Annotated in this window: 57 protein-coding genes (2 of these 57 only partly in view); 37 read left to right on the plus strand and 20 right to left on the minus strand. The window is 71.7% G+C overall.

Annotated elements, in window-relative coordinates; all coding sequences use genetic code 11:
• Positions 1–117, plus strand: partial view of a hypothetical protein gene (locus BN6_RS46430; RefSeq protein WP_158509336.1) — the 3' portion only. 39 nt of this gene lie to the left of the window's left edge; the window shows 117 of its 156 coding nt (coding positions 40–156); its start codon lies off the left edge, out of view; its stop codon occupies positions 115–117.
• Here BN6_RS46430 and BN6_RS01655 read toward each other — a convergent pair.
• Entirely contained in the window at positions 104–1,036 is a 933-nt protein-coding gene (locus BN6_RS01655) for a TIGR03617 family F420-dependent LLM class oxidoreductase (RefSeq protein WP_051075413.1), read from the minus strand. The two genes, BN6_RS46430 and BN6_RS01655, sit on opposite strands and share 14 nt — an antisense overlap.
• 10 nt (positions 1,037–1,046) lie before the next feature.
• Positions 1,047–1,601: an excalibur calcium-binding domain-containing protein gene (locus BN6_RS47585; RefSeq protein ID WP_231904943.1), complete on the minus strand. Its 555-nt coding sequence runs from the start codon at positions 1,599–1,601 to the stop codon at positions 1,047–1,049.
• 305 nt (positions 1,602–1,906) lie between these two features.
• On the opposite strand from BN6_RS47585, the gene BN6_RS01665 reads away from it, so the two are divergent.
• Positions 1,907–2,326: an uL11 family ribosomal protein gene (locus BN6_RS01665; protein ID WP_015097785.1), complete on the plus strand. Its 420-nt coding sequence runs from the start codon at positions 1,907–1,909 to the stop codon at positions 2,324–2,326.
• On the opposite strand, the gene BN6_RS01670 is transcribed toward BN6_RS01665, so the two are convergent.
• The gene (locus tag BN6_RS01670; protein WP_015097786.1) at positions 2,323–2,778 is read right to left on the minus strand and encodes a DUF4442 domain-containing protein; all 456 of its coding nucleotides are present in this window, start codon (positions 2,776–2,778) and stop codon (positions 2,323–2,325) included. The genes BN6_RS01665 and BN6_RS01670 overlap by 4 nt on opposite strands.
• 140 nt (positions 2,779–2,918) lie before the next feature.
• Here BN6_RS01670 and BN6_RS01675 point away from each other — a divergent pair, with 140 nt between their 5' ends.
• Positions 2,919–3,422 carry a MarR family winged helix-turn-helix transcriptional regulator gene (locus BN6_RS01675; RefSeq protein ID WP_231904945.1) on the plus strand — a complete coding sequence of 168 codons (504 nt, stop codon included), beginning with the start codon at positions 2,919–2,921 and terminating at the stop codon, positions 3,420–3,422.
• The gene (locus tag BN6_RS01680) at positions 3,422–5,092 is read left to right on the plus strand and encodes an MDR family MFS transporter (RefSeq protein ID WP_015097788.1); all 1,671 of its coding nucleotides are present in this window, start codon (positions 3,422–3,424) and stop codon (positions 5,090–5,092) included. The genes BN6_RS01675 and BN6_RS01680 overlap by 1 nt, the downstream gene beginning before the upstream one ends.
• Positions 5,093–5,158: 66 nt before the next feature.
• On the opposite strand, the gene BN6_RS01685 is transcribed toward BN6_RS01680, so the two are convergent.
• Positions 5,159–5,662 carry an inorganic diphosphatase gene (locus BN6_RS01685; RefSeq protein ID WP_015097789.1) on the minus strand — a complete coding sequence of 168 codons (504 nt, stop codon included), beginning with the start codon at positions 5,660–5,662 and terminating at the stop codon, positions 5,159–5,161.
• Positions 5,663–6,120: 458 nt separating this feature from the next.
• Between BN6_RS01685 and dacB the strand changes: the two genes are divergently transcribed.
• The 4 genes from dacB to hpt are packed head-to-tail and all read left to right on the plus strand — an operon-like array spanning position 6,121 to position 10,435.
• On the plus strand, positions 6,121–7,848 hold the full coding sequence (gene dacB / locus BN6_RS01690; protein WP_148302702.1) for a D-alanyl-D-alanine carboxypeptidase/D-alanyl-D-alanine endopeptidase: 1,728 nt from the start codon (positions 6,121–6,123) through the stop codon (positions 7,846–7,848).
• A gap of 60 nt (positions 7,849–7,908) precedes the next feature.
• Positions 7,909–8,931, plus strand: a complete 1,023-nt coding sequence (locus tag BN6_RS01695; protein WP_015097791.1) for a zinc-dependent metalloprotease — start codon at positions 7,909–7,911, stop codon at positions 8,929–8,931.
• Entirely contained in the window at positions 8,928–9,866 is a 939-nt protein-coding gene (tilS, locus tag BN6_RS01700; RefSeq protein ID WP_041311650.1) for a tRNA lysidine(34) synthetase TilS, read from the plus strand. The genes BN6_RS01695 and tilS overlap by 4 nt, the downstream gene beginning before the upstream one ends.
• Before the next feature lie 17 nt (positions 9,867–9,883).
• Positions 9,884–10,435, plus strand: coding sequence for a hypoxanthine phosphoribosyltransferase (gene hpt, locus BN6_RS01705; protein WP_015097793.1), 552 nt, complete (start codon positions 9,884–9,886; stop codon positions 10,433–10,435).
• A gap of 40 nt (positions 10,436–10,475) precedes the next feature.
• Here hpt and BN6_RS01710 read toward each other — a convergent pair whose 3' ends face one another.
• On the minus strand, positions 10,476–12,176 hold the full coding sequence (locus tag BN6_RS01710; RefSeq protein ID WP_015097794.1) for a substrate-binding domain-containing protein: 1,701 nt from the start codon (positions 12,174–12,176) through the stop codon (positions 10,476–10,478).
• Between the two features lie 421 nt (positions 12,177–12,597).
• On the opposite strand from BN6_RS01710, the gene ftsH reads away from it, so the two are divergent.
• From ftsH to BN6_RS01750, 8 genes are all read left to right on the plus strand, one after another.
• Positions 12,598–14,829 carry an ATP-dependent zinc metalloprotease FtsH gene (gene ftsH / locus BN6_RS01715; RefSeq protein WP_015097795.1) on the plus strand — a complete coding sequence of 744 codons (2,232 nt, stop codon included), beginning with the start codon at positions 12,598–12,600 and terminating at the stop codon, positions 14,827–14,829.
• Between the two features lie 5 nt (positions 14,830–14,834).
• On the plus strand, positions 14,835–15,458 hold the full coding sequence (folE, locus tag BN6_RS01720; protein WP_051075920.1) for a GTP cyclohydrolase I FolE: 624 nt from the start codon (positions 14,835–14,837) through the stop codon (positions 15,456–15,458).
• Positions 15,459–15,487: 29 nt separating this feature from the next.
• The gene (gene folP, locus BN6_RS01725) at positions 15,488–16,294 is read left to right on the plus strand and encodes a dihydropteroate synthase (protein ID WP_015097797.1); all 807 of its coding nucleotides are present in this window, start codon (positions 15,488–15,490) and stop codon (positions 16,292–16,294) included.
• Between the two features lies 1 nt (position 16,295).
• On the plus strand, positions 16,296–16,658 hold the full coding sequence (folB, locus tag BN6_RS01730; RefSeq protein WP_015097798.1) for a dihydroneopterin aldolase: 363 nt from the start codon (positions 16,296–16,298) through the stop codon (positions 16,656–16,658).
• Entirely contained in the window at positions 16,655–17,137 is a 483-nt protein-coding gene (gene folK, locus BN6_RS01735) for a 2-amino-4-hydroxy-6-hydroxymethyldihydropteridine diphosphokinase (RefSeq protein ID WP_015097799.1), read from the plus strand. Before folB ends, folK begins: the two co-directional genes overlap by 4 nt.
• A gap of 134 nt (positions 17,138–17,271) precedes the next feature.
• Entirely contained in the window at positions 17,272–17,928 is a 657-nt protein-coding gene (locus BN6_RS01740) for a maleylpyruvate isomerase family mycothiol-dependent enzyme (RefSeq protein WP_015097800.1), read from the plus strand.
• Positions 17,929–17,941: 13 nt separating this feature from the next.
• Positions 17,942–18,394 carry a DUF3180 domain-containing protein gene (locus tag BN6_RS01745; protein ID WP_041315868.1) on the plus strand — a complete coding sequence of 151 codons (453 nt, stop codon included), beginning with the start codon at positions 17,942–17,944 and terminating at the stop codon, positions 18,392–18,394.
• A 50-nt stretch (positions 18,395–18,444) separates the two neighbouring features.
• Complete coding sequence (locus BN6_RS01750) at positions 18,445–20,274, plus strand: DUF6779 domain-containing protein (protein ID WP_015097802.1); 1,830 nt, start codon at positions 18,445–18,447, stop codon at positions 20,272–20,274.
• Positions 20,275–20,294: 20 nt separating this feature from the next.
• Here the strand turns inward: BN6_RS01750 and BN6_RS01755 are convergent, their stop codons facing one another.
• The 4 genes from BN6_RS01755 to BN6_RS01770 all read right to left on the minus strand — a co-directional run bounded on the left by BN6_RS01755 (position 20,295) and on the right by BN6_RS01770 (position 23,486).
• Positions 20,295–21,368, minus strand: a complete 1,074-nt coding sequence (locus BN6_RS01755; RefSeq protein ID WP_015097803.1) for an NADH-quinone oxidoreductase subunit D — start codon at positions 21,366–21,368, stop codon at positions 20,295–20,297.
• A 145-nt stretch (positions 21,369–21,513) separates the two neighbouring features.
• Positions 21,514–21,960, minus strand: a complete 447-nt coding sequence (locus BN6_RS01760; RefSeq protein ID WP_015097804.1) for a DUF1203 domain-containing protein — start codon at positions 21,958–21,960, stop codon at positions 21,514–21,516.
• Between the two features lie 78 nt (positions 21,961–22,038).
• A complete protein-coding gene (locus BN6_RS01765) occupies positions 22,039–22,497 on the minus strand; it encodes a MarR family winged helix-turn-helix transcriptional regulator (RefSeq protein ID WP_197540234.1) in 459 nt (152 codons plus the stop codon).
• Between the two features lie 5 nt (positions 22,498–22,502).
• Positions 22,503–23,486 carry an SAM-dependent methyltransferase gene (locus BN6_RS01770; protein WP_015097806.1) on the minus strand — a complete coding sequence of 328 codons (984 nt, stop codon included), beginning with the start codon at positions 23,484–23,486 and terminating at the stop codon, positions 22,503–22,505.
• Positions 23,487–23,516: 30 nt separating this feature from the next.
• Between BN6_RS01770 and BN6_RS01775 the strand changes: the two genes are divergently transcribed.
• The 5 genes from BN6_RS01775 (at position 23,517) to BN6_RS01795 (ending at position 28,042) form a co-directional block, all read left to right on the plus strand.
• Positions 23,517–24,692, plus strand: a complete 1,176-nt coding sequence (locus BN6_RS01775) for a PrsW family intramembrane metalloprotease (RefSeq protein ID WP_015097807.1) — start codon at positions 23,517–23,519, stop codon at positions 24,690–24,692.
• 229 nt (positions 24,693–24,921) lie between these two features.
• On the plus strand, positions 24,922–25,815 hold the full coding sequence (locus BN6_RS01780; protein WP_015097808.1) for a Rossmann-like and DUF2520 domain-containing protein: 894 nt from the start codon (positions 24,922–24,924) through the stop codon (positions 25,813–25,815).
• Positions 25,812–26,702, plus strand: coding sequence for a pantoate--beta-alanine ligase (gene panC, locus BN6_RS01785; protein ID WP_015097809.1), 891 nt, complete (start codon positions 25,812–25,814; stop codon positions 26,700–26,702). Before BN6_RS01780 ends, panC begins: the two co-directional genes overlap by 4 nt.
• 11 nt (positions 26,703–26,713) lie before the next feature.
• Positions 26,714–27,229, plus strand: coding sequence for an aspartate 1-decarboxylase (gene panD / locus BN6_RS01790; RefSeq protein WP_015097810.1), 516 nt, complete (start codon positions 26,714–26,716; stop codon positions 27,227–27,229).
• A gap of 27 nt (positions 27,230–27,256) precedes the next feature.
• Positions 27,257–28,042, plus strand: coding sequence for a type III pantothenate kinase (locus BN6_RS01795; RefSeq protein ID WP_015097811.1), 786 nt, complete (start codon positions 27,257–27,259; stop codon positions 28,040–28,042).
• A 596-nt stretch (positions 28,043–28,638) separates the two neighbouring features.
• Here BN6_RS01795 and BN6_RS01800 read toward each other — a convergent pair.
• Complete coding sequence (locus BN6_RS01800; protein ID WP_015097812.1) at positions 28,639–29,403, minus strand: class I SAM-dependent methyltransferase; 765 nt, start codon at positions 29,401–29,403, stop codon at positions 28,639–28,641.
• Between the two features lie 50 nt (positions 29,404–29,453).
• On the opposite strand from BN6_RS01800, the gene lysS reads away from it, so the two are divergent.
• Positions 29,454–30,965, plus strand: a complete 1,512-nt coding sequence (gene lysS, locus BN6_RS01805) for a lysine--tRNA ligase (protein WP_015097813.1) — start codon at positions 29,454–29,456, stop codon at positions 30,963–30,965.
• Positions 30,966–31,080: 115 nt separating this feature from the next.
• Entirely contained in the window at positions 31,081–31,428 is a 348-nt protein-coding gene (locus BN6_RS01810; RefSeq protein WP_015097814.1) for a histone-like nucleoid-structuring protein Lsr2, read from the plus strand.
• A gap of 353 nt (positions 31,429–31,781) precedes the next feature.
• On the opposite strand, the gene BN6_RS01815 is transcribed toward BN6_RS01810, so the two are convergent.
• Complete coding sequence (locus BN6_RS01815; protein ID WP_015097815.1) at positions 31,782–32,639, minus strand: (2Fe-2S)-binding protein; 858 nt, start codon at positions 32,637–32,639, stop codon at positions 31,782–31,784.
• Between the two features lie 324 nt (positions 32,640–32,963).
• Between BN6_RS01815 and BN6_RS01820 the strand changes: the two genes are divergently transcribed.
• Positions 32,964–35,534, plus strand: coding sequence for an ATP-dependent Clp protease ATP-binding subunit (locus BN6_RS01820; protein ID WP_015097816.1), 2,571 nt, complete (start codon positions 32,964–32,966; stop codon positions 35,532–35,534).
• Positions 35,535–35,636: 102 nt separating this feature from the next.
• Here BN6_RS01820 and pcp read toward each other — a convergent pair whose 3' ends face one another.
• Positions 35,637–36,290 carry a pyroglutamyl-peptidase I gene (gene pcp, locus BN6_RS01825; RefSeq protein WP_015097817.1) on the minus strand — a complete coding sequence of 218 codons (654 nt, stop codon included), beginning with the start codon at positions 36,288–36,290 and terminating at the stop codon, positions 35,637–35,639.
• Between the two features lie 18 nt (positions 36,291–36,308).
• Here pcp and BN6_RS01830 point away from each other — a divergent pair, with 18 nt between their 5' ends.
• Positions 36,309–37,274, plus strand: coding sequence for an endonuclease/exonuclease/phosphatase family protein (locus BN6_RS01830; protein ID WP_015097818.1), 966 nt, complete (start codon positions 36,309–36,311; stop codon positions 37,272–37,274).
• On the opposite strand, the gene BN6_RS01835 is transcribed toward BN6_RS01830, so the two are convergent.
• From BN6_RS01835 to BN6_RS01845, 3 genes are read right to left on the minus strand one after another with little or no spacing between them, the layout of a single operon-like run.
• Positions 37,246–38,064 carry an SIR2 family NAD-dependent protein deacylase gene (locus BN6_RS01835; RefSeq protein ID WP_408005328.1) on the minus strand — a complete coding sequence of 273 codons (819 nt, stop codon included), beginning with the start codon at positions 38,062–38,064 and terminating at the stop codon, positions 37,246–37,248. The two genes, BN6_RS01830 and BN6_RS01835, sit on opposite strands and share 29 nt — an antisense overlap.
• A 46-nt stretch (positions 38,065–38,110) precedes the next feature.
• Positions 38,111–38,422: an antibiotic biosynthesis monooxygenase family protein gene (locus tag BN6_RS01840; RefSeq protein ID WP_015097820.1), complete on the minus strand. Its 312-nt coding sequence runs from the start codon at positions 38,420–38,422 to the stop codon at positions 38,111–38,113.
• Positions 38,423–38,463: 41 nt separating this feature from the next.
• Complete coding sequence (locus tag BN6_RS01845) at positions 38,464–39,942, minus strand: M1 family metallopeptidase (protein ID WP_015097821.1); 1,479 nt, start codon at positions 39,940–39,942, stop codon at positions 38,464–38,466.
• 17 nt (positions 39,943–39,959) lie between these two features.
• On the opposite strand from BN6_RS01845, the gene BN6_RS01850 reads away from it, so the two are divergent.
• A complete protein-coding gene (locus tag BN6_RS01850; protein WP_015097822.1) occupies positions 39,960–40,703 on the plus strand; it encodes an alpha/beta fold hydrolase in 744 nt (247 codons plus the stop codon).
• Here BN6_RS01850 and BN6_RS01855 read toward each other — a convergent pair.
• From BN6_RS01855 to BN6_RS01865, 3 genes are all read right to left on the minus strand, one after another.
• Positions 40,652–41,161, minus strand: a complete 510-nt coding sequence (locus tag BN6_RS01855; protein ID WP_015097823.1) for a 2'-5' RNA ligase family protein — start codon at positions 41,159–41,161, stop codon at positions 40,652–40,654. The two genes, BN6_RS01850 and BN6_RS01855, sit on opposite strands and share 52 nt — an antisense overlap.
• A 1-nt stretch (position 41,162) precedes the next feature.
• Positions 41,163–42,032 (minus strand): HhH-GPD family protein, encoded by an 870-nt coding sequence (locus BN6_RS01860; protein ID WP_015097824.1) that lies wholly within the window; start codon positions 42,030–42,032, stop codon positions 41,163–41,165.
• A 117-nt stretch (positions 42,033–42,149) separates the two neighbouring features.
• On the minus strand, positions 42,150–42,656 hold the full coding sequence (locus BN6_RS01865; RefSeq protein WP_015097825.1) for a beta-class carbonic anhydrase: 507 nt from the start codon (positions 42,654–42,656) through the stop codon (positions 42,150–42,152).
• Positions 42,657–42,798: 142 nt separating this feature from the next.
• On the opposite strand from BN6_RS01865, the gene BN6_RS46435 reads away from it, so the two are divergent.
• Positions 42,799–43,470 carry a hypothetical protein gene (locus BN6_RS46435; RefSeq protein ID WP_041311666.1) on the plus strand — a complete coding sequence of 224 codons (672 nt, stop codon included), beginning with the start codon at positions 42,799–42,801 and terminating at the stop codon, positions 43,468–43,470.
• Positions 43,471–43,488: 18 nt separating this feature from the next.
• Here BN6_RS46435 and BN6_RS01875 read toward each other — a convergent pair whose 3' ends face one another.
• Both BN6_RS01875 and BN6_RS01880 read right to left on the minus strand, forming a co-directional pair.
• Positions 43,489–44,592, minus strand: coding sequence for a LacI family DNA-binding transcriptional regulator (locus BN6_RS01875; protein ID WP_015097827.1), 1,104 nt, complete (start codon positions 44,590–44,592; stop codon positions 43,489–43,491).
• Between the two features lie 116 nt (positions 44,593–44,708).
• Entirely contained in the window at positions 44,709–45,758 is a 1,050-nt protein-coding gene (locus BN6_RS01880; protein WP_041311671.1) for a LacI family DNA-binding transcriptional regulator, read from the minus strand.
• Between the two features lie 226 nt (positions 45,759–45,984).
• Between BN6_RS01880 and BN6_RS01885 the strand changes: the two genes are divergently transcribed.
• From BN6_RS01885 to BN6_RS01930, 10 genes are all read left to right on the plus strand, one after another.
• The gene (locus BN6_RS01885) at positions 45,985–47,238 is read left to right on the plus strand and encodes an extracellular solute-binding protein (RefSeq protein WP_015097829.1); all 1,254 of its coding nucleotides are present in this window, start codon (positions 45,985–45,987) and stop codon (positions 47,236–47,238) included.
• Positions 47,239–47,445: 207 nt separating this feature from the next.
• Entirely contained in the window at positions 47,446–48,363 is a 918-nt protein-coding gene (locus tag BN6_RS01890) for a carbohydrate ABC transporter permease (RefSeq protein ID WP_041311674.1), read from the plus strand.
• A complete protein-coding gene (locus tag BN6_RS01895; RefSeq protein ID WP_015097831.1) occupies positions 48,363–49,268 on the plus strand; it encodes a sugar ABC transporter permease in 906 nt (301 codons plus the stop codon). The genes BN6_RS01890 and BN6_RS01895 overlap by 1 nt, the downstream gene beginning before the upstream one ends.
• Positions 49,269–49,853: 585 nt before the next feature.
• Positions 49,854–50,954, plus strand: coding sequence for an ABC transporter ATP-binding protein (locus BN6_RS01900; protein WP_015097832.1), 1,101 nt, complete (start codon positions 49,854–49,856; stop codon positions 50,952–50,954).
• Between the two features lie 168 nt (positions 50,955–51,122).
• On the plus strand, positions 51,123–52,058 hold the full coding sequence (locus tag BN6_RS01905) for a metal ABC transporter solute-binding protein, Zn/Mn family (protein ID WP_015097833.1): 936 nt from the start codon (positions 51,123–51,125) through the stop codon (positions 52,056–52,058).
• Entirely contained in the window at positions 52,055–52,873 is an 819-nt protein-coding gene (locus BN6_RS01910) for a metal ABC transporter ATP-binding protein (RefSeq protein ID WP_015097834.1), read from the plus strand. Before BN6_RS01905 ends, BN6_RS01910 begins: the two co-directional genes overlap by 4 nt.
• Entirely contained in the window at positions 52,873–53,712 is an 840-nt protein-coding gene (locus BN6_RS01915; protein ID WP_015097835.1) for a metal ABC transporter permease, read from the plus strand. The genes BN6_RS01910 and BN6_RS01915 overlap by 1 nt, the downstream gene beginning before the upstream one ends.
• 154 nt (positions 53,713–53,866) lie before the next feature.
• Positions 53,867–54,643: a GntR family transcriptional regulator gene (locus BN6_RS01920; RefSeq protein ID WP_015097836.1), complete on the plus strand. Its 777-nt coding sequence runs from the start codon at positions 53,867–53,869 to the stop codon at positions 54,641–54,643.
• A 96-nt stretch (positions 54,644–54,739) separates the two neighbouring features.
• Positions 54,740–54,967, plus strand: coding sequence for an indolepyruvate ferredoxin oxidoreductase subunit alpha (locus BN6_RS01925; RefSeq protein WP_015097837.1), 228 nt, complete (start codon positions 54,740–54,742; stop codon positions 54,965–54,967).
• Positions 54,968–54,978: 11 nt separating this feature from the next.
• Positions 54,979–56,119, plus strand: partial view of an ABC transporter substrate-binding protein gene (locus BN6_RS01930; protein ID WP_015097838.1) — the 5' portion only. It continues 200 nt past the right edge of the window; only the first 1,141 of its 1,341 coding nucleotides appear in the window; it begins with the start codon at positions 54,979–54,981; the stop codon falls past the right edge of the window.

Here is a 56,119-nt window from a genome sequence, read left to right on the forward strand (position 1 = left end):
TTGCCGTTGGTCCTGGTGGCCGCGCGGGTCGGGCGGCGGCGGTGGGTTCGGCGGCGGGGGGTGGCTCGGGTTCGGGCGGAGTTGGCGGTGTTCCACCACCGGCTCACCCGGTCTTGAAGACCCTGGTGGCGATGTCGCCGTAGCGGCGGTCCAGTTCCGCCGTCACCTCCGACGGGGTCCCCACCACCGCGAACGCGTGCAGCACCTCGTCGTCCACCGCGGCGGACATGTCGTCCCACAGCCGCCGTCGCGACATCCGGTGCAGTTCGTCGTGCAGCGCGCCCCAGCCGTGCAGGTCCAGCACCTTCCGGTACGCCGGGGTGGAGCCGTAGAACGCGATCTGCCGGCGCGCCCCCGCCACCTCCCGGTCGTCGGTGGCGACCAGCGACGGGGCGCTGACCTCCAAGCCCGCCAACGTCTTCCCGGCCGTCTCGCGGCCCTTCGCCAGCGCGGGCAGCGTCACCTCCCGCAGGTACCGCTCGGTGGTGAAGGTGTGGCACAGGAACCCGTCCGCCACCTCGCCCGCGACCTCGGTCATCAGCCCGCCGACGCCCGCGAGCCACACCTTCGGCCGGCCGTGCGGGTTCGGGCCCGGGTCGAAGAACGGGGTCATCAGGGTGTGGGTGTAGAACTCGCCGCGAAAGCGCAGCCGCTCGCCGGTGGCCCACGCGTCCCAGATCGCGTGCAGGGCTTGGACGAACTCGCGCATCCGCGCCGCGGGCTTGGACCACGGCATCCCGAACCGCTTGGTGATGTGCGGTTCCACCTGCGAGCCCAGCCCCAGGTGGAACCGGCCGCCGGTGGCCAGGTGCAGGTCGTTGGCCTGCACGGCGGTGCTCATCGGGTTGCGGGCGAACGCGACGGCGATGGCGGTGCCCAGGTCGAGGTCACCGCCGACCACCCGGGACAGGCCCAGGAACGGGTCGTGCTTGGTCTCGGCGAGCCAGAAACCCGTGTGACCGGTGGCTTCCGCGCGTCGGGCGGCGTCCACGACGGTGCGCGGGTCGTACTCGATCTCCAAGCGTTCCACCTTCACGCCGGTGAACTTACGTCTCGCAGGCCACACCGTCGTTGTCGCGGTCCAGTGCGGCGCGGTAACCGGGCTGGCCCCGGTACAGCGGCGCGGCTCCGGCGGCCCTCGCGGCGGCGCAGTTCGCGTAGTACGCGCTCGGCGGCGGTGGGGGTGCGACGGGCTGCGGCGCGGGTTGCGGTTCCACGGTCTGGCGCGGCGGAGGTGCCACGGTCTGCTGCTGAGTGGGCGGGGGAGGCGGCGCGATGGTGTCCGAGCCCGAGCAGGGCGCGCCCCACAGGCCCTTACCGGCGGTTTTCGCGGCGGTCTGGGCGGCGCTGAGCGCGGCGGACATCGGTTGCAGGGCCCGTGCCACGCCCTGTTCGACCGCGAGCACGACAGCGTCGGTGCCGTCGGGCAGCAGGACGGCTTCGCCGACCAGTCGGACCTGCTTGCCGCTCACCGTGGCGGTCAGGAAGTCGACGGCGGACTGGGACCAGCACGCTCCCGGCTGGGCGATGGCGTCCAACACCACTCGACGTCCGTCGGTCACGGTGATCGTGCGGCCGTCGACGATTCCGGTGACGTCCACCGGTGGCGGCGCGGTGGTCGTGGTCGTCGGGGGAGTCGTGGAGGTCGTGGAAGTTGTTGTCGCGGAGGAGTTCTGAGCGGAGCCCGTCGCAGACGGCGAGGTGCCGCACGCGCTCACCGCGAGAACGGCCAAAAGCAGCAGCGGCGACGATCTTCGGACTGAGTCGGCGGTCATGCCGACCTCATCGACGGGTGCCGGGGCACTCGTTACGCGTTCCCGAAAAATCGGGTCCGGCCCGAAAAATCGGGTCGGGTTCGCGAAAACGGGTTGAGTCTGCCGTTGCGTCAATTTCTAGCGTCCCCGCCATGGCAGCGAAGAAGACCCACGAGATCACCTTGAACCTGGAGGCCGGCAACGCCTCGATGATGGACCTCGGCAAGATGCTGGGGCAGACCGGCGTGAACCTGGTCGCGGTCAAGCGCGCGTACGACGAGGGCACGGCCGGGCAGCGCGGCGACGTCGTCCCGGTGGTCGTCACCGTGCGCGAGGACAAGTCGTTCGACCTGCGCCTGAAGACGCCGCCGACCGCGTTCCTGATCCGCAAGGCGTTAGGCGGCAAGGGCTCCGGGCAGCCCGGTCACCGGACCGCCGGGACGCTGAGCCGCGCCCGGCTGCGCGCCGTCGCCGAGCGGAAGCTGCCCGACCTGAACACGACGAGCCTGGACGCGGCGGAGCGGATCGTGGCGGGCACCGCGCGTTCGATGGGCGTGGAGGTCGAGGACTAGGTCCGGTTCGGGCGCAGGGTCCAGACGACGACCATCTCGGCGGTGGTCACGCCGTCCGCGTTGGTGACGGTGACGGTGACCGGGAACTCGGGGCGGGTGCCCGCGTCGAGTTCCGCCACCACCTCGTCGACCGGGCGGCCCAGCACGGCCTCCGCGCGCAGCGCGCCGAGCGCCAGCTTCTTGTACGAGATCTCCGACCGCGCCACGAGCGGGGTGGCCTTGGCCAGGTGCGGGGCGAACGCGGCCATCGCCACCGCGCCCGACGCGGTCTCGCCCAGGCCGAAGATCATCGCCGCGTGGGGGCCCGCGACGTGGTTGTGGGTGGCCGGGTCGTCGGGCAGCTCGGCCACCACCCGGTCGCCGGTGACCTCGGGGAACTCCACCCGGCTGGTCCTGACCCACGGCACGGCCTGCTTCATCGCGTCGGCGACGAACGAGTAGTCAGCGCTCATGCCGCAGATGTTACCGACCGGTAGTCATGAGACGCGAGTCACCGGTTATTTCGTTTGCCAAGACTCTCCGCCGGGTTCATGCTTGTACCCAGCAACTAGTTGGATGATGCAAGCAAACGGAGTGTCCCATGGTGACCCCGGTGAGTGACGACGTGCGGGAAGCGCAGCTCGCCCAGGCCGAGCGCATCGGCATGGCGCTGGTACGCCTCAACAAGATGCACGCCTGCGTCGCCGCGCAGATGAGCAAGGCCGGGATGGACAAGGCCTCGTTCGTGCTGCTCGCGAACCTGATGCACCTGGGACCCGCACGGTCGAGCGCCCTGGCCGAGGCGGTCTTCTCGGACCCCTCGACGGTCAGCCGTCAGGTCGCGACGCTCGTCAAGGAGGGGTGGGTCGAACGCCGGGCGGATCCCGACGACGGCCGGGCCAGCGTGCTGGCCGTGACGGACGCGGGGAGACGCCTGCTGGAAGAGCGCCGGTTGATGCGCAACCAGTCCATCGCCCGGATGCTCGCCGACTGGCCCGAGGAGGACCTGGGGGCGTTCATCGACTACTTCGAGCGCTTCGTCGGTGACTACGAACGGGCGCTGCCGAAATTCATCGCTGAGAGCGGACTGGGGCCGCGCTCAGAAGGGGAGAAGTGATGTCGGAGACGACAACCCGAGCGGAGGCGACACCACCGGGTGCCGCGCTGCTCACCCACCGGCAGATCCTGACGATCCTGTCGGGGCTGCTGCTGGGGCTGTTCCTCGCCGCGCTGGACCAGATGATCGTGGCCACGGCCATGAAGACCATCGCGGACGAGCTCAACGGCCAGACGCTTCAGGCGTGGGCGACCACGGCGTACCTGATCACGGCCACCATCTCGACACCGCTGTACGGCAAGCTGTCGGACATCTACGGCCGCAAGCCGATGTACCTCACCGCGATCTCGCTGTTCCTCGCGGGCTCGCTGCTGTCCGGCATCGCGAACTCGATGTACGAGCTCGCCGCGTTCCGCGCGGTGCAGGGCCTCGGCGCGGGTGGTCTGATGTCGCTGGCCATGGCGATCCTCGCGGACATCACCTCGCCGCGTGAGCGCAGCAAGTACACCGGCTACTTCATGGCCGTGTTCGGCATCGCCAGCGTCGCAGGCCCGGTGGTCGGCGGCCTGTTCGCGGGCCTGGAGACCTTCCTGGGCACCGCCGGCTGGCGCTGGGTCTTCCTGATCAACGTGCCGATCGCGCTGGTCGCGCTGGTCGTGGTCGCCAAGGTGCTCAACATCCCGCACAAGCGGGTGAACCACCGGATCGACTTCATGGGCGCGGCGACCATCACCATCGGCCTGGTGCCGCTGCTGATCGTGGCCGAGCAGGGCCGCGAGTGGGGCTGGGCGTCGGCCACCTCGATCACCATGTACGTGGTCGGCGTGCTCGGCCTGATCGCGTTCGTGTTCGTGCAGAAGCGGATGGGCGACGAGGCGCTGCTGCCGCTGCGGCTGTTCCGCCGGCAGACGTTCTCGCTGGGCAACGCGCTGAACTTCCTGATGGGCATCGGGATGTTCGGCGGCATGGTCTCGCTGCCGCTCTACCTGCAGATCGTGAAGGGCTTCAGCGCCACCGAAGCCGGCCTGATGATGCTGCCGCTCACGCTCGGCATCATGACCGCGGCCGGCACCAGCGGCCAGTACACCGCCAAGACCGGCCGGTACCGGGTGTTCCCGATCGTCGGCCTGGGCCTGATGTCGGTGGTGCTGTTCGCGTTCAGCACGGTCGGCACGGACACCGCGATCTGGCAGCCGCTGGTGCTGATGTTCTTCATGGGCGCCGGCCTGGGCCTGTGCATGCAGACCCTGCTGGTGGCCATCCAGAACGACTCCGAGCCCCGCGACATGGGCGTCGCCACCGCCTCGGCCACGTTCTTCCGGCAGATCGGCGGCACGGTCGGCACCGCGGTGTTCCTGTCCATCCTGTTCAGCACGGTCGGCGACAAGATCGGCAACGCGCTGAACACGGCGTTCGGCAACCCGGAGTTCATGGCCGCCCTGGCACGCCCGGAGAACCAGCAGTTCGCGGCGTCGCTGAAGGACGGCGGGACCGGGCTGAGCCTGGACAACACCGAGTTCCTCGCCACGCTGGACCCGGTGCTGGCCCGTCCGTTCCTGGACGGCTTCTCCGGCTCGATCGACCTGGTGTTCCTGGTCGGCGGGCTGGTCACGGTGGTCGGCTTCGCGCTGGTGTGGTTCCTGCGCGAGGTGCCGCTGTCCGACCGGTCGGGACTGGAGCGGGTGAACGACGAGAACGAGGCCGCGAAGGCCCCGGTCGCCATCCACTGATCCACCGCGTCGAACGACGAAGCGGGCCACCCGTCGGGGGGTGGCCCGCTTCGCGCGTGCTGCGGGTCAGTGGTCCTCGCCGTTGGCGATCGCGTCCTTGAGGCGCTGGTAGGACTTCACGATCTCGGCCTCGGCGTCGGTCCGGCCGACCCAGGTCGCGCCCTCCACGCTCTTGCCCGGCTCCAGGTCCTTGTAGACCTCGAAGAAGTGCTGGATCTCCAGCCGGTAGAACTCGTTGAGGTGGTGGATGTCGCGCAGGTGCTCGCTGCGGGGGTCGTCCGCCGGCACGCAGAGCAGCTTGTCGTCGCCGCCCTTCTCGTCGGTCATCCGGAACATGCCGATGGCGCGCGAGCGGATCAGGCAGCCCGGGAACGTCGGCTCCTGGACCAGGACCAGCGCGTCGAGCGGGTCGCCGTCCTCACCCAGTGTGTTGTCGACGAAGCCGTAGTCCGCCGGGTACTGAGTGGCCGTGAACAGGGTGCGGTCCAGGCGGATGCGCCCCGTCTTGTGGTCCATCTCGTACTTGTTGCGGACCCCCTTGGGGATCTCGATGGTGACGTCGAACTCCACTGCGCGGTCCTCGCTCGTCTTTGACGTTCGTTACGCCACTAGTGTGGACCACGAGGTGTCGTCAACCCTCACCCACGTGCAGGTCGCGGGTGTGACATTGCCCGTAATCAACCCCGGAGGACTGCGTGGCCGACGAGCCGTCCTGGCCGACCGTCGATGGCGACGACCGTGCCGGTGAACCGCCGACCGTGCAGGTCAGGCGGTCGCGACCGGCCGATCCGCCGACCATGCGGCTGCCCGTCCCGCTGCCCGCGAAGCCCCGTTCGGGCCCGTCGCCGGCCACCGGTCGACCGACCCCGCCGCCGGCCGCTGAACCGATCACGGAACGTGAAAGAACGTCGACGCCCACCGAAACGGGCGCCGCCCCCACCGTTCGGGGCACGTCCGCCGCCACCGGATCGGGTGGTTCCGCGCCGCGTGGTGCCCAGCCCGAGAACCCCGGCCAGACCACCACCCCGGTGACACCCGGCCGCGGCGTCCCGCTCGGCCCCCAGACGCCCGCTCGTGGCGTTCCGCTCGGCCCGCAGACGCCCGGCCGGGGTGTGCCGCTCGGCCCGCAGACGCCGGGCCGCGGCGTTCCGCTCGGTGCGCGGGAGAACGGTCCGCAGACGCCTGGCCGGGGTGTGCCGCCCGGCTCGCCGGCGAACGGTCCGCAGACCCCCGCGAGGGGCGTGCCGCTCGGTGCCCAGCCGGGCGGTGCGGAGGCCGCCGGCGCGTCGGCGGCCGGTGTGGCGCGGGACGAGCGGAAGGTCGAGCCCGAGCCGCGCAGCGAGCCCAAGCGGGTGCCGCCCGCCGACGACGGCGTCGTCGAGGAGGCCCCGCGCAAGCGCCCCTGGCTGCTGGTCGGCGCGTTGGCGCTGGTCGTGGTGTTGGCCGGCGGTGCGGTGGTCGGCTGGCAGCAGGGCTGGCTGGACACCGCCCCCACCCCGACGACCGCCGCTCCGCAGCCGCCCGCGCCGATCTCGCTCGCCGTGAAGGGCATCGGCGCGACCGCGCCCGCGCCGTCCGCGACCGGTGTCGGGGCCGCGCTGCGCGGACCGGCCAACAACGGCGCGCTGGGCACGCTCACCGGCACGGTGGTCGACCCGGCGAGCGGCACCACCCTGTGGAAGCAGGGCGAGACGACCCCGCTGACCCCCGCGTCGACGGTGAAGGTGCTGGTCGCGGCGGCCGCGCTGCTCACCCTCGACCACACCGCGCAGCTGTCCACCAAGGTCGTCCAGGGCGACCAGCCCGGCACGGTCGTGCTGGTCGGCGGCGGCGACCCGACGCTGTCGACGTTCCCGGTCGACCGCGGCACCGTCTACCCCGGTGCGGCGACGCTGGACGACCTGGCGTCCCAGGTGACCAAGAACGGCCCGGTCACCCAGGTCCTGTTCGACGTGAGCCGGTACCGGGGCGAGGGCATGGCCCCCGGCTGGGACCCCACCGACGTGCCCAACGGCTACGTGGCCCCGATCGGCCCGCTGATGGCCGACGGCGGACGCCAGGACCCGACCCTCCCGGACACGCCCCGCTCGGCCACGCCCGGTGCCGCGGCGGCGTCCGCGCTGGCCGCCCGGCTGGGCGTGACCGCGGTCGGGGCGGGCACCGCGACCGCCGGCGCCAAGGTGCTCGGCGAGGTGAAGTCCGCGCCGGTGGACCGGCTGGTCGAGAACATGATGCAGATCTCGGACAACGTGCTGGCCGAGACGCTGGCCCGGGAAGTGGCGCTGGCCAAGGGCCAGGAGCCGACCTTCGCCGGTGCCGTGGCGGCCGTGCGCGCCGTGCTCACCGAGAACGGGTTCGACCTGACCGGCGCCGAGGTGGTGGACGCCTCCGGGCTCTCGCCCACCGACAAGGTGCCCGCCCGGCTGCTCGGCGACCTGCTGGTGGCCGCCGCCAAGCCCGACGCCGCCGACGCCCGCACGGCCAAGCTGCGCCCGCTGCTGACCGCGCTGCCGGTCGCCGGCGGCAGCGGCACGCTGGCCGGCCGCTACGACACCGCCGGCGCGGCGGGCAAGGGCTGGGTGCGGGCCAAGACCGGCACGCTGACCGGGGTGAACTCGCTGGCCGGTGTCGTGGTCGACGTGGACGGGCGGCTGCTGGTGTTCGCGTTCATGTCGCTGAGCCCGACCGACGCCAACACCGTGCGCGGTGGCCTGGACGAACTCGCTTCGGCGCTGCGGGGCTGCGGGTGCGCCTGACGGCGCGTCGGGCAACGTCGGAGTGTCGCCGGCCCCGGCGGCGCAGGTAGCGTCAGCGGGGTGAGCGCCTCTACGCAGGATCACCGGGCGGGGAGCGAACCCGTCGACTGGGAATTGGCCGTCGCGACCGCCGACCGGTTGGTCCGGCCCGGACCTGTGGTGCCCCGCGCGGAGGCGGACATCGCCGTCGGGCGGCTGCGCGAGCAGGCGATCGACGCCGAGGTGCACGTCCGGGAGCTGACCGGGCTCGGGCACGGGCTGCCGCTCAGGGCCGGTGAGGTCGTGGACCGGCCGGGCTGGGTGCGCGCGGCCGTGCAGGGCCTGGCCGCGCTGACCGACGGTGCCCTCCCGCGCCAGTCCGGGGCGTTCAGCGGGGTCCTCTCGGGTACCGCGGGCGTGCAGGCGGGCGTGGTCATCGCGTTCCTCAGCGGCCGGGTGCTCGGCCAGTACGACCCGTTCTCCGACGGCGGCCGGCTGCTGCTGGTCGCACCCAACATCGTCGGCGCGCAGCGCGCGCTGGACGTCCCCGGCGCGGACTTCAGCATGTGGGTGTGCCTGCACGAGGGCACGCACCGGCTCCAGTTCACCGCCGTCCCGTGGCTGGCCGAGCACTTCGCGGGCCAGGTCGCCGCGCTGCTCGGCTCGATGGACGAGGGCGTCGCGCCCCGGCTGCGCGACCTGCCCCGCCGGCTGCGCGAGGCGGGCGGGTTCGTCGACCTGCTGCAGAGCCCGGCGCAGCGCGAGCCGCTGGACCGGCTGATCGCCCTGTCCACCCTGCTCGAAGGCCACGCCGACCACGTGATGGACGCGGTGGGGCCGGAGGTGGTGCCGACCGTCGGGGTCATCCGCGAGCGGTTCACCGCCCGGCGCAAGGGCGGTGGGGTGCTGGACCGGATCCTGCGCACGCTGCTCGGCGTCGAGGCGAAGGTCCGCCAGTACGCGGAGGGCGCGGCGTTCACCCGGCACGTGGTGGACCGCGCGGGCATGTCCGGCTTCAACGCGGTGTGGACCAGCCCCGAGACGCTGCCCACCCGGGCCGAGATCGCCGACCCGGCTGCCTGGCTGCGCCGCGTCTCCCCGTGAACGGGCCGCTGGCCGAGGTCCGCACGGCCGTCAAGCGGTTCCTCGCCGAGCACCGCCCCGACCGGGTGACGGTCGCCGTGTCCGGCGGCGCGGACTCGCTCGCCCTCGCCGCGGTGACCGCGCGGCTGGCGCCCGGCGCGCGGGCCGTCGTGGTCGACCACGGCCTCCAGGACGGGTCCGCCGAGGTCGCCGACCGGGCCGCCGGCACGTGTGAAGGGCTCGGGCTGGCAGCGGAGGTCCGAAGGGTCCTCGTGTCCGGTCCGGGCGGCCCGGAGGCCGCCGCCCGGCGGGCCAGGTACGCCGTGCTGCGCCCGGAGAGCGGCGTCGTGCTGCTCGGCCACACCAAGGACGACCAGGCGGAGACCGTGCTGCTCGGGCTCGGGCGGGGTTCCGGGGCCCGCAGCATCGCCGGGATGCGGCCTTACGACCCGCCGTGGGGCCGCCCGCTGTTGGCCGTCGCACGCGAGACGACGAACGCCGCGTGCGCCGAACTGGGCCTCACGCCGTGGGTCGACCCGCACAACTCCGATCCGGCGTTCACCCGCGTCAGGCTGCGCCGCGAGGTGTTGCCGCTGCTCGAAGACGTGCTCCAGCACGGCGTCGCCGACGCCCTGGCCCGCACCGCCGCGCAGCTGCGCGAGGACTGTGACGCATTGGACGAAATCGCCCGGCGCTTCGCCGGCGACCCGCGCGCCGCCGACGACCTCCACGACCACCCGCCCGCCCTGCGCAGGCGGGTGCTGCGCCTGTGGCTGCTCGACGCGGGCGTGCCCGAGTTGTCCGACTCGCACCTGCGGCGGGTGGACGCGCTGGTGGGCGAGTGGCGCGGACAGGGCGGCGTCTGGCTGCCCGGCGGCTTTGTGGCACGCCGCGTGCATGGCAGGCTGGTTGTCGAACGGCCTGATGAACCACCGGTTGAACCAGTTCAGTCATGACAAAAAGGGGACCGTCCGTGTACGACGGCGACATCGCCTCCGTGCTCATCACCGAGCAGGAAATCAGCGACAAGGTCACCGAGCTGGCCAACAAGGTCGGAGCCGACTACCCGGCCGACGGCGGGTCGGACCTCGTCCTGATCACCGTGCTCAAGGGCGCGGTGATGTTCATGACCGACCTCGCGAGGGCGCTCCCGGTGCCCGTGCAGCTGGAGTTCATGGCGGTCAGCTCCTACGGCTCGTCCACCTCGTCATCCGGCGTGGTGCGCATCCTCAAGGACCTGGACCGCGACATCGTGGACCGGGACGTGATCATCGTCGAGGACATCATCGACTCCGGTCTGACGCTGTCCTGGCTGCTCAAGAACCTGGCGTCGCGCAAGCCGCGCTCGCTGGAGGTGTGCTCGCTGCTGCGCAAGCCGGACGCGGTGAAGGTCGACGTCCCGGTCAAGTACGTCGGCTTCGAGATCCCCAACGAGTTCGTCGTGGGCTACGGCCTCGACTACTCCGAGCGCTACCGCGACCTGCCCTACATCGGCACGCTGGAGCCGAAGGTGTACAGCAGCTGAACCCGACGGGCCGCGCCGTTGTCGGCGCGGCCCGACCGGTCTAGCAGTTCGGGCGGCAGCGGCGTTGCGAGATGGCGTCGAGCAGGACGGTCTTGATGTCCTCGGGCTTCATGGCCTGGTAGGACTTGCCGCCGGTGGCATCGGCGATCTGCCGCAGGGCGTCCAGGTCGGCATCGGGGCCCAGGCCCACCATGAACATCGGCACGGGGCGGGCCGGGTCTACCTCGCGGCGCAGGGTGTCGAGGAGTTCGGGCAGCTTGGTGGTCGAGATGTCGTCGTTGCTGCCGTCGGTCAGCAGCGTCACCGAGTTGATCTTGTTCGGGTTGAACGTCTGCTGCGCGTTGCGGAACGCGGCCAGCACGGTGTCGTTCAACGACGTCCCGCCGCCGACCATGGCCGGGATTGCGCCCGCGCCCTTCTGCAGCTGGTCCCGGCGCGGCGCGCCGCCGATCGGCTCGCCCAGCGGACCGGTCGGCACCAGCTCGACGTACCCCTTGGGCCTCTTGTTCGTGGAGAACGCCCAGAGCCCGATCTCCGAGGTGTCGGGCAGCATGGACAGCGCGGTCAGCGCGGCCTCCTTGGCGGCGTCGACCCTGGTCAGCTCGCTGCCCTGCATCTTCTCCGCCATCGAGCCGGACACGTCCAGCACGGCCAGGATCCGGGTGTCCAGGCTGATCGCGCCCCATGTGCCCAGCAGCTCCGCGACCTGGTCCGGGGTGGGCGTGCGGAGCAGGGTCACGTCGTCGCCGCGCAGGCCGTCCTGCTCCGTGGTCCAGCCCCGCGGGGCCTTGCCGTCCGGGGTGCGGAAGCCCGCCTCGGCGAACCGCTGGGCGGTCCGGCCGCCGCGCAGGGCCTCCTCGAAGCCGGCGGCGGCGGCCGCGGTGCCCGCCATCTCGCCGGTCCGGCTCACCCGGACCACCGGGAAGTCGAAGCCGATCGTGCCCTCCTTGGGGTGCGACCCGACCACCCGCCGCGACCCGGCGACCCGGTTCGCGGCCAGCACCGCCTGCTCGGAGGCGGTGAACACCGGCGCGTTGTCGGCGCCCTGCACGACCTTGCCGAACGCGTCGCGCACCGACGGCGGGGCCTCCCGGCCGATCCGCAGCAGCGCGCCGACCAGCTCCGGCTTGGGCGTGCCGTCCGGGTTGCCGAGCTGGGCGCGGATCACCGCGAGCGTGGCGAGGCCCTCGGTCGAGGTCGTCGGGTCGGTCAGCACCACCGGCACCTCGGGGTCGACCACGCGGGCCCAGCTGACCGGCGTGATCGGCCAGCCCAGCGCCGTCATCGCCCCCTCGGAACCGGTGATGACCAGCGGTGACGAGGCCAGCGACGGCTTGATCTCCAGCCGGGGCGCGTCCGCGCCGCGGTCACCGGCCTGGCGCCGGCTCTCGGCCGCCCACATGGTGGAGTCCGGGATCCACAGGGCGGGCGGGTTGATCTGCGCGGTGGGCAGCTCGTGCGCCACGTCGGCCGCGCCGCGCGCCTCGACCAGCACCTGGACGCACTTGCCCTCGACGACCGGCTGGCCGGCCTGGTAGTCGTCGGCCGCGCCGCGCACGACCTCCTCGGTCGCCGGGGCGACCGCGACCTTCAGCGGCAGGGTGCCCTTGCAGTCCGGTCCGCCGGTGGCCTGGATCGCGACGACCGTGACGCCGGCCGCCGCCAGGACGCCGATCAGCGCACCGATCGGGAGTGCGGTCCGGCGTGCGCGGCCGGGGGGACGCTCGGTCCGAGCTGACATACCGTGAGTACCTTCGGGTCGTTGTTCACTCTTTCGGGTGGGCGTTGAACACTCCGTAGCTGCCGAGGATGGCACGGGAGGTCCGGGCACCGGGTGCTCGTGGCACACGTCACCCGAATGAGCCTCACTTCCTTGCTACCTGCTAGTAACGTCCTACCCCACGTAAGTGTTACGGCCGGTTCGTCCGCCCGGTTCATGATCTTTTGGGCGTTGGCTGGACCCGTCTGACCTGCGAACCGTGTTCGCGGTCACGGCGGGGAACGCTTGACCGGTCTCGTCCGTTGGTCCCACGAGACGTGACAGCCCCCAACGCGGAGCACTCCGCCCGCGCCTCGGGCGGTAGGCTGGTCGGACGGGTCGTGCCCGTCCGCGCCCGTCACCAAGTCAGGGAGGGTCGAGGCCGCCCGCCGGCCGTAAGTGAATGGACCGCAAGCGCCTGCTTCGCAACCCGCTGCTGTGGATCGTGGCGGTGTTGCTGCTCTACTACGCCTTCACCGTGCTCTTCGACGACGCACGGGGGTACACCCCGGTCAAAACGTCCCAGGCACTGGAGCAAATCCGGGACGGCAAAGTCAAAGAAGCCACGATCGAGGACAAGGAGCAGCGCCTCAAACTGACCCTCAACGACGGGGTGACCTTCGAAGGTCACAACCGGTTGATCACGCAGTTCCCGGCGAGCTCCACCGACGAGATCTTCACCATCCTCACCGGGACCGGCGACCAGCCGGGTTCCACCGGCAAGCCGACCGTCGAGACCAAGGTCAGCCAGGACTCGTTCCTGATGCAGATGCTGCTGTACCTGGTCCCGCTCGGCCTGCTGCTGCTGCTCCTGATGTGGATGATGAACAACGCCCAGGGCGGCGGGAACCGCGTCCTGAACTTCGGCAAGTCCAAGGCCAAGCAGTTGTCCAAGGACATGCCCAAGACGACCTTCGCGGACGTCGCGGGTGCCGAGGAGGCGGTGGAGGAGCTCTACGAGATCAAGGACTTCCTCCAGAACCCCGGCCGCTACCAGGCGTTGGGCGCGAAGATCCCGAAGGGCGTGCTGCTCTACGGCCCGCCCGGCACCGGCAAGACCCTGCTGGCCAGGGCCGTCGCCGGCGAGGCCGGGGTGCCGTTCTACTCGATCTCCGGCTCGGACTTCGTGGAGATGTTCGTCGGTGTCGGCGCGTCCCGCGTCCGCGACCTGTTCGAACAGGCCAAGCAGAACGCCCCGTGCATCATCTTCGTGGACGAGATCGACGCGGTCGGCCGCCATCGCGGCGCGGGCCTCGGCGGCGGTCACGACGAGCGCGAGCAGACCCTCAACCAGCTGCTCGTGGAGATGGACGGCTTCGACTCGCGCGGCGGGATCATCCTGATCGCCGCGACCAACCGGCCCGACATCCTGGACCCGGCGCTGCTGCGCCCCGGCCGCTTCGACCGGCAGATCCCGGTGTCCGCGCCCGACCTCAAGGGTCGCAAGCAGATCCTGCGGGTGCACGCCAAGGGCAAGCCGTTGGCCGCGGAAGCCGACCTCGACGGCCTGGCCAAGCGCACCGTGGGCTTCTCCGGCGCGGACCTCGCGAACGTGATCAACGAGGCCGCCCTGCTCACCGCCCGCCAGAACGGCACCGTGATCGACAGCGCCGCGCTGGAGGAGTCGGTCGACCGGGTGATCGGCGGTCCGGCCCGCAAGAGCCGGATCATCTCCGAGAAGGAGAAGAAGATCACCGCCTACCACGAGGCCGGGCACGCCCTGGCCGCGTGGGCGATGCCGGACATCGACCCGGTCTACAAGGTCACCATCCTCGCCCGCGGGCGGACCGGCGGTCACACGCTGTCCGTGCCGGAGGAGGACAAGGACCTGATGACCAGGTCCGAGATGATCGCCCGGCTGGTGTTCGCGCTCGGCGGCCGCTCGGCCGAGGAGCTGGTCTTCCACGAGCCGACCACCGGCGCGTCCAACGACATCGAGCAGGCGACCAAGATCGCCCGCGCGATGGTCACCGAGTACGGCATGTCCGCGCGCCTCGGAGCCGTGAAGTACGGCCAGGAGCAGGGCGAACCGTTCCTCGGGCGGACCGCGGGCCGGCAGGCGGACTACTCGCTGGAGGTCGCGCACGAGATCGACGAGGAGGTGCGCGAACTCATCGAGGCCGCGCACACCGAGGCGTACGAGGTGCTCAACACCTACCGCGACGTGCTCGACTCGCTCACGCTGGAGCTGATCGAGAAGGAGACCCTGCACCAGAAGGACCTGGAGCGGATCTTCGCCGCCGTGGAGAAGCGCCCGCGGATCACGAAGTTCAACGACTTCGGCAACCGCACGCCGTCGGACAAGCCGCCGGTCAAGACCCCGGCGGAGCTGGCGAAGGAGCGCGGCGAGCCGTGGCCCCCCGCCATCGAGGACACCCTCCAGCAGGAGCTGCCCCCGGCGCAGGACCCGGTGCCCGCGCCGCCCGCCGCGGTGCCCAACGGCAACGGCACGCCGTACCAGCCGCAGCAGCCCCAGCACCCGACGTCCGGGCCGCCGAACTACGGCGCGCCCCCCGGCTGGACCCCGGCCACCGTCCCCGGCAGCGGCCAGCCCGCCGCCCCGTGGCAGCCGGAGCACACCGACGCGGACGCGGGGAAGCGGACGTTCGACGCGGATCCGGACCACCGCACGTGACCGAGATCGACCAGGCCGGCCTCTCCGTCACCGGGGAGGCCGGCTCCACGAGGCGGACGTTCGACCAGAAGCGGGCCGAGGCGGCGGTGCGCGAGCTGCTGCTCGCGTGCGGCGAGGACCCGGACCGCGAAGGGCTCCAGGAGACGCCGGCGCGGGTCGCGCGGGCCTACCGGGAGCTGTTCGCGGGCCTGTACACCGACCCGGACTCGGTGCTGGCGAAGACCTTCGACGAGAGCCACGAGGAGCTCGTCCTGGTCACCGACATCCCGATGTTCTCGTTCTGCGAGCACCACCTGCTGCCGTTCCACGGGGTGGCGCACGTCGGGTACATCCCCAACGAGCACGGGCGGGTGACCGGGCTGTCCAAGCTGGCCCGGCTGGTCGACCTCTACTCCAAGCGGCCCCAGGTGCAGGAGCGGCTGACCTCGCAGGTCGCCGACGCCCTGGTGCGCCGGCTCGAACCGCGCGGCGTGATCGTCGTGATCGAGGCCGAACACCTGTGCATGGGGATGCGGGGTGTCCGCAAGCCCGGCTCGCGGACCACCACGTCCGCCGTGCGCGGGATCCTGCGGTCCTCCGCCTCGTCCCGGGCGGAGGCCATCGAGCTCATCCGCGGGCGCACGCGGTGAGCCTGCCTCGGCCGGGGCACTGCGTGGTGATGGGTGTCGTGAACGTGACCCCGGACTCGTTCAGCGACGGCGGCCGGTACCTGGGCCGCTCGGACGCGGTCGAGCACGGGGTCGCGATGTTCCGGCGCGGCGCGGACGTGATCGACGTCGGCGGCGAGTCCACCCGGCCCGGCGCGTCCCGCGTCGACCCGGCCGTGGAGGCCGCGCGGATCGCCCCGGTGATCCGCGAACTGGTCGCCGAGGGCGTGCCGGTGTCGGTCGACACCATGCGCGCCGAGGTGGCGGTGGCCGCGTTGGAGGCGGGCGCGTCGATCGTGAACGACGTCTCCGGCGGGCTCGCCGACCCGGAGATGGCGTCGGTCGTGGCCGCCGCCGGGGTGCCCTACGTGCTGATGCACTGGCGCGGGCACAGCCGCGAGATGAACCGCCTCGCCGTGTACGACGACGTGGTGCGCGACGTCCGGGACGAGCTGTGCGCCCGGGTCGACGTCGCGCTGGCGGCGGGCGTGGCGGCGGACCGGATCGTGCTCGACCCCGGGCTGGGGTTCGCCAAGAACGCCGACCACAACTGGCAGCTGCTGCACCGCTTGGACGAGCTGCTGGCCCTGGGGTTCCCGGTGCTGGTCGGGGCGTCCCGCAAACGTTTCCTCGGGTCGCTGCTGGGCGACCGCGCGCCGGCCGGCCGCGAGGACGCGACGGCCGCCGTGTCGGCGCTGGCCGCGTTCGTCGGCGCGTGGGGCGTGCGGGTGCACGACGTGGAAAAGTCGCTGGACGCCGTCGCGGTGGCCCGCGCCTGGCGGGCCGGGCGTGGTGGGTTCTCCGGCGGAGGTGGCTGAGGTGGCTGATCGGATTTCGTTGCGCGGGCTGCGGGTGCGCGGGTTCCACGGCGTGTTCGAGCACGAGAAGCGCGACGGGCAGGACTTCCTGGTCGACGTGACGGCGTGGCTGGACCTGTCCCGCGCGGCGGCCACCGACGACCTGCGGGAGACCCTGCACTACGGCGAGCTGGCCGAGCGGGCGGCGGCGATCGTGGCCGGCGGGCCGTACGACCTGATCGAGACGGTCGCGGGCAAGGTCGCCGACGAGGTGATGACCGACCTGCGGGTGCGGGCCACCGAGGTGACGATCCACAAGCCGGCCGCGCCGATCCCGCTGACCTTCGAGGACGTGTCGGTGACCGTGCGGCGGGAGCGCGGGTGAGCCGCGCGGTCCTGTCCATCGGCTCGAACCTGGGCGACCGGTTCGGGTTCCTGGAGCAGGCGGTGGCCGGGTTCGCGGCCGAGCTGGTCGCGGTGTCCCCGGTCTACGAGACCGCGCCGTGGGGCGTGACCGACCAGGACGACTTCCTGAACGCGGTGCTGGTGGTGTCCGCCGGGCTCGGGCCGTGGGACTGGCTGCGGCGCGGGCAGGAGCTGGAGAACGCGTCCGGCCGGGTGCGGACCCTGCGGTGGGGGCCCCGGACGCTGGACGTCGACGTGGTGACTGTGGACGGCGTGACCTCCGACGACCCGTCGTTGCTGCTGCCGCACCCCGGCGCGCACGAGCGGGCGACGGTGCTGGTCCCGTGGCTGGACGTCGAGCCGGACGCGGTGCTGCCCGGCCACGGCCCGGTGGCCGACCTGGTGGCGGCGCTCGACGTGACCGGCGTGACCCGCCGCGACGACCTCCGACTGGGCTGAGCCCGGCCTGTTCTCGGCTCTCCTCCGGGTTGGTTCGGGGCTGGGGTCCAAGGCTGGTCCAGGGTTGGTTCAGGGCCGGAGTTCGGGGTGCACCTGCGGGCGTGCGGGGTTAGCGTCGGCGCGGGAGGTCGGCGATGAGCAACGCGGTCACGTACGACGCCGCGCGGCGGCGGATCACGAGCCTGGTCACCACCGGCGACACGGCGGCCGAGGTCGAGGCGTGTCCGGGGTGGACGGTCAAGGACGTGGTGGCGCACCTCGCCGCCGGGCTCGGCGACTTCGCGAACGGGCAGTTCGACGGGGTCGAGACCGGCGAGTGGGGCGAGCGGCAGGTCCGCGACCGCCGGGACCGCGCGCTGGGCGACCTGCTGGTCGAGTGGGAGCGCAACTTCCAGGTCGCCGAGGGGCTGTTCGACTCGCCCGCGGGCGCGGTGCTGATCGCCGAGGTCGTCGAGCACGAGCACGACATCCGGACCGCGCTGGGCCGGCCCGGCGAGCGCGACAACGTGGCCGTGCGGGCGGCGCTGACCAGGCCGTTGCAGGAGGTGGACCAGCGGTTGCGCAGCCGGGAGCTGCCGGCGCTGCGGATCACCCTGGAGCACGGCGACCGGATCGTCGGCGAGGGCGACCCGTCGGCCACGCTGCGCACCTCGTCGTTCGAGCTGCTGCGGGTCGTGGGCGGGCGGCGCAGCGAGAGCCAGATCCGGTCGCTGGACTGGGACGGCGACCCGAGCCGGTGGCTGGCCGCGCTCCAGCTGTTCGGCACGCGGGAGACCGCGCTGGTCGAATGACACCATGGGGTGCGTGAGGTTCACCAAGCCCCGTGACCTGCTCGCCGCCGGACTCGTCGCCGGCCTGCTGGCGCACCTGCTGCTCCGGCTCGCCTACGGCACGCTGCCGCCGCTGCCGACCTTCGCCGGGTTCACCCTGCTCGTCATAGCGGCGGTCGACCTGGTGCTGGCGTTCTCGCTGCGCGCCCGCATCCAGCGCAAGCCCGGCAGCGCGCCGGTCGAACCGTTGACCGCGGCGCGGGCGGTGGCGCTGGCCAAGGCGTCTTCGGTGCTCGGCGCGATCATGGCCGGCGCGTGGGCGGGTGTGCTGGTCTACGTGCTGCCGGTGCGCGGCGAGTTCGAGGCCGCCGACCACGACCTGGTCAGCGCGATCGTCGGAGTCGTCAGCGCGGTGGCCTTGATCGGTGCCGGCCTGTGGCTGGAGCACTGCTGCAAGACCCCCGAAGATTCCCACCGGGACGGGTGAATACCGGTGCGGAGGTCTCAATCGGGTAACTGACCGGTACGGTAGACGCCATGACCGGGCGAGGCACGTCGCAGGACGACGAGCAGCAAGATCACGGTCGTGGCTCCGGGCGACTACTGCTGGTAGCAGCATTGGCGCTCGCGCTGGGTGCCGCGGCGGTGCTGGTGCTGAGCGACAACGCCCGGTGGCTGAGACTGGCCGTCGTCGCCGCGCTGTGGGCCGCGCTGGTCGGCGCGTTCCTCGCCGCCCGGTACCGCCGCCAGGTCGCGGACAGCGCCGACGAGGTGGCCGACCTCCAGTCGGTGTACGAGCTGGAGCTGGAGCGCGAGGTCGCCGCCCGGCGCGAGTACGAGCTGGAGATCGAGGCGGAGACCCGCAAGCGGGTGCAGGAAGAGGCCAAGGACGACCTGGAGGCGCTGCGCGGCGAGCTGCGCGCCCTGCGGGAGAACCTGGAGGCCCTGCTCGGCGGCGAGGTGCTGGTGGAACGCGTGGCGCTGCGCGCCGAGTCGACCCGGATGCGCGCCCTGTCCGACCAGTCCCGGGTGATGTCGGTGAGCGATCAGCGGATCATCACCGCCGGGCCGACCAAGACGACCGTGACCAAGACCGTCGAGAAGTCCGCGCCGGACCGCACGGAGCTGATCGAGCGGGTCGCCCACGAGGTCCCGCGCAAGGAGCAGGTTCGGCGTCCCGAACCCGTGCGCCCGGACCCGAGCAGGCGTGAACCGGCCCAGCCCGCGCGGCGCGAACCGGCACGGGCGGCGCAGCAGCGGCCGGCGGTGGCGGTGCGCGCGCCGGAGTCGACCGAGCGCGTCAACCGGTCGGAGTTGGCGGGGCGACTGACCCCGACGAGCCGACCGGAGCCGACCCGGCGCGTGGAGCCCACGCGCCCGGCCGCCGAGTCGGCCGACTTCTTCAGCGACGCGAAGGCGGCGGCCCGGCCGTCGACTACCGGTGCGGTGGGCAGCGGCGCGGTGCTCGGCGGTGGCCGTCCCGGTGCCCCGGGCGGTGCTCCCGGTGGCGGTCCCGGCGGGCCCGGTAGCGGTCCTGGCGGATCCGGTGGGTCCGGTGGCGGTTCCGGCGGGTCCGGTGGTGACGCGGCGCGTCCGGCCGGTCGGGCCGAGGCCGCGCAGCCGGCGGAACCGGTGGCGCGCCAGGCCGAGCCGTCCCGCACCGAGCACACGATCCAGCGGCGCAGCCGGGTCGCCGAGCGCACCGAGATGATCAGCCGCGACGCGCTGGCGGCCGACCAGTCCGTCCGAGGTCCGGTGGCGGAGCAGAGCCGGCCCGCGCCCGCCGAGCCGCCGCGCCGCGCCACGCCGACGGCCGCCGAACGCACCGGCGGCTTCCGCCCGGTGACCGGCGCGGAGCCGGTGCAGACCGGTCGACGCGCGGAGCAGAGCGGCTACACGGCGGTGCCCGCTGCGGGCAAGCGTGCCGAGCAGAGTGGCTACCACCCGGTGCCGGCAGCCGGTCAGCGTGGCGAGCAGAGCGGGCACTACCCGGTGCCGGCGGCGGGTCAGCGCGCTGAGCAGAGTGGCTACCACCCGGTGCCGGCGGGTGATCGGGCCGAGCAGGGCGGGTACGCGGCGGTGCCGGCGTCCGGGTCCGGCACGCGGGCGGCGGAGGAGAGCGGGTACCTGCCGGTGTCGGCGGAGCCGGCCGGGCGGTCGTCGGCCGAGTTGTCCGCCGGGCGGCGGGCCGCCGACGAGAGCGGCGGCGGCCGGCGGCGGGCCGAGGACCGGCCCGCGGGACGGCGCAGCGCCCCCGAACCCGAACCCGCCGGGGCCCACGCGGACGGCAAGTCGGTCAGCGAGCTGCTGGCGGCGTTCGGCGGTGGCGAGTCGCCGCGTCGGCGTCGGCGGCGCGGCGAGGACTGACCCGTCGGAGCGGGGGCGGCCTACTTGTCGATGTCGCCGACCACGACGGCGAACGACCCCAGCACGGCCGGCAGGTCGTCCACCGCCGTGCCGGGCAGCAGCGCGGACAGCGCCTGCACGTTGTTGAACGACGGCGTGCGCAGCTTGAGCCGCCACGGCGTCTTCTCGCCGCGCGAGGCCAGGTGCACACCGGAGGTCCCGAGCGGTGCCTCGACCCGGGTGTACACCGACCCCTCCGGTGCCTTGATCGCCTTGGGCAGCCGCACGTTCACCGGCCCGCCGGGCAGCACGTCCAAGCACCGCTCGACCAGCCGCACGGACTGCCGCACCTCGTCCACCAGGCATCGGACCCGCGCCAGCGCGTCGCCCTCCGCCCGGACCACCGGGGTCACGTCGAGGCCCCGGTAGCCGGGCAGCGGATCGTCCCGGCGCAGGTCGAAGTCCACTCCGGACGCCCGTCCGATCGGACCGGTCACCCCGTACGCGAGCGCGGACTCCCGGCTCAGCACACCGATCCCGGCCAGTCCACCGGGAACCTCCCCGGTGTCCACAGTGGACAGTGCGGCGCGGACCCGGTCGGTCCACCCGGCCGGGACGTCCTCGCGCAGCCCGCCGATCCGGTTGAACATGAAGTGGATCCGGCCGCCCGACGCCTCCTCCAGCACGGCCTGCACGGCTTCCCGCCCGCGCGCGGCGGCCGGACCGGTCAGCGGCGCGAGGAAGACCAGGTGCGCCATGATCCGGTTCAGCTCGCACAGCACGGCCCGGAGGGTCTGCGCGCGGGCGGGGACGTCCATGCCGGTCATCCGCTCGACGGCGAGCGCGACGGCGAGTTCGTTGCAGAACGCGGCCAGCCAGTCGTGCCGGTTGGCCAGCGTCAGCACCTGCCGGTAGTCGCGGACCTCGAACAGCTTCTCCGCACCCCGGTGCAGGTGCCCGACGAGCGGTTCGGCGGCGGTGATGACCGCGTCGTCGCGGACGGTCAGCCGGAGCCGGTACGCGCCGTGCGCCGAGGGGTGCAGCGGGCCGAGGTCGACCACCCGGTCCACGCCCAGGTGACGTGCCCCGGCACCGACGCCAACGGTGATCTCCACCGCGTCATGCTCGCACGCCGGACGGTGGTGGGGCGGAGGGCCGCTCCTGGTGCCCGGCCGGGTCGAGGGGGGCCTGGCCGGGTTGGGGTGGATGGTCGGGTCGGGTCGGGTCGGGGTGCTGGGTGGTGGGTGGCTGGGTGGGGTGTCAGTCGGCGGTGATGGAGAACAGGAAGCAGCCGTGGGACACGCTGCGCACTTGGATCTCGACCACGTTGGAGTTGTTCAGCAACTCGTCGATCTTCTCGTACAGCTCTTCGGGCTGCGCGATCCCGCCTTCGTAAATCCGGCCGTCGGCGTCGTACGCGCGCAAGGTCCGCTTGTTGTGCCGGAACGCCTCGGGCACATCGTGCACGGTGTCCGGGCCGTCGCACGGCAGCATGTGCACGAACACCGGGCCCAGTTCCTCGTACGGACCGCGACCGGCGGTGGGCGTGTAGCGGAACAGCACGAGCGGTTCGCCGACCCCGGCCTTGCGCAGGCAGCACCGCAGCGGCGCGCCGGGCGACTCGCCCCGCAGCTCGTGGAACTCGTCCGTGCCGGCCAGCTTCCGGGCCCGTTCCACCACGTCGGTGGGCAACGCGTGAATCCTCATGCGATCAAGCCTGGTCGTCGGAGGCGGTGGTGGCCGGCGGTCTTCGGACGTGGCGGCGGGGGTGGTTCGGGCGGCGAGTCACCAGACGGGGCGGATGCCGGCTGTGGAGGTGTGGTCCAGGTACGTGGTGAGGCTGTCGCGGAGGGCGGCGAACTCGGCGTCGCCGACGAGGGCGGCGAACTCGGCGTCCAGCTCCGCCCACAGCCGGTCGGCCAGGCGCAGGTAGTCGTGGCCCTTGGTGGTCAGCGCGAGCGCTTGCGCCCGGCGGTCGGTCGGGTGCGGCTCGCGCCGGACGTAGGCCCACTCGACCAGCTCCGCGACGGTCTTGCCGGCCGCCTGCTTCGACACGCCCAGGTGCGCCGCCAGGTCGACGGTCGTCGGGTGCTCGTTCGCGGCCAGGTACCGGAAGACGAAGCCGTGCGCTGGGCGCAGCGGCTCCAACCGGTGTTCGGCCAGGCGGTCGTGGAACCGGTCGGTCATCGCCCGGAACGTCCTGGCCAGCAGCATCGACGCGGGTTGCGCAGGGGGGTGGGGCACGGTCGTCAGTGTGCAGGTGGACAACCTGGTTGGCCACTCTCGTGGTCGGGCCGGGGTCGCCACGGCGGCAGCGGCGGCAGCAGGTCCGCGACCGGGACGCCCACGCCGTGCAGCAGCCAGCCGAACGACCCGAGCCCGCCGACGGCGCGCAGCTCGGCCACGCGCGACGCCCGTGCCGCCGACTCCAGCCACGCCATGCCCGTTCCGCGTGTCGCTCGGCCCGTCGCGGGCTGACCGGTGGGCTGGTTGGTGGGGGTCAGGGCGGCCAGGGCGTCGCGTTGGGAGACCAGCACCCAGTCGCCGCCGGCGGCCTCGGCGCAGGCGTCCAGGGCCACGTGCGCGGTCAGGTCGCACGAGCCGTCGAACACCGGCGGCACGCGACGGCCCGCGCGGTACGCCGCGAACGTGCCCTCCGGGTACCGGCCGGCGGCCCGGTCCGCGCGCAGGTGCCCGTAGTCGACGGCCAGCGCCGCGCCGTGCACCCGGCCCACGGCGTCCGCCCACGCCCGGTCCCGGGGCGCGCCGATCTCGGCCCGCCGACCGGGCTCCAGCGGCCACCACCTGGTCAGCCACGGGTCGTCGTGCGGTCCCACGACCAGCGGGCACGGGATCGCGTCCAGCCACTCGTGGCCGACCAGCAGCCCGTGCACGGCGGCCGGCAGGTCGCGCGTCCACTCGACACCGGGCAGCGCGCGGGCGGGCCCCACGTCCACGGCGGTCACGTGCAGCCGGTCGGCGAGCCGCGCGGGGGCCAGCGCGCGGATCGCGGCGGACAGCTCGCCGCCGCCCGCGCCCACGTCGACGAAGTCCACCCGGGCCGGCCGGCCCAGCGCGAAATCCACCCGATCGAGCAGCACCAGGAGCGCTTCGGCCAGCTCAGGGCCGATCAGCGGGGCGGTGCGGAAGTGGTCGGCCGGCACCGCGCCCCGGCTGAAGAAGCCCTCCGGGCCGTAGAGCGCGGTGCGCCACGCCGATTCCGAGTCCCGCATGCGTCAAGTGTCCCTTTAAGGTTGCACACTGTGACCGCCTCCCCTGCCCGCAAGCGCGTCGACCAGCGCCGCTGGACCGTCCTCCTGCCGGTGGTCGGGCTGATCGCGCTGGGCGCGTGCGGCCTGATCCTGCTCGGCCTGGGCACCAGCAAGATCGGCGTGGGGCCGATCCTGGTCGGCGCGATCGCCGCGCTCGTGCCGGTGGCCGCCGTGCTCGGCGCGTTCCTCTGGGTCGACCGGTGGGAACCGGAACCCGCGAAGATCCTGCTGCTGGCGTTCGCCTGGGGCGCGTGCGGCGCGACCATCACGTCCCTGGTGTTCAACCAGACCGCGCACGTGCTGGGCGAGCTGATCAACAACGGCGACGGGTCGACGTTCGCTGCCGTCGTGGGCGCGCCGATCGTGGAGGAGGCGACCAAGGCGGTGTTCGTGGTCGTGCTGTTCCTGCGCCGGCGCGAGGAGTTCGACGGCGTGGTGGACGGCATCGTCTACGCGGGCGTGACCGCGGCCGGCTTCGCGTACACGGAGAACATCTACTACTTCGCGCGCGTGTTCGTGGACAGCGGTTTCGGCGACATGTCCAGCGGCGTGGTGGCGCTGTTCGTCCTGCGCGGGGTGCTCTCGCCGTTCGCGCACCCGCTGTTCACGGCCATGGCCGGCATCGGGATCGGCATCGCGGCGCTGACCGTCAACCGGACCCTGCGGTGGGTCGCGCCGGTCGTGGGCTACCTGGGCGCGGTGGGGCTGCACTCGCTGTGGAACTTCTCCACGACGGTGGGCGACGGGTCGACGTTCATCAACCTGTACTTCCTGATCATGGTGCCGGTGTTCGCGGGCATGGTGTGGCTGGTGATCTGGCAGCGCCGCCGGGAGCAGCGGATCGTGGCGGGCCAACTGCCGGAGATGGCCGCGCAGCGGTGGATCGCCTCCAGCGAGGTCACCCTGCTGGCGTCGTTGCAGGGGCGCCGCAGGTGGCGGCGCACGGTGCGGCGCAAGGTCGGCGAGCAGGCCGCGCGAGCCGTGGCCGGGTACCAGGTGGCCGCGACGGAACTGGCGTTCCTGCGGCACCGGATTCAGTTGGGAACCGCTGGAACGGAGGCCGACGAACGTCACGCCGTGCTGCTCGAAGCGCTGGTCGCCGCACGTCAGGCCGCGGTGGACGCGCCGGGCGCGCTCAAGGCCGCGGGTGGGGCCAGGCGAGGGTGAAAGGCCAGGGCTCGTGGTGGTCGGGTGTGGTGTGTTCGCCGCGGTCGGGAGGGTGGCGTTCGGTGTGGGCGGGTGTGTTGGGCTAGCCAGAGGGCGGGTGTGTTGGGTTTGCCAGAGGGCGGGTGGTGTTCGTCGCAGTTGAGTTCAGTCCGGCGGGCGCGGGATTACGCTCGCGGCCGTCGTCCGGTACCCGCCTAGGGCCTGGAACGCCACTGAAGGAGTACGTCGCATGGACGCGACCCCCCGCCCCGCGCGGCTGGCTGTCGGAGTGATCTCGGCAGGCCGGGTGGGCTCGGTGCTCGGCGCCGCCCTGACCAGGGCGGGCCACGTCGTGAGCTCGGTGTCGGCGGTGTCGCGCGAGTCGCTGCGCCGGGCCGAGGAACTGCTGCCGGACGTGCCGGTGGCTCCACCGCCCGAGGTCGCCGCGTCGGCCGACCTCGTGCTGCTGGCCGTGCCCGACGACGAGCTGGCCGGGCTGGTCCGCGGCCTGGTCGCCACCGGGTCGCTGCGCGCCGGGCAGATCGTCGTGCACACCAGCGGCGCGCAGGGGATCGGCGTGCTGGAACCGGCCCGCGCGGTCGGTGCGCTGTGCGTGGCCCTGCACCCGGTGATGACGTTCACCGGACGCTCCGAGGACGTCGAGCGGATGACCGCGTGCTCGGTCGGCGTGACCGCCGCGGACGGCGACGACGCGGCGTGGAACGTCGGCGAGGCCCTGGTCGTGGAGATGGCCGCGGAGCCCGTGCGCATCCCCGAAACCGCCCGCCCGCTCTACCACGCGGCACTCGCGCACGGCGCGAACCACCTGATCACGCTGGTCGCGGACTGCGCGGACCTGCTCCGCTCGGCCGGGATCGGCGACGCCGAGCGGATGCTCGGGCCGCTGCTGTCGGCCGCGCTGGACAACGTCCTGCGGCACGGCGACCGGGCGCTCACCGGGCCGGTCGCGCGCGGCGACGCCGGCACCGTGGCAAAGCACCTGCGCGTCCTGGCGTCCGAAGCGCCTGACACCCTTGACCCGTACCGGGTTCTCGCGCGCCGCACCGCCGACCGCGCAGAGGCCGCCGGGCTGCTCAAGCCCGATCCGGCCGCCGACGTCCGCACCACTCTTGAGGACCGATGACCAAGCCGCTCACCAAAGACGACTACGTGCCCAACGACGTCACGGTGCACCGTGACCCGGAGCGGTTGCGGCGGGTGGTGCGCGCACTGCGGGCCGCCGGGCGCAACATCGCGCTCGTCCCGACCATGGGCGCGCTGCACGAGGGCCACCGGAAGCTGATCCGGGAAGCGCACGTCATGCAGAACACCGTGGTCGTGGTGTCGATCTTCGTCAACCCCGCGCAGTTCGGTCCCGCGGAGGACTTCTCGACCTACCCCCGGACGTTCGAGTCCGATGTGGACGTCTGCCGGCAGGAGCGGGCCGGCCTGGTGTTCGCGCCGGAGGCGGAGGACATGTACCTGCCCGGTGCGACGGTGACCCTGTCGCCCGGACCGCTCGGCGACGAGCTGGAGGGCGCGTCCCGGCCGGGGCACTTCGCCGGCGTGCTGACCGTGGTGTCCAAGCTGTTCAACATCGTGCAGCCGACGTACGCGGTGTTCGGGGAGAAGGACTACCAGCAGTTGACGCTGATCCACCGGATGGCGCGGGACCTGGACTTCCCGGTGGCCGTGGTGGGCGTGCCGACCGTGCGCGAACCGGACGGCCTGGCCCTGTCCTCGCGCAACCGGTACCTGTCGGAGGAGGAGCGGTCGGCGGCCACCGCGCTGTCGGCGGCGCTGGTGGCGGGCGCGCACGTGAGCGGCGGCGGCGCGGCGGCGGTGCTGTCGGCGGCGTCCTCGGTGCTCGCGGCCGTGCCGTCGGTGGACGTGGACTACCTGGAACTGCGGGCACCGGACCTGGGGCCCGCGCCGGAGAACGGGGACGCGCGGCTGCTCCTCGCCGCGCGAGTGGGCTCCACCCGACTGATCGACAACATCGCCGTGCTGCTCGGCACCGGCGACGAGTGAGGGGGACCGCGATGTTCCGCACCATGCTCAAGTCGAAGATCCACCGGGCCACGGTGACCCAGGCCGACCTGCACTACGTGGGCTCGGTGACCGTGGACCAGGACCTGATGGACGCCGCCGACCTGCTGGCCGGCGAGCAGGTGGCGATCGTGGACGTGACCAACGGGGCGAGGCTGGAGACCTACGTCATCGCCGGTGAGCGCGGGTCGGGCGTGATCGGCATCAACGGGGCGGCGGCGCACCTGGTCAAGCCCGGCGACCTGGTCATCCTGATCGCGTACGGGCAGATGGACGACACCGAGGCGCGCGCGTACCAGCCGAGGGTGGTGTTCGTGGACGCGGACAACCGGGTCGTCGACCTCGGAGCGGACGCCGCGCACGCGCCGGAGGGCTCCGGCCTGGTCAGCGGTGCTGTTGTCGCGGACCCCGCGGGCGTGTCGCTCGTCGCCGTGACCGGTACTCCTACTTCGTCGTCCGAGACCGAGGACGCCACGGCGTTGGACGCGTTGATCCAGGCCGAGAACTGACCGGGTCTCGGCGGAGGGGAAGTTCCTGTGCTGCTCGCCATCGACGTCGGCAACACCAACATCGTCCTGGGCCTGTACGACGGGACGGGGGACAAAGCCGCCCTGGTGCGTGACTGGCGGATGCGCACCGACGCGCGGATGACCGCCGACGAGCTGGCGCTGACCATGCGCGGGTTGTTGGGGGAGTACGCGGACAAGATCACCGGCATCTCGGCGCTGTCGACGGTCCCGGCGGTGCTGAGGGAACTGCGCGTGATGCTCGGCCGGTACTACTCGGCGGTGCCGAAGGTGCTGGTGGAGCCGGGAGTGCGGACCGGCGTGCCGCTGCTCGTGGACAACCCGAAGGAAGTCGGCTCGGACCGGGTGATCAACACCCTCGCCGCGCACCACCTGCACAGCACGGCGTGCGTGGTGGTCGACTTCGGCACGTCGACGAACCTGGACGTCATCTCGGCCAAGGGCGAGTTCCTGGGCGGCGCACTGGCCCCCGGCATCGAGATCTCGGTCGACGCCCTGGCCGCCCGCGCGGCACAGCTGCGCAAGGTGGAGCTGGTACGACCCCGTTCGGTGATCGGGAAGAACACGGTCGAGTGCCTCCAGTCCGGGATCGTGTACGGATTCGTGGGTCAGGTGGACGGCCTGGTACGCCGGATCGTGGACGAACTCCAGGTGAGCGAACCCGGCCCGGTGACGGTGATCGCCACCGGCGGCCTGGCACCGCTGGTGGTCACGGAGTCGGCCACGATCCACGCCCACGTCCCGGACCTGACCCTGCTGGGCCTGCGCCTGGTCTTCGAACGCAACATGCGCTGACCCGTTCCGGCTCTGCCCTGAGCCCCCGCGTGACTGGGTTCTTCAAGCTCGCCGGCCGGCTTGTCGCTTGGCTGGTGGTCTCGGACTGTTGTGCCGGATTGTCGGTGGTGCGTGGGAAAATGGTGTTGGGGGCCGGAGGCCACGCTTGTCGGCGTCGGCGTGCTGACCTGCGCGTTCGAGCGGTCGCGCTGGGCTGGTGCAGAGGATTGTCGGTGGTGCGTGGGAAAGTGGTGTCGGGGGCCGGAGGCCACGCTTGTCGGCGTGGCCTGACGTGGCTGTTCTAGCGGCTGTGCCGCCGCGTGCGCGGGAAGTCGCCTCCCACGTGAGGACCTCCGACCCGCTTCCGGACCGCCCAGGTGTGCGCGGGCCAGGCACTATCGGAGCGTTCGTCGTCGTCCGCATTGGGTCCGGGGCTGGTTGCGAAGCCCGGCCAGGTGCAGCAGGCGGGCCGGTGAGGCCCAAAAGCGAAAAGCGTCCTCGCCGGACGGGCGAGCCGCCAAGGATGACGGAAAAGCGGGTGGCGGCAGGTGGATTGTGGGGGTGCGGGTGTGCTCCTGCATGTGGGCACGGTGGGTGGGCGGGCCGGCGCTGGGCGGTTAGCGGCGCTGAAGGCGGGTCGCTTCTGTCACCAACGGGAAGTCGAACTCGCCCGTTGCCGTTTCCGGGTTGCTTTTCAGGTAGGTCAGCAGGGACGTCAGCAGTTCCTCCCGTTCCGCTGCCGAGATCACGAGGGTGTGGGAGTGGGTGCCGATCGTCGCCACCAGGGACTCCGCCGTTCGGCGGTGCGTGTGGGGGAACTTCCGGGTTTCCACGTCCTTGTACGCCTCGTGTTCCGGGATGTCTTCTTCCACCGAGTGCTGGTGGCTCACGGTCGACTTGCCCAACTCGTTGAGCTTCGCGACCCACGGCACCGTTACGTCGGAGTCGTTCCACAGGCTGGCCAGGACGCCTCCTGGGCGCAGGACCCGGGCGATCTCGGTCAGCGCCTTCGCCTTGTCGAACCAGTGGAACGCTTGTCCCACCAGTACGGCGTCCATGGTGCCGTCCGGAAGGGGGATGCGTTCCGCTGTTCCCGGTAGCGCCCTTACGCCTCCGTGTTGGCGCACCAACTCCGACAGCATCGACTCGTCGGGCTCCACGGCCGTGACGTGGTGGCCTTCCGCGACGAGTCCTCCGGTGAGTTTTCCGGTTCCCGCCGCCAGGTCCAGCACCTGTTGCGGTCCGCCGCCCAGGGGTTCCAGCGACCACCGGATGGCGGTCGCCGGGTAGTCCGGGCGGTGTTCGGCGTACGTGGCGGCCTGTGCTCCGAAGGAGTTCGCCCGGCGAGCACTCAAGTCATCACTCGTCACCGTCCCCACCATAGTGAGAACCGGTTCGATTCCCCGAGGGGTCTTTCCGTACGCTTCCCCCCGTGAGTGAGCAGCCTGCGAACCCTACCGCCACCAGTGACGACGATCTTCCCGAGCAGCTTCGGGTGCGCCGGGAGAAGCGGGCGCGGCTGCTGGAACGCGGGGTGGACCCCTATCCGGTCGAAGTGCCCCGGACGCACACGTTGCGTGAGGTCCGGGAACGGCACCAGGGGCTCGAACCCGATGTCACCACCGGTGAGATCGTCGGTGTCACCGGACGGGTGATGTTCATCCGCAACACCGGGAAGTTGTGCTTCGCCACGCTGCGCGAGGGTGACGGCACCGAACTCCAGGCCATGCTGAGCCTGAACGGGGTGGGCGAGCAGGCGCTCGCCGAGTGGAAGTCCGACGTCGACCTGGGCGACCACGTGTTCGTGCGCGGCGAGGTCATCACCTCCCGGCGCGGCGAACTGTCCGTGATGGCCCAGGAGTGGCGGCTGGCGGCGAAGTCGTTGCGGCCGCTCCCGGTCGCCCACAAGGAACTGGCCGAGGAGACCCGCATCCGGCAGCGGTACGTGGACCTGATCGTGCGCGAGCAGGCCCGCGACACCGTGCGCAGCCGGGCCGCCGTGGTGCGCTCCCTGCGGGACTCGTTCCACCGGCGCGGTTTCGTCGAGGTCGAGACGCCGATGCTGCAGACGTTGCAGGGCGGTGCGTCCGCCCGGCCGTTCGTCACCCACTCGAACGCGCTGGACATCGACCTCTTCCTGCGCATCGCCCCGGAGCTGTACCTCAAGCGCTGCGTGGTGGGCGGGATCGAGCAGGTCTTCGAGATCAACCGGAACTTCCGCAACGAGGGGATGGATTCGTCCCATTCGCCCGAGTTCTCCATGTTGGAGTACTACGAGGCGTACGCCACCTACGAGACGAACGCGGTCCTCACCCGCGAGCTGGTCCAGGAGGCCGCCCTGGCGGTGGCGGGCACGCACCAGGTGACGCTCGCCGACGGCTCGGAGTACGACCTGGGCGGTGAGTGGACCACGCTCGGCATGTACGAGTCGCTGTCCGACGCCGCCGGCGAGGCCGTCACGCCGGAGACCTCCGCCGAGGAGCTGCGCAAGCTCGCGGACCGGGTCGGCCTGGAGGTGGACCCGAAGCTCGGGCACGGCAAGCTGGTCGAGGAACTCTGGGAGCACCTGGTCGGCGACGGGCTGCACGCACCCACGTTTGTCCGTGATTTCCCGGTCGAGACCTCGCCGCTCACCCGGCGGCACCGCACCCGGCCCGGGGTGGCCGAAAAGTGGGACCTGTACGTGCGCGGATTCGAGTTGGCCACGGGATACTCCGAACTGGTCGACCCGGTGGCGCAGCGGGAGCGGCTGGAAGCCCAGGCGCGGTTGAGTGCCGCCGGGGACGTCGAGGCCATGCCGGTGGACGAAGACTTTCTGCGATCGCTGGAGTACGGAATGCCACCGAGCGGTGGTGTGGGAATGGGCATCGACCGACTGCTGATGGCCATCACCGGCCTCGGTATCCGGGAGACGATCCTGTTCCCCCTCGTGCGACCTGAATGAAGTAACTTCTGGGACTCCGGTCTGCGCATTGCGGTACTTGTGCGCTAACCTGCACCCGACAATGCTTTGGTCGCGGTCGGGGAACACCGCGCATTCGGAGTCCAGGAGGATACGCATGGCGCAGAAGGTCACCGTGACCCTGGTCGATGACCTGGACGGCGGGAAGGCGGAGGAGACGGTCGGCTTCGGTTTGGACGGTGTGTCCTACGAGATCGACCTTTCTTCGGGCAATGCGGGCAAGCTCCGCGATGCACTCGCCGACTTCGTCGCCGGCGCTCGCAAGGCCGGGGGCCGCAAGCGCGGTCCGGGCCGTCCGGCCGGTGTGAAGGCCGCACGTCCCGCATCCGCTGATCGCGAGCAGAACCAGGCCATTCGGGAGTGGGCCCGCAAGCAGGGGATGAAGGTGTCCGATCGTGGACGTATCCCCGCCGAGGTGCTGGAGGCCTACCACCAGCAGGGCTGACACGTGATTGCGTGGCGTTCGCCACGGCAATTACGCCAAACGACGAAGGGGCACCGGTCCGTTACCGGTGCCCCTTGGTTGTTTTTCCGTACCAGTCGATCCTGGAAAGATCTTGTACGGACGTCGGATGGTGAAGTTCATAACGATGTTCCGATGGTGGTGCGGTCGACGTGGTGAAGGTGGCGGGCGGGCCGAGATGTCGATGACGGTGTGCCGGTGGGCATGCGCGTTCGGTGGTCGGATTGGGTGCCCTGGGACGGCGTCCCCCGGTAGGTGGGTGAGTGCCGGGGTGAGTCCGAACGGTCCAGGAAGGGCGCGGCCGTCTGCGCGGGTGACGTTGTCGTGGTCGTTCTTCAGCCCTGGCGCGGGCAGGTGGCGCAGACTTCCGCGTCGGGCAGCGCGAAGTGGAAGCAGCAGCTTTCCCGGCGGCGGGTCCACCCGGTTCCGGTCGCGCGCAGAGTGGACGCCGAGGTGAACGGGGCCGTTTTGTCCGGTAGCAGCAGTGCCGCGTCGGCGACGCCGGCCGCCTCGTCGCCGCACAGCTGACCGGCGTTCCAGGCCGCGCTGTCCAGGGCGTCGGTCGCGGCGGCCCACAGCTGCCGGCGGCCGAACCGGACCATGGGGCCGAACGTGGTCACGAACCGCGCCGCGTGCGCGGCGAACCGGGCGCGCAGCAGCGCGGCCAGGGCCTGGTCGTCGGCGACGACGGTGGCGGACGGGTGGTCGCGCGCGGGGTCGTCGGGCAGGCAGGCGAACTCGTCGGTGAGCAACGCCACGCCCACGACGTGCGGCCGGCCGGTGGTCCCGACCCGGATCGCCACGTCGGCGGGGCGCAGCGAGGGCACCCGCCTGGCCAGGTGGAACAGCGTGCCGCCGAGCAGGCCGACGGTGCTCAGGTACCAGCTCATCACGTACCCGCCGGTGGTGCGCTCGGGTGCGTCGCCGTAGTGCTCGCGCAGCCAGATCGCCAACTCGGCCCGCCACGAGGTGAAGCCTGCCGGGCTGGAGAGCAGTGCTTCGGTGACGGTCCAGCCGGGGGTGGGGGTGGAGCCGGAGCCGGAGGGAGCGGGGAAGGCGGGGGCGGAGGAGGTGGGGGTGCCGGGGGGCGGGAGGTGGAGGCTTACCTCGCACCAGTCGGTGAGGGTGTTGGCCCGGGTGATGGTTGTGGCGAGGGGGCTCTCTCGGGTGGCCGTGGGTGCGGGTACGGTCATGGTGAGAGGTCCTGGGATCCGGCGGATGAGGGTTGCCTAACCTTATCGAGGTTCCCTCGAGTCGGTGGTCCTCGGTGACGCCGGTCACGTCCGTTGCGGCCGTTCGGGGGGTTGTTCGCGCTCAGCGGACATCGCCCGATCCGTGGAATCTACCTGGCAGATCACGCGTTGGTACCGATGTCAGAGATCCCCGACAGCGACTGCACGCGAACGGGAACTGAGAGTGTCCGGGCCGGCGACTACAGTGGTCCCACGGTGCCGCGCTCTCCACGGTATGCCAGTGGTGAGCCCGAGGACCGCCGGCGCAGCAGTCAGGGAGTGCGAATGTTCGAAAGGTTCACCGACCGCGCGAGGCGGGTGGTTGTCCTGGCCCAAGAAGAGGCCCGGATGCTCAACCACAACTACATCGGCACCGAACACATCCTCTTGGGGTTGATCCACGAGGGTGAAGGTGTCGCCGCCAAGGCGCTGGAGTCGTTGGGGATCGCGCTGGAGGGCGTCCGCCAGCAGGTCGAGGAGATCATCGGCCAGGGCCAGCAGGCCCCGTCCGGCCACATCCCCTTCACCCCGCGCGCCAAGAAGGTGCTCGAGCTGTCGTTGCGGGAGGCGCTTCAGCTCGGCCACAACTACATCGGCACGGAGCACATCCTGCTCGGCCTGATCCGCGAGGGCGAAGGCGTCGCCGCGCAGGTCCTGGTCAAGCTGGGCGCGGACCTCAACCGCGTCCGCCAGCAGGTGTTGCAGCTCCTGTCCGGCTACTCCACCAGCAAGGAGACGGCGGAGTCCGGCGGCCGCGGTGAGGGCACCCCGTCCTCGTCCCTGGTCCTCGACCAGTTCGGGCGCAACCTGACCGCCAGCGCGCGGGAGGGCAAGCTCGACCCGGTGATCGGGCGCACCAAGGAGATCGAGCGGGTCATGCAGGTGCTGTCCCGCCGCACCAAGAACAACCCGGTCCTGATCGGCGAGCCCGGCGTGGGCAAGACCGCCGTGGTCGAGGGGCTGGCGCAGATGGTCGTCAAGGGCGAGGTGCCCGAGACGCTCAAGGACAAGCAGCTCTACACCCTCGACCTGGGCTCGCTGGTGGCCGGCTCGCGCTACCGCGGTGACTTCGAGGAGCGCCTGAAGAAGGTGCTCAAGGAGATCCGCACCCGCGGCGACATCATCCTGTTCATCGACGAGATCCACACGTTGGTGGGGGCGGGTGCGGCGGAGGGCGCGATCGACGCGGCCTCGATCCTGAAGCCGATGCTGGCGCGGGGCGAGTTGCAGACGATCGGCGCGACCACGCTCGACGAGTACCGCAAGTACGTCGAGAAGGACCCCGCCCTGGAGCGCCGGTTCCAGCCGATCCAGGTCGGCGAGCCGTCGCTGGAGCACACGATCGAGATCCTCAAGGGTCTGCGCGACCGGTACGAGGCCCACCACCGGGTGTCGATCACCGACTCGGCGCTGGTGGCCGCGGCGACGCTGGCCGACCGGTACATCAACGACCGGTTCCTGCCGGACAAGGCCATCGACCTCATCGACGAGGCGGGCGCGCGGATGCGCATCCGCCGGATGACCGCGCCGCCGGACCTGCGCGAGTTCGACGAGAAGATCGCCGACGTGCGTCGCGAGAAGGAATCCGCGATCGACGCGCAGGACTTCGAGCGCGCCGCCAAGCTGCGCGACTCCGAGAAGCAGCTGCTGGGCCAGAAGGCCGAGCGGGAGAAGCAGTGGAAGGACGGCGACCTCGACGTCGTCGCCGAGGTGGACGACGAGCAGATCGCCGAGGTCCTGGCGAACTGGACCGGCATCCCGGTGTTCAAGCTCACCGAGGAGGAGACCACCCGGCTGCTCCGCATGGAGGACGAGCTGCACAAGCGGATCATCGGCCAGGTCGACGCGGTCAAGGCCGTGTCGCAGGCGATCCGCCGCACCCGCGCCGGTCTGAAGGACCCGAAGCGCCCGTCCGGCTCGTTCATCTTCGCCGGCCCGTCCGGCGTGGGCAAGACCGAGCTGTCCAAGGCGCTGGCGCAGTTCCTGTTCGGCGAGGACGACGCGCTCATCCAGATCGACATGGGCGAGTTCCACGACCGGTACACCGCGTCGCGGCTGTTCGGTGCCCCTCCCGGCTACGTCGGCTACGAAGAGGGTGGCCAGCTCACCGAGAAGGTGCGCCGCAAGCCGTTCTCGGTCGTGCTGTTCGACGAGATCGAGAAGGCGCACCAGGAGGTGTACAACACGCTGCTCCAGGTGCTGGAGGACGGCCGGCTGACCGACGGTCAGGGCCGGACGGTGGACTTCAAGAACACCGTCATCATCTTCACGTCCAACCTGGGCACGTCGGACATCTCCAAGGCCGTGGGCCTGGGCTTCACCTCCGGCCAGGACACCGCGTCGAACTACGAGCGGATGAAGAACAAGGTCAACGACGAGCTGAAGAAGCACTTCCGCCCGGAGTTCCTCAACCGCATCGACGACATCATCGTGTTCCACCAGCTGACGCAGGACGAGATCATCAAGATGGTCGACCTGATGATCGCCCGCGTCGAGACGCAGCTGAAGAACAAGGACATGGCGATCGAGCTGACCGACCGGGCCAAGATGCTGCTCGCCAAGCGCGGCTTCGACCCGGTGCTCGGCGCCCGTCCGCTGCGTCGCACGATCCAGCGCGAGATCGAGGACCAGCTCTCGGAGAAGATCCTGTTCGGCGAGATCCAGCCGGGCCAGATCATCATCACCGACGTCGAGGGCTGGGACGGCGAGTCGGAGGCGGACGACAAGGCCCACTTCGTCTTCCGGGGTGAGTCGAAGCCGCTCAGCGTGCCCGACGCTCCGCCGGTCGACCTGGCCGCGTCCTCCGGTGCGAGCGCCGGTGGCGACGCGGGTGAGGGCGAAGCCGATTCGGCCTGACCGCTGAGAGGGGCCCAGGCTGGTCTTGGGTCCCCGGTGGTGGAATCGAACGCGTCAAGCGCCCCCTGGAGCTTTCAGGGGGCGCTTTCGCGTGTGTGGCGGCTAGTGCAGGGCGCCGGCTGTGGTGTGCAGGTCGGTGGTCCGGGTGACGGTGGTGTGGATGATCAGCGACAGGGCGCGCGCCGTGGTCTCCACCGGGAGGCTCGGGGCGTCCTCGTGGCCTTGGCCCGGCGCGTACGGGACGTGCACGAAACCTCCCCTGAGCTGCGGGAACTCGGTGGCCGCCAGGTGCATCAGGCCGTAGAACACGTGGTTGCAGACGAACGTCCCCGCCGTGTGCGACACCGACGCCGGGATGTCCGCCTCGTGCAGGGCTTCGACGCACGCCTTCACCGGCAGGGTGCCGAAGTACGCGGTCGGGCCGCCTTCCACCACCGGCACGTCGATCGGCTGGTCGCCGGCGTTGTCGGGGATCCGGGCGTCGTCCAGGTTCACCGCCACGCGCTCCGGCGTCACGCCCGTCCGGCCGCCCGCCTGGCCCACGCACACCACGACGTCCGGCGCGTGCGTCCCGACCAGCTCCCGCAGCACGTCCAGCGACCGCCCGAACTCGCACGGCAGCTCGGCCACCACCAGCTCGTACCCGCCGGGCGAACCGGCCGCCGCGTACTGCTCGGCGACCAGCCGCACCGCGTCCCAGGACGGGTTGGTCCCGTCGCCCCCGAACGGTTCGAAGCCCGTCAGCACAACTCTCACTCGGGCAGACTAGATGTCGTGGCCGACCTCGAAGTGCGCCGTCCTCGCCGCAAGGTGGTCACGTTCCTGCTGGTGCTGGCCACGGTGGCGTTCTGCGCCGCCGCCGGGCTGCGCCTGCTGGGCATCGACGGCACCCGGCACATGGTCGCCCTCACCGCGCTCACCCCCTATTCCACCGCCGCCGGCGTCCTGCTCGGGGCGGTGGCGCTGCTGGTGCGCCGCTGGGCGCTGGGAACGGTCACGCTGCTGTTGTCGCTGGTCCTGGTCTCGGCCGTCGCGCCACGGGCGTTCCCGGACGCGCGGCCGATCGGGGTCGGGCAGGACGTGCGGGTGATGTCGGTGAACCTGGAGTACGGGCGGGCCGACGCGGCGGCGGTCGTCGCGGCCGCGCGGGCGAACCAGGTCGACGTCCTGGCGTTGCAGGAGCTGACGCCGGGTGCCGTCGACGCGCTCGACCGCGCCGGGCTGGCCGACGTGCTGCCGCACCGGGTGTTCCTGCCGGACTCGGGGGCGGCCGGGTCGGGGCTGGCGGCACGTCGCCCGCTGTCCTCGCGGGCCTCCGCGCCGAGCACGTTCCGGCAGGCCCGCGCGCTGGTCGACCTGCCCGGCGAGGACCTGGAGCTGGTGTCGGTGCACACCCTGGCCCCGACCGTGCCCGGTGGCACCGAGCCGTGGCAGCGCGACCTCGCGGGCCTGCCCAAGCGCGACCTCAACGGGCCGATGCGGGTGCTCGTGGGCGATTTCAACGCCACCATGGACCACGTGGGCCTGCGCCGGCTGCTCAACCAGGGTTATGTCGACGCGGCTGACCAGGTCGGCGAGGGGCTGAACCCGACGTGGCCCTCTCGCGGGTACTGGCCGCCGGTGGTGCTCGACCACGTGCTGGTGGACAACCGGTGCCCGGTCGACGCGTTCCGGGTGCTCGACCTGCCCGGCACGGACCACCGGGGGATCCTCACCCGGTTCGTCGTGCCGGCGTCGTGAGCCGGTCCAGTGCGGCGAGCGCCGCCGCCGCGCCCATCCGCAGCGACACCCCGCGCCCGTGCCGGACCTCCGGCTCGCGCGGGTTGACCCTGATCAGCGCGCCGGACGCGGCACTGGCCAGCTCCGCCTGCCGGCGCACGGTCGGCACCGCCACCCCGGCGCCGAGTTCCAGCACGACCAGGTCGCGGACCGACCGCCGCCACGCGGTCAGCTCGTCCAGCGCGCGCTGACTCGGCCCCGGCACCCACGACCAGTCCCCGAACATCAGGATGTTGGGCCGTGCGAGACCGCCGCAGGCGCGGCACGCGGGCAGCGGCCCGACCGCCCGCATGGTCTCCGGGTCGACCTGGACCAGCACGTCGTCGGCCGGCCACACGTCGTCCGTGCACGGCTCGACGCACTGGAGGCGGTGGATGGACCCGTGCACCTCGGCGACGTGGTCGAACCCGGCCCGCTGGAACTGCCCGTCGACGTTCGAGGTGAACACCCGCGCGCCCCACGACCGGAGCACGGCGAACCCGGCGTGCGGCTCGGTGCGCCGGTAGAGGTCGAGCCGGTGGCCGTAGAAGCCCCAGGCCAGTTCCGGGTCGTCCACGAAGTGCACCGGGTCGGCGAGTTCGGCGAACCGCAGCCCGAGCCGCTCGTACGGCGGGTAGGCGCGCCAGAACCCGTGGTCGCCCCGGAAGTCGGGCAGGCCCGAGTCGACGCCCATCCCCGCGCCCGCGCACACCAGCACCGCCTGCGCGCCGGAGATCAGCTCCGCCGCGCGGTCCAGCGCCGCATGGTCCAGCGCCGCATGGTCCTGCCCGGTGGGGTTCTGCTCGGTGGTGGAGCGGTCAGTCACGTGGGGGCTGGGAGCTGAGCACGACCTCGAACTCCAGCAGGTCCGACCCGGTGCCCACGGGCTTGGCCCGCTCGCCGGAGTGCGCCTCGCGGGCGCTGCCGTTGCGCCAGTTGTCGAAGGCCTCGTCGTTTTCCCAGTGGGTGACGACGAAGTACCGCTCGTCGCCGGCGACCGGCCGCAGCAGCTGGAAGCCGAGGAACCCGGGCGACGAGTCGACCGCCCCGAGCCGCGCGGCGAACCGCTTCTCCAGCTCCGGGCCCGAGCCGTCGGGGACGTGGATCGCGTTGATCTTGACAACCGCCATGCCCCGACGTTAGCAGGGCGCGCGCTGCGTGGCGTGGAGCGCTACTTGCGCAGCGGACCCGGCCACAGGTACTCGTCGGAGGGGATCTTGTCGCCGTGGAACCACGCGGCGAAGAACCCGTCGAGGTCCTGGCCCGACACCTGCTCGACGTGCGCCTCGAACTCGGGCCACGACGCGTTGCCGTCCCGGTGCTGCGCGGTCCACGTTTGCAGGACCTTGCCGAAGGGCTCGTCGCCGATCTGCCGGCGCAACGCGTGCACGGCGAGCTGGCCCTTGTCGTACACGCCGCGGAACTCGTTGCCGCGGCCCATGTCGTAGAGCTTGCGGTTCCAGTACGACGACGAGTCGTCGGTCCGGGCGATCTCGCCCCGGTACTTGGCGTCCAGGTCCACGCCGTCCTTGCCCTCGGACCACAGCCACTGGGCGTAGCTCGCGAAGCACTCGTTGAGGCAGATGTCGGCCCACGACCGCAGCGCCACCGAGTCGCCGAACCACTGGTGGGCGTTCTCGTGCACCACGGTCTCCAGGTCGGCCCACCCGGCGTAGATCGGCCGGGTCTGGGTCTCCAGCGAGAACCCGATGTCGTCGGCCAGGAAGATGCCGCCCGCCGACTCGAACGGGTACGGGCCGAACTTCGAGGCCAGGAACTCCAGCACCTCCGGCAGCCGCCCCTGCTCCGCGCGCGCCTGCGTCGCGCCGGGCGCGAACGCGTTCACCACGGGCGTGCCGTCGGCCAGGGTGGTCCGGTCGATCGTCCACTTGTCGATCGCGATGGTGGTCAGGTAGGTGGCCATGGGCTGCGGCGCGTCCCAGCGGTAGGTGGTCCAGCCGTCCGCGCGGGTCGTCTCGCCCTCCGCGCCGTTGGACACGACCGACCAGCCGTCCGGGACGCGGGCCGCGAGCTTGAACGACGCCTTGTCGCGCGGGGTGTCGTTGGCCGGGAACCAGGTGGTCGCCGAGTGCGGCTCGCCCGCCGCGAACGCGCCGCCGGACGCCGACACCTGCCACCCGCTCTTGCCCAGCGCGCGGTCCTGGAACAGGGTCGGCACGCCGCCGTAGGTGACGGCGACGACGAACTCCGCGTCCTTCACCAGCGGCTCGGCGGGGGTGATCACCAGTTCGTGCTCGCCCTCCTGGCGGAACTCGGCGGGCTTGCCGTCCACCGACACCTCGGACACCGCGAGCTCGTACAGGTCGAGGTTGAAGCGGCTCAGGCCGTCCATTGCGGTGGCCGTGACCAGCGCTTTCCCGTCCAGCCTCTGGGTGGCGGGGTCGTAGCCGACGGCCAGGTCGTACCCGCGCACGTCGTACCCGGAGTTGCCGTCCTGCGGGTAGTACGGGTCGCCCGCGCCGTCGCCGCCGACCGAGTCGACCACCGGGGGCGTGGTCGTCGCCGGCACTTGACTCCCGGGCACGGCCTGCGGCGTCGCGCCCGGCATCCGGGCGACCAGCACCCCGACGACCACCAGCACCAGGGCGGCGACGAGGAGGTGAGGGCGGGCCTTGGAGCTCAGAGCCATGCCGACATGATGCACGTATGAGCGTCGCGGAGTTCGGCGGATCGGGGCAGGGCATCCTGCTGCTGCACGGCCTGATGAGCCGCGCGAGCACGTGGTGGACGGTCGCCCAGTGGCTCAAGCCCTACGGCCGGGTCGTCGCGACCGACGCGCGCGGCCACGGCCGCAACCCGCGACGGGGACCGTTCCGCACGGAGGACTTCGTCGCCGACGCCGCCGAGACCATCGAACGGCTCGACCTCGGGCCCGCCGTGGTGATCGGCCACTCGATGGGCGGCCTGCACGCGTGGGCGCTCGCCGCGACCCGCCCCGACCTGGTGCGGGCCGTGGTCGCGGAGGACGTCGTGCCGGACAACACCGGCCGCACGGTGGACGAGTGGCGCTGGTACTTCGACTCGTGGCCGGTGTTCGAGTCGGTGGCCCACGTCCGGTCGGTGGTGCGGGTGCCCCGGGTCGAGGAGCTGTTCGAGGAGCGCGCGGACGGCTGGCACCTCATCGCGCGGCTGGCGGACCTCTACGAGATCGCCGCCGAGTGGGGCGAGCGGTCCTACTGGGAGTTCGTGGACGCCATTGCGTGCCCGACGCTGACCGTCGAGGCCGGTCGGGGCGGGTTGCGGGCCGGTCAGATGGCCGAGGTCGCCCGCCGCACGGGCGGGGCGCACCTGCTCGTCCCCGAGTCCGGGCACGTGGTGCACGACGAGGCCCCGGAGGTCTACCGGGGCGCGGTGGAAGCCTTCCTGAGCGGGTCGATCCCGCCGGTCTGAGTGTCCACGACGGCCATCTCGCGGACCTTCGCGCGGATCGGCTCGACCGGGTGCAGCGCGGCGAACGCCCGGACCGTCTCCTCGTCGGTCGTCCCGTGCAGCAGGGTGCAGTGCGGCACCCAGGTGCCCGGCAGGTAGTAGGCGCTCGGGTTCTTCACCCGGCCCGCCAGCACGTCGTGGATCGCCGAGTGCACGGCCAGCAGCTCACTGTCCACGACCGCGCCCAGGTGCAGGACGTTCTCGGTGGCGGAGAACGTGCCCAGGGTGTGCAGCCACAGGTCGGGCAGCCACAGCCGGGACAGGTCCTCGCGCAGCTCGGCCCGGACCTTCGGCCCGATCGTGCCCGCGACCGCGTAGGTCAGGTGCGGCGGGCGCTCGAACGTCGCACCGACCCGCCGCCACAGGTCGCGGACCTTCGCGTCGGCCTCGGCGTCGAAGAACACCACCAGCGCGTGCACGTCAGTGCTCGCCGGGCAGGGCGAACAGGCCGGTCGCGGTCTGCTCGACCAGGCCGTCCACCAGCAGCGAGTCCAGGCAGCGGTCGCGCTGGCCGGCGTCGGACCAGACCACGTCCAGCCGGGTCTTGGCGACCGGGTCGGGCGTGCCGCGCAGCACGTCCAGCAGCAGTCCCCGGACCTGCCGGTCGGTGCCGGCGAACTTCTGCACCACCTTGACCGGCCCGTCGTACGCGGGGCGGCCGTTGTGCTGCCACGCGCACGTGTCGAACACCGGGCAGTCCGCGCACTTTGGCGTGCGGGCCGTGCAGACGACCGCGCCCAACTCCATCAACGCCGCGGAGAAGACTGCGGCGTCCTGCTCCGGCAGCAGGACTTGCACGTCGTTCATGTCCCGGGTGGTGGACGGCGGGCCTGCGTCACCCGCGCCGTGCACGGCCCGTGCGACGACCCGGCGGACGTTCGTGTCGACCACGGGACACCGTTGGCCGTAGGCGAAAGCGGCTACGGCGCGTGCCGTGTACGCGCCGATGCCCGGCAGCGCGAGCAGGGTGTCCACGTCGTCGGGGACCACGTCGTCGTGGTCGTTCGAGATGGCCCGCGCGGCTTCGTGCAGCCGCAGCGCCCGCCGCGGGTAGCCGAGCTTGCCCCACGCCCGCAGCACGTCGCCCTGCGAGGCGGCGGCCATCGCGGACGGGGTGGGCCAGCGTTCCAGCCACTCGTGCCAGATGGGCTCCACCCGGGCGACGGGTGTCTGCTGCAACATGATCTCGCTGACCAGCACGCCCCACGCGGTGCACTCGGGCTTGCGCCAGGGCAGGTCGCGGGCGGTGTCGGCGAACCAGTCGATGAGGGTCTGCGCGTCCAGGCTCATAGCGCGCGCCAGTCTTCCAGAACGACCCCGTGCGGGTGAAAGCCGATCGGAACGGGCTGGGCGGGAGTCCGGCGAACCGGGCACGTTCTCGGTGGACCGTGCCCGGTGGCCCGCGGCCTAGCCGACCTCGGCTTGGACGACCTCGGTCAGCGCGCCGGTGTGGACGTCGTACACGAACCCGCGCACGTTGTCCCGGTACGGCACGAACGGGCTGTGGCGGAGTCGGTTCATGGAGTTGCGGACGCTGTCCTTGACCTCGCGGAAGGCCTCCACGGACCACGTCGGGCGCATCCCCGCGTCCTGTTCCAGCTCGTCCTTGAAGGCGTCCTCGGTCACCAGCTCCAGGCCGCAGTTCGTGTGGTGCACCAGCAGCACCTCGCGGGTGCCGAGCTTGCGCTGGCTCAGCGCCAGCGACCGGATCATGTCGTCGGTCACCACACCGCCGGCGTTGCGCAGCACGTGCGCCTCGCCCTGGCGCAGGCCGAAGATCTCGAACACCCTGATCCGTGAATCCATGCAGGTCAGGATCGCGACCTTCATCGAAGGCTTCGGCGACGAGCGGTCGCCGGGCACCACGTCGCCCAGGTCGGCGTTGCGGCGGAGGAGTTCGTCGATCGAGGTCATGGCCCACCTCCCTTTTCGTTCACCCAGGATTGGAACCCGCGGCCGGGACGGCGGCAAGTCAATCGGGCCGGCATCACGTTCACCTCATCGGATTACCCGCACCTCCACCGCTATTCCCAGCGGCTTGGCTACCTTCGGTCAGGTGACCGAGCCCACAGGCCCGCTCCCGCCGTCCGTGTACTGGCGGCGTCGCGCGCTGGCCATCGGCGGGTCCGCGGTGGCCCTGGTCCTGGCCGTGTGGGTGGTCGGGGCGCTGATCGGGCGCGGTGATCCGGTGCCGGCCGCCGGGCCGGCCGTCGCGTCCAGTCCGCCGCCGCAGAGCGAGCGGCCGGTGGCGGTCTCGTCGTCCTCGACCACGCCACCCCCACCCCCTCCCGAGCCACCGGCTCCACCGCCGCCGCCCGCGCCACCGCCCGGACCGCCGCAGCCGTGCGACGACGCGAACGTGGTGGTGCAGGCGGAGGTGGCGAAGCCCGCGTACCCGGCGGGCGAGGCGGTCGGGATGAAGATCCTGGTGTCCAACACCGGGCCGCTGCCGTGCACGAAGGAGATCGGCCGCGCGGTGCGCGAGCTGGTGGTGACCAGCGCGGACGGCGGCACGCGCCTGTGGTCGAGCAACGACTGCTTCGCGACCGAGGGGTCCGAGGTCCGGGTGCTGCGGCCCGGCGAGGTGTTCGACTTCGGGCTCAAGTGGCTGGGCAGCACGTCGGAGCCGGGCTGCGCGAAGCACACCCGGCTGGGGCCGGGGGACTACCTGCTCAGCGCGCGGGTGGCCGGGAAGGCGAGCGATCCGGTCGTGTTCCGGATGACCTGACGCCCGGCCACCGCCGCGTCACGGACCGAACCAGCGCTCCTCGACCACGCCGCGCGGCGAGGCGGCCGTCGAGCCCAGGACCAGTTCGGTGGCCAGCGTGACCGACCGGGGCCGGGTCCGCTCGGCCGAGTCCAGCAGCAGCTTGCCCGCCGCCCGGCCCTTCTCCAGCACCGGCTGGCGGACCGTGGTCAGGCCCGCCTGCTCGGCCTCCCGGATGCCGTCGAACCCGGTGACGGTGAGGTCGTGCGGCACGTTCAGGCCGCGTTTGCGGGCCTCGCCGAGCGCGCCCAGCGCGAGGATGTCCGACGTGCAGATCAACGCCGTGATCCGCGGGTCGCGGTCGAGCACCTGGGCCGCGGCCGACGCGCCGGAGGCGATGGCGTGGTCGAACCGCTCCACCACCGGGACGCCCGCCCAGTCCACGCCGACCTCGGTGAACGCCTCGGCCAGCCCGGCGATCCGGGCCCGCTGCACGTGGAAGTGCGCCGAGCGCTGCCGCTCCAGCGACACGTAGCCGTCGTTGCGGTCGCGGGCCAGCCTCATGCACACCACGCCGATCCGCCGGTGCCCCAGCGAGATCAGGTGCTTGGCGAGCGAGTTCATCGCGGCCCGGTCGTCGATTCCCACCCGATCGACGTTGCCCAGGTCCGGCTGGTCGCACACCACGGTCGGCACCGGCCGTTCGAGCACGGCGGCCAGGTGCGGGTCGTCGTCGGGCACCGAGTACACCACGAACCCGTCGACGCCGGCGCGGTGCACCGCGGCCACGTCCTCGCGCTCGGGGTTCGCCGGCACCAGCAGCAGACCGGTCCCGGCGTCCTCGCACGCCAGGGCCAGCCCTTCCAGGAACCCGATCGCGGCCGGGTCGCGGAACGCGTAGGACAGGTTCTCGGTGAGCAACAGCCCCACCGCTCCCGCCTTCCGCGTCCGCAGCGACCTGGCCACCGGGTCGGGGCCCGGATATCCGAGTCGTCTCGCTGTCTCCAACACCCGGCGTCGCAGCTCCGGCGAGAGCTGGTCGGGACGGTTGTACGCGTTGGACACCGTTGTCCGGGAAACACCCAGCTCCGCCGCCAGTGAAGCCAGCGTCGCGGGGCGTCGCACATGCATCGACCGCGCCATGAAGTGACCGTAACGGTTCAGAACCAATTACAGAAGCAGGGGTGACCCGCATCCCTGCGATTGGTCATCACCGCAGGTAGGACTGGGTTAGCTGTCTGGAACATGGTCCAGACCAATTAGGCGGGTGGTGGCGGCGCGCTGGACTCCCGGACGACCAGCTTCGGGCGGAACACGCGGGTGTAGTTGCCGACCGGCCGACGCCGCCGATCGGGGTCCAGCCGGTGCACCAACTCGTCCACCGCGGCCGCCGCCATCTCCTCTATCGGCTGGGCCAACGTGGTCAACGACGGCGAGCAGTAGGACGCCAGCGGGATGTCGTCGAACCCCACCACGGACAGGTCGCGCGGCACGTCCAGCCCGCGCTTGTGGGCCTCCCGCAGCACGCCGATCGCCATGTGGTCCGACGAGCAGAACACCGCCGTGGGCCGGACGGTGTCGAGCAGCAGGGCGATCGCCTCGGCGCCGCCCTCCGGCCCGAACTGGGCGTGCGCCACGTACTCCGAGCCCGCCGGCAGCCCGTCCTCCTCCATCGCCGCCGACCAGCCCGCGCGCTTGAGCCGGGACGGCAGCGACCGCGCCGGACCCGACACGAACCCGATCCGCCGGTGGCCCAGCTCCACCAGGTACCGCGTCGCCGCGTACCCGGCGTGCTGCTCGTCCACCGTCACGTCCGGCACGTCCAGCGACGGCGTCGCGCCGTTGAGGAACACCATGTGCACGCCGTCGGCGAGCAGCTTCGCGTAGTAGCTCGGGCGCGGGGCCTGGCCCAGCGGGACCTCGACGTTGGTGATCTCCGGCGACACGAACACCATGCCCTCGACGCCGCGGGCGAGCAGCATCCGGACGTACTCCTCCTCGCCCATCGCGCCCGAGCCGGTGGCCCGGGTGTTGCACAGCAGCGAGGAGTAGCCCAGCCGCGCGGCGCGCACCTCCAGCGCCTCGGCGAAGGCCGGGAACACCGGGTTGGACAGCTCCGGCACCAGCAGCCCGATCACGCCCGTCCGCTGCAGCGCGCCCAGACCCCTTGGCGTGTAGGGCATTTCCGCGAGGACCGCGAGCACGCGCTGGCGCGTCTCCTCGTTGACCCCCGCCCGGCGGTTGAGCACCCGGCTGACCGTGGAGATGCTCACCCCGGCTGCCCTGGCGATCTCGGACAGACCGGACACCCTGCCTCCTAGCTCGTCGTGGGTGGCGTGCAGCCTGCCGCGAGCGGCAAAGTTTTGCAACGCCTACCCGCGTTTCGCTCGGACGGCCGCCGCCGTTACGGCCCGGTTTCGCCGGGGGTCTTGACCCGGCGCTGGTGGAGGGTATGAAATTCACGTCAAGAATTTCGCAAGTTCTTGCAGTGGTGGCCTCACCGCGATGAGGCCGGCAGGAGGGACGACAGCAACGATGCGACGGACCACCTTCACGACCGCCGTGGCGTTAGGCATCGCCGGCACCCTCGTCCTCACCGCGTGCGGTGGCGGCGGTGCGGCGGGCGACAGCGGCGAGGTCACCTTCTGGGACACCAGCGGGCCCAACGAGGCCCCGGTGTTCGGCAAGATCGCCCAGGAGTGCGCCACCCGGGGCGGGTACAAGGTCAACACCGAGACGGTCGCCTTCGACCTGGCGCTCAACAACTACAAGACCGCCGCGCAGGGCGGCCAGGGCCCCGACGTGTTCCGGGCCGAAGTCGCGTGGGTGCCGCAGTTGGCCAAGCTCGGCTACCTGGTGGACCTGAGCGACACCGAGGTCGGCAAGGACACCGCCGACTTCCTGGCCACGCCGCTCGGCTCGACCAAGTACGAGGGCCGGACCTACGGCGTGCCGCAGGTGACGGACTCGCTGGCGCTGTTCTACAACAAGAAGCTGCTCGCGGCCGCGGGCGTCGAGCCGCCGAAGACGTGGGACGAGGTCAAGGCCGCCGCGGCGAAGCTCGGCGGCGAGAAGACCATCTTCATCAACAACGACGCGTACTACGCCCTGCCGTTCATCTACGGCGCCGGCGGCGACCTGGTGGACGCGTCGGCGAAGAAGATCGTGGTCAACTCGGCGGAGAACGTGAAGGCGCTGCGGACCGCCAAGGGCCTGCTCGACGCCAAGGCCGCGACGACCGCGCTGGACCCGGCCAACTCGTACAACAACATGCAGGCCGCGTTCTCCTCCGGCGAGGTCGCGATGGTGGTCAACGGGCCGTGGTCGGTGGCCGACTACCTCAAGGGCACGGCGTTCACCGACAAGGCCGACCTGGGCATCGCGCCGGTGCCCGGCGAGACCGCCGGCAAGGGCTCCGCGCCGGTCGGCGGCCACGACTACGTGATCCGGCAGGGCACCAGGGCCAAGGACACGGCGGCCAAGCTGGTCGCCTGCCTGAGCGGGGTCGACTCGCAGGTGCGGATCGCCAAGGAGCTGGGGCTGCTGCCGACCCGGAAATCGGCCTACGACAACCCGGACGTGAAGGCGAACCCGGTGGTCTCGGCGTTCCAGCCGGTGGCCGCGGCCGCCCACGCCCGACCGTGGATCCCGGAGGGCGGCCAGCTCTTCGACCCGTTGAAGATCGCGTACGCCGACGTGCTGGCGGGCAAGAAGGACGCGAAGACGGCGCTGGACGAGGTCGCCAAGGCGTACCAGGACCAGGTAGTGCCGGAGTACAGCATCGGCTGACGCGCTCCCGCACTGCGCGTCGTCCGCACGACGCGCAGTGCACCGGTCTGCCGCCGGCGCACGCCTCGCCCCGCGCTTGTCGGCGTTCCGGCCCGGCGTTGCGCCCCGTGTTGTGGCGGTGTGGCCGGTGACGGGCTGATGCGCGGGGCTCTCCGCACAAACGGCGCACTCCGCTCGCGCCGCTCCGATCCCAGCAAGGAGGCGACCGTGCGCAGGTTCCTCGAACGGCACTGGTACGCGTACGCGATGGTGCTGCCGGTGGTGGTGGTCATCGCGGTGCTGGTGCTGTTCCCGCTCGCCCAAGGCGTGTTCTTCACCTTTACCAACATCAACGAGGGCACCATCGCCAACCCGGTGCTCGACCGGCCCGCCACGTACAGCGGCGTCGGACTGGCGAACTACCTCAACGTGCTCTCCGGCGACCCGAGCTTCGGCTCGTTCTGGTCCACCTTGGTGCGCACGCTCGTCTGGACGTTCGGCTGCGTGTTCCTCCACTACGTGATCGGGCTCGGGCTGGCGCTGCTGCTCAACCGCCAGGTGAAGGGCCGCACGGCCTACCGGGTGCTGCTGGTCCTGCCGTGGGCGGTGCCCGCGTTCATCAGCGCGTTCGCGTGGAAGTACATGTTCAACGCGCAGTACGGGATCATCAACCAGGTCCTGCGCGCGCTCGGCCTGCCCGACCCGATCTGGCTCGGCCAGTCCGACTGGGCGCTGGTGGCCGTCATCGTCGTCAACGTGTGGCTGGGCGTCCCGTTCATGATGGTGGCGCTGCTGGGCGGCCTCCAGTCGATCTCCGGCGACCTCTACGAGGCGGCCGAGGTGGACGGCGCGTCGGCGTGGCAGCGGTTCCGCGACGTCACGCTGCCGGGGCTGCGGTCGGTGTCCGGCACGGTGGTGCTGCTCGGGATCATCTGGACGTTCAACATGTTCGCGGTCATCTACCTGATCACCGGCCCGAACCCGAACACGCGGATCCTGGTGACCTACGCGTTCGAGCGGTTCTTCTCCGGCGCGTCGCGCGACTACGCGGTGGCGTCGACGTACGGCGTGCTGATCCTGTCCGTCCTGCTCGTGTTCGCGGGCGTCTACCGGCGCGCACTGCGCAGGCAAGGCGAGGTGTGGTGATGACGGTCGAGGCCGCTTCCCTCAAGTCAGTCGGGAAGACCGTTGCGCCACAACGCACTCCCAAGCGCGGCGACCGGTCCCGGTTGGCGAGCGTCGGGCTGCACGCGGCGCTGGTGGCCGCGTCCTTGATCGCGGTGTTCCCGGTGTTCTGGGTCCTCGTCACGTCGTTCAAGCCCGACGCGCGCGCGGTGGAGACGACGCCGAAGCTGTTCAACGAGTCCGGCGTGGACAACTACGCGCGCATCCTGGCCGGGGAGAAGGGCAACTTCCTGGCGTGGTTCGGCAACTCGATCACCATTGCCCTGATGACCACGGTGATCTCGGTCTTCCTGTCCGCGACCACGGGCTACGCCGCGTCCCGGTTCCGCTTCCCGGGCAAGCGGTCGCTGATGCTGTCGTTCCTGGTGGTGCAGATGTTCCCGTTCGCGGTGCTGATCGTGCCGCTGTACAACATCCTGCTCACGCTCGGGGTGCAGGGGACCGGCTTCGGGCTGGTGCTCGTGTACTGCACGACCGCCGTGCCGTTCTGCACGTACATGCTGAAGGGCTACTTCGACACCATCCCGACCGACATCGACGAGGCCGGGCGGGTCGACGGGCTCTCGCCGTTCGGCGTGTTCTGGCGGCTGGTGCTCCCGCTGGCGCGACCGGGCCTGGCGGTGACGGCGTTCTACGCGTTCCTGACGGCGTGGGGCGAGGTCGCGTTCGCGTCGGCGTTCCTCTCGGCGGCGGACGGGTCCAAGACGCTGGCGGTGGGCTTGCAGGTGTTCGTCCAGCAGAACCGGACCGAGTGGGGACACCTGGCGGCGGCGTCGATCCTGGTGGCGATCCCGGCGATCGTGGTGTTCTACCTGGTGCAGAGGTTCCTGGTGACCGGCCTCTCGTCGGGAGCGGTGAAGGGCTGAAACGGCGGGCACGGTGACCGGAGGGCTTGTGCGGCGAAGCCGCGCGACGGCGGCAGCGCCGTCGGCCCTTCGGGCGGAGCCCGGGTCTTTGGGCGGAGCCCGGTTCTTTGGCTCTTGCGGCTCTTGTACCGGCGGTCGTACTTCGGGTTGCGGGGAGGTGGCAAGAGCGCAAGAGACCAAGGGCGCAAAGACCAGGAGCGCAAAGACCAAGAGTGCAAAGCCGCCAAAGCCAAGGGCACGCCTCCGGCGCCGGCCTCCGGCCGAAGAGCCGCCTTCGGCGCCCGCCTCCGGCGGAAGACCCCGCCACCCGCCGGTCCGCACCGGCACCGGTGCCACCGACGACCCGAAGTGGCCGACCGGTGTGGCCCGACCGGCAGAGCCCCCGAGCCCGAAGCCCCCGATCGGTGAACCTCGGCCGGCGGCTCGGCGGGCCCGGCGGGCGTGGGGGTGTCCTGTGCCGGTGGGGTGGCTGGTGGGTGGCGAGGTGGTTGCGGGTGGGGGAAAAGTAGACCAATGCACCTGTTCCCGTAAGCGCTTGCAATGCCTAGCGTTGCGGCAAAGCTCGGTGGTGAAAGGTGCGTTCCCATGGCAGAGGTCGCCTACGTCCAAGCGTCGCGGATCTTCTCCGGCAACCCGCCGGTCCGTGCCGTCGACGAGTTGTCGCTCGACGTCGCCGACGGCGAGTTCCTGGTGCTGGTCGGGCCGTCCGGCTCGGGGAAGTCGACCGCGCTGCGGATGCTCGCGGGGCTGGAGGACGTGGACGAGGGCGCCATCCGGATCGGCGGCAAGGACGTCACCAACGTGCCGCCGAAGGGGCGGGACATCGCGATGGTGTTCCAGTCCTACGCGCTCTACCCGCACATGACCGTCGCCGAGAACATGGGCTTCGCGCTCAAGCTGCGCGGCGTGGGCAAGGCCCAGATCAAGGAGAAGGTCGGTGAGGCGGCCAAGATGCTCGACCTCACCAAGTACCTCGACCGCAAGCCCAAGGCGCTGTCCGGCGGGCAGCGGCAGCGGGTGGCCATGGGGCGGGCCATCGTGCGCGAGCCCTCCGTCTTCCTGATGGACGAGCCGCTGTCCAACCTGGACGCGAAGCTGCGCGTGGAGACCCGCGCCAACATCGCCGCCCTCCAGCAGCGGCTGGGCACGACCACCATCTACGTCACGCACGACCAGGTCGAGGCCATGACCATGGGCCACCGGGTGGCCGTGCTCAAGGACGGCCTGCTCCAGCAGTGCGACACCCCGCGCGCGCTCTACGACAAGCCGGGCAACGCGTTCGTGGCCGGGTTCATGGGTTCGCCCGCGATGAACCTCAAGACCGTCCCGCTGACCTCCGAGGGCGTGAAGCTCGACGGGATCGTGGTGCCGCTGGAGCGCCGCGCGCTCGACGCGGCCGGCGCGGAGGGCCTGAACGAGGTCACGTTCGGCATCCGGCCGGAGGCGTTGGCGCTGGTCAGCTCGCAGGGCGTGGGCATGGAGATGGTCGTCGAGCTGGTCGAGGAGCTGGGCGCGGACGCGCTGGTGCACGGCGCGGTGCGGATCGGGAACGCCTCGCAGCGGTTCGTGGTGCGGGTCGACGGGCGCACGCCGCCGTCGCTGGGCCAGACCGTGAAGGTCACCGTGCGGGACGCCGGCGAGATCCACCTGTTCCACCCGCAGACCGGCGCGCGCCTCACCAACTGAGACCGGTCGACCACGGAGCGAGGGCCACCTGCCGCGGCGGGTGGCCCTCGGCGGCGTTCTCGGCCACAAAATCACCCGGTCGGTGGACGTCCGAGTGGCGGAGCGTTCTAAACTGAACTCGACAACGGTTTCCATTACCCATGAATCAGCCTGTCGAGGAGTCAGCTCATGACCGTCCGTAACGCGATGCTCGGCGCGGTGGCCGCCGTGACGGCCGTCGCCCTCGCCGCCTGCGGCGGCTCGCCTGCCTCCCCGACCGCCGACGGCAAGATCAAGGTCGTCGCCTCGACCAACGTCTGGGGCAGCGTGGTCAAGGCCGTGGGCGGCGACGCGGTCGAGGTCAGCGCGATCATCAACGACCCGTCCGGCGATCCGCACTCGTACAACAGCAAGCCGTCCGACGTGGCCGCGGTGAAGGACGCGCAGCTGGTCATCTTCAACGGCGGCGGCTACGACGACTTCTTCGCCACGCTGCTCACCACCGACACCGAGAAGGCCAAGAAGATCGAGACCTTCCCGCTGTCGGGCAAGATCGACTCGCACTCGCACGAGGAGCCGCCGGCGAGCGAGGAGCCGCACGACCACGAGGTCAACGAGCACGTCTGGTACGACCTGGACACCGTCCGCAAGGTCGCCGACCAGGCCGCCGCCGACCTGTCCGAGATCGCGCCGGACAAGAAGGCCGCCTTCACCGACAACGCCGCCGAGTTCGGCCGCAAGGTCGAGGAGCTCCACCAGAAGCTCGACGGCGTCGGCAAGGGCAAGAAGGTGCTGCAGACCGAACCGGTCGCGCACTACCTGCTGGAGGCCGCCGGCGTCGAGGACGTCACCCCGGAGACGTTCAGCAAGGCCGTCGAGGGCGAGACCGACATCCCGGCCGCCGCCCTCGCCGATGTCACCCGACTGGTGGACGAGAAGCAGGTCGCGGCGGTCGTGGACAACGTGCAGACCGAGAACACGGCGGTCAAGCAGGTGGTCGAGAAGGCCGGCAGGGCGGGCGTCCCGGTCGTGGCCGTCACCGAGACGCTGCCCGAGGGCGTCACGGGTTACCTTGACTGGATGACGAAGCAGGTGGACGCGTTGGCGCAGGCGCTCCGCGGATGACCGCACAGGTGAGCGACAAGTCCGTGCGGGGCGCGGTGGCCCTGCGCGGGGCGCGACTGTCCTACGGGGACCGGGTGCTGTGGGACGGGCTGGACCTCGACGTGGCCCCCGGCGAGTTCGTCGCCGTGCTGGGGCCCAACGGGTCGGGCAAGACGAGCCTGATGCGCGTGCTGCTGGGCCTGCAACCGCTGTCCGCGGGCACGGTGGAGGTGGCCGGCGGCAACCGGCGCATCGGCTACGTCCCGCAGCAGCGCGCGCTGGACACGTCGCTCACCCTGCGCGGCCGGGACCTGGTCGGCTTCGGCCTCGACGGCCACGACTGGGGCATCGGCTGGCGCAACCGGAAACGACGACGCGCCGAAGTGGACAGCGCGCTGGCCGCGGTCGGCGCGACCCGCTACGCCGACGAGCCGGTCGGCCTGCTCTCCGGCGGCGAGCAGCAGCGGCTGCGGGTGGCGCAGGCGCTGGTCGGCGACCCCCGGGTGCTGCTGTGCGACGAACCCCTGCTCTCGCTCGACCTCGCGCACCAGCGGGTGGTCAGCGACCTGATCGACCGGCGGCGGCGGGCGGCGGACACCGCCGTGCTGTTCGTCACCCACGAGATCAACCCGGTCCTGCCGCTGGTCGACCGGGTGCTGTACCTGGTGGACGGCCGGTTCCGGATCGGCGCGCCGGCCGACGTGATGACGTCGGCCACGCTGTCGGAGCTGTACCGCACGAACGTCGAGGTGGTCCGCGTGCGCGACCAGATCCACGTGGTCGGCGCACAGCACGTGTGCGAGGACGAGCCGCACCACGTGGCGGATGAGGACTGATGGAGAACTTCTTCAACCTCCCGTTGACCTTCGAGCTGCTCGGCTACGGCTTCGTGCAGCAGATGCTGGTCGCGGGGGCCGTGCTGGGCGTGGTGGCGGGGCTGCTCGGGCCGCTGGTGGTGACCCGCAAGATGGCGTTCGCCGTGCACGGCACGTCGGAACTCGCCTTCACCGGCGGCGCGGCGGCGCTGCTGGTCGGTGTCGGGGTCGGCTACGGCGCGCTGGCCGGCTCGGTGGTCGCGGCGCTGCTGCTGGGGCTGCTGTCCCGGCGCGACTCCGACCGGGACTCGGTGATCGGCGCGATCCTGGCGTTCGGGCTGGGCCTGGGCGTGCTGTTCCTGTTCATGTACAAGGGCCGGTCGGCCAACAAGTTCGGCTTGCTCACCGGGCAGATCGTGAGCGTGGGCTCGACCGACCTGTGGCTGCTGATCGGCGCGTCGGTCGCGGTGCTGGCGGTGCTGGCGTTCATCTACCGGCCGCTGCACTTCGCGTCGGTGGACGCGGGCGTGGCGACGGCGCGGGGCGTCCCGGTGCGCACGCTGGCCGTCGTCTTCGCGGTGCTGGTGGGCATCGCCACGGCGTTGAGCGTGCAGATCGTCGGCGCGCTCCTGGTGCTGTCGTTGATGATCACGCCCGCCGCCGCGGCGGGCCGGGTCACCGCGTCGCCGGTGAAGGCGACCGTGCTGGCCGTGGTGTTCGCGGAGATCGCCGTGCTGCTGGGGATCCTGCTGTCGCTCGCGCCCGGCGTGCCGGTGAGCGCGTTCGTCACGGCGGTGTCCTTCCTGATATACCTCGTATGCCGAGCTTTCGGCGGCTCGCGGAGCCGCGTGGACGCCTGACCACGGCTGTCCACTGGGTGGGACAGCGACCCGGTGGCGGAACGGGTCGGGCCCGCGCGGGCACCCGCAGGTCAGCGCCCGCACCCCCGCTGACCTGGGTGGCGTAACCGTCGCGCAACGGTCCGTTCGTCGTCGGTGACCCAGACTGCTCGCCATGGACGTGGGCAGCAGGGAGCAGGGCGCGCCGGACCGGCGGTGTCGCGCCGACCGGGCGCGGCAGGCCGCCGACGTGATCCGCCGGCAGGTCGTGGGCCGCGCCTTCCCGGACGGCGTGCTGCCCGACGAACTCGTGCTCGCCGCCGAGTTCGGGGTGTCCCGCAACGCCCTGCGCGAGGCCCTCGACCTGCTCCGCGAAGAGGGCCTGATCGACCGCGTCCCCGGCGTGGGCACCGTCGTGGTGGGCGAGAAGTACCCGCACGGCCTGGACCGGCTGATGGGGCTCGCCGAGGTGCTGCACGAGCACGGCGAGGTCACCAACGACATCCGCGCCGCCGGCCCGATCCGGCCGCCTTCCTCGGTGGCGCGACGCCTTCGGCTCGCCGACGGCGAGCACGTCGTCTACGTCGAGCGGTTGCGCCGGCTCAACGGCCTGCCGCTCTCGCTGGACCTGACCTACCTGGCGATGGACGTCGGCCTGCCGCTGCTGGACGAGGACCTCCGCCACCGGGACATCTTCTCGCTGATCGAGCAGACCTCCGGCCGGCGGCTCGGCACCGCCGCGGTGACGCTGGAGGCCGTCAACGCCGACCTGCACGCCTCCACCGTGCTGGAAGTGCCGCGCGGCGCGGCACTGCTCGTGGTGGAACGCCTGAGCCACTTCGCCGACGGGCGTCCCGTCGACCTCGAGTTCATCCGCCTGCGCGGCGACCGGCTCACGATGAGCACCGTGCTGAACCGCGTCGGCTCCGTCGCCGCAGGCTCGGGCGCCTGAAGTCGGCGCCTTCCCTCGCGGATCCGCGAACGTCGGCGGATCCACCCAGTCCAGGCACCGACGCGCCCTCGCGCGTCGAGAGAGGAGCTACGAGCAATGGCTCTGGTGAACAACCGCGTCGACGTGCCCGTGACCATTGATGAATCCCGGTGCATCGACGGCTGCCGGCTGTGCGTGGACATGTGCCCGCTGGACTCGCTGGCCATCCACCCGGACACCAACAAGGCGTACATGCACGTGGACGAGTGCTGGTACTGCGGTCCGTGCGCCGCGCGCTGCCCGACCGGCGCGGTCGAGATCAACATGCCCTACCTGCTGCGGTGAGGGGGACGGCGATGCGCAGGCTGCTGACCGCCGCACTGGTGGCCGGGTCGCTGACCGCGTGCGGCACGGGCTCCGCCGCGGGCGACGCCGTGCCGGTCGTGATCGGGTACCAGTCCAAGACCATCAACACGGTGACCGCCGGAACCCTGTTGCGCGAGAGGGGTTTCTTCGAGCAGCGGTTGCGGGAGCTGGGCCGGCGCACCGGCAAGCGGTACGAGGTGACCTGGCAGGACTACGACACCGGCGCGCCGATCACCGCCCAGATGATCGCCGGCAAGGTCGACATCGGCTCGATGGGCGACTTCCCGTTGCTGATCAACGGCTCGCGCACGCAGGGGCAGGGCGACGAGGGCACCCGGATGGTCTCGGTCACCGGCTACAACGCGCGCGGCGCGCTGAACATGGTCGTGGTGCGGCCCGATTCGACCGCGCGGACGCTCGCCGACCTCAAGGGGCAGCGGGTGTCGGCCAGCGTCGGGTCGGCCGGGCACGGCACGCTGGTCCGCGCGCTGGGCGGCGTCGAGGTGACGGTGGAGAACCAGCAGCCCTCCGTGGGCGCGTCGGCGTTGCAGGGCGGCGGGGTGGCGGCGTTGTCGCAGTTCGTCGCCTGGCCCGGCCAGCTCGTGTTCGACAAGCAGGCCAAGCTGCTCTACGACGGCGCGGCGCTGGACTTCCCGACGTTGCACGGGGTCGTGGTGCGCAAGCCGTTCGCCACCGCCCGGCCCGACGTGCTGGCGGAGTTCCTGCGCGCTCAGCTCGACGCCACCCGGTACCTGCACGCGAACCCGTTGGCGGCGGCCGAATCCGTGGCGGCGGCGACCGGCCTGCGGCCCGAGGTGGTCTACCTCTACAACGGCCCCAACGGCATCGCCACCTTCGACCTGTCGCTGAAGTCCGTGCTGCGCAGGGCGTTGAAGGACGACGTCCCGTTCCTGAAGTCCATCGGCAACATCGAGGAGCTCGACGTCGACCGCTTCGTGGACGACGGCCCGCTGCGCGCCACGGGTTTCGAGACCACCGAGGAGCTGACCAACCCGGCGCGGATCACCGGCACCGACAGCGCGTGCGGCGTCGAGGTGTCCGACTCGGCCGCGGCCGGCGAGGTGTGGTTCGAGGGCGAGACCGCGACCCGGCCCGCGGCCACCCCGGACT

Source organism: Saccharothrix espanaensis DSM 44229 (assembly GCF_000328705.1).
GTDB lineage: Bacteria > Actinomycetota > Actinomycetes > Mycobacteriales > Pseudonocardiaceae > Actinosynnema > Actinosynnema espanaense.

Coding starts and splice junctions, on each gene's coding strand:
- BN6_RS01820 (WP_015097816.1), top strand. CDS start 32,964: ATGTTCGAAAGGTTCACCGACCGCGCGAGGCGGGTGGTTGTCCTGGCC.
- panC (WP_015097809.1), top strand. CDS start 25,812: ATGACCAAGCCGCTCACCAAAGACGACTACGTGCCCAACGACGTCACG.
- BN6_RS01740 (WP_015097800.1), top strand. CDS start 17,272: ATGAGCAACGCGGTCACGTACGACGCCGCGCGGCGGCGGATCACGAGC.
- BN6_RS01750 (WP_015097802.1), top strand. CDS start 18,445: ATGACCGGGCGAGGCACGTCGCAGGACGACGAGCAGCAAGATCACGGT.
- BN6_RS01815 (WP_015097815.1), bottom strand. CDS start 32,639: ATGACCGTACCCGCACCCACGGCCACCCGAGAGAGCCCCCTCGCCACA.
- BN6_RS01670 (WP_015097786.1), bottom strand. CDS start 2,778: ATGAGCGCTGACTACTCGTTCGTCGCCGACGCGATGAAGCAGGCCGTG.
- BN6_RS01680 (WP_015097788.1), top strand. CDS start 3,422: ATGTCGGAGACGACAACCCGAGCGGAGGCGACACCACCGGGTGCCGCG.
- BN6_RS01905 (WP_015097833.1), top strand. CDS start 51,123: ATGACCGTCCGTAACGCGATGCTCGGCGCGGTGGCCGCCGTGACGGCC.
- BN6_RS01760 (WP_015097804.1), bottom strand. CDS start 21,960: ATGAGGATTCACGCGTTGCCCACCGACGTGGTGGAACGGGCCCGGAAG.
- BN6_RS01860 (WP_015097824.1), bottom strand. CDS start 42,032: ATGAGCCTGGACGCGCAGACCCTCATCGACTGGTTCGCCGACACCGCC.
- BN6_RS01810 (WP_015097814.1), top strand. CDS start 31,081: ATGGCGCAGAAGGTCACCGTGACCCTGGTCGATGACCTGGACGGCGGG.
- BN6_RS01885 (WP_015097829.1), top strand. CDS start 45,985: ATGCGACGGACCACCTTCACGACCGCCGTGGCGTTAGGCATCGCCGGC.
- BN6_RS01910 (WP_015097834.1), top strand. CDS start 52,055: ATGACCGCACAGGTGAGCGACAAGTCCGTGCGGGGCGCGGTGGCCCTG.
- BN6_RS01920 (WP_015097836.1), top strand. CDS start 53,867: ATGGACGTGGGCAGCAGGGAGCAGGGCGCGCCGGACCGGCGGTGTCGC.
- BN6_RS01780 (WP_015097808.1), top strand. CDS start 24,922: ATGGACGCGACCCCCCGCCCCGCGCGGCTGGCTGTCGGAGTGATCTCG.
- BN6_RS01850 (WP_015097822.1), top strand. CDS start 39,960: ATGAGCGTCGCGGAGTTCGGCGGATCGGGGCAGGGCATCCTGCTGCTG.
- panD (WP_015097810.1), top strand. CDS start 26,714: ATGTTCCGCACCATGCTCAAGTCGAAGATCCACCGGGCCACGGTGACC.
- BN6_RS01925 (WP_015097837.1), top strand. CDS start 54,740: ATGGCTCTGGTGAACAACCGCGTCGACGTGCCCGTGACCATTGATGAA.
- BN6_RS01710 (WP_015097794.1), bottom strand. CDS start 12,176: ATGTCAGCTCGGACCGAGCGTCCCCCCGGCCGCGCACGCCGGACCGCA.
- BN6_RS01800 (WP_015097812.1), bottom strand. CDS start 29,403: ATGGTGGGGACGGTGACGAGTGATGACTTGAGTGCTCGCCGGGCGAAC.
- ftsH (WP_015097795.1), top strand. CDS start 12,598: ATGGACCGCAAGCGCCTGCTTCGCAACCCGCTGCTGTGGATCGTGGCG.
- folP (WP_015097797.1), top strand. CDS start 15,488: ATGGGTGTCGTGAACGTGACCCCGGACTCGTTCAGCGACGGCGGCCGG.
- BN6_RS01895 (WP_015097831.1), top strand. CDS start 48,363: ATGACGGTCGAGGCCGCTTCCCTCAAGTCAGTCGGGAAGACCGTTGCG.
- BN6_RS01665 (WP_015097785.1), top strand. CDS start 1,907: ATGGCAGCGAAGAAGACCCACGAGATCACCTTGAACCTGGAGGCCGGC.
- BN6_RS01845 (WP_015097821.1), bottom strand. CDS start 39,942: ATGGCTCTGAGCTCCAAGGCCCGCCCTCACCTCCTCGTCGCCGCCCTG.
- BN6_RS01915 (WP_015097835.1), top strand. CDS start 52,873: ATGGAGAACTTCTTCAACCTCCCGTTGACCTTCGAGCTGCTCGGCTAC.
- BN6_RS01900 (WP_015097832.1), top strand. CDS start 49,854: ATGGCAGAGGTCGCCTACGTCCAAGCGTCGCGGATCTTCTCCGGCAAC.
- BN6_RS01840 (WP_015097820.1), bottom strand. CDS start 38,422: ATGGCGGTTGTCAAGATCAACGCGATCCACGTCCCCGACGGCTCGGGC.
- BN6_RS01770 (WP_015097806.1), bottom strand. CDS start 23,486: ATGCGGGACTCGGAATCGGCGTGGCGCACCGCGCTCTACGGCCCGGAG.
- BN6_RS01865 (WP_015097825.1), bottom strand. CDS start 42,656: ATGACCTCGATCGACGAACTCCTCCGCCGCAACGCCGACCTGGGCGAC.
- BN6_RS01875 (WP_015097827.1), bottom strand. CDS start 44,592: ATGGCGCGGTCGATGCATGTGCGACGCCCCGCGACGCTGGCTTCACTG.